At 74.3% G+C, this 56999-nt stretch carries 53 protein-coding genes, 1 tRNA gene and 1 riboswitch (1 of these 55 running past the window's edge); of the genes, 21 read left to right on the forward strand and 33 right to left on the reverse strand.

The annotated features are described in order from the left end of the window. From ACFPK1_RS00005 to ACFPK1_RS00065, 13 genes are all read right to left on the reverse strand, one after another. A partial coding sequence (locus ACFPK1_RS00005) for a WXG100 family type VII secretion target (RefSeq protein WP_378018847.1) occupies positions 1 to 674 on the reverse strand: 674 nt, incomplete at its 3' end. 121 nt (positions 675 to 795) lie between these two features. Beyond that, on the reverse strand, positions 796 to 1680 hold the full coding sequence (locus tag ACFPK1_RS00010; RefSeq protein ID WP_378018848.1) for a S49 family peptidase: 885 nt from the start codon (positions 1678 to 1680) through the stop codon (positions 796 to 798). A gap of 120 nt (positions 1681 to 1800) precedes the next feature. Continuing rightward, positions 1801 to 3003 carry a histidine kinase gene (locus tag ACFPK1_RS00015; RefSeq protein WP_378018849.1) on the reverse strand — a complete coding sequence of 401 codons (1203 nt, stop codon included), beginning with the start codon at positions 3001 to 3003 and terminating at the stop codon, positions 1801 to 1803. Between the two features lie 5 nt (positions 3004 to 3008). Further along, positions 3009 to 3869: an Fpg/Nei family DNA glycosylase gene (locus tag ACFPK1_RS00020; protein ID WP_378018850.1), complete on the reverse strand. Its 861-nt coding sequence runs from the start codon at positions 3867 to 3869 to the stop codon at positions 3009 to 3011. Then, complete coding sequence (locus ACFPK1_RS00025) at positions 3870 to 4325, reverse strand: hypothetical protein (protein ID WP_274284687.1); 456 nt, start codon at positions 4323 to 4325, stop codon at positions 3870 to 3872. It lies immediately after the preceding gene. A gap of 9 nt (positions 4326 to 4334) precedes the next feature. Further along, complete coding sequence (locus tag ACFPK1_RS00030) at positions 4335 to 5972, reverse strand: class I adenylate-forming enzyme family protein (RefSeq protein ID WP_378018851.1); 1638 nt, start codon at positions 5970 to 5972, stop codon at positions 4335 to 4337. A 32-nt stretch (positions 5973 to 6004) separates the two neighbouring features. Next, positions 6005 to 6844, reverse strand: coding sequence for an alpha/beta fold hydrolase (locus ACFPK1_RS00035; RefSeq protein WP_378018852.1), 840 nt, complete (start codon positions 6842 to 6844; stop codon positions 6005 to 6007). Further along, on the reverse strand, positions 6841 to 7239 hold the full coding sequence (locus tag ACFPK1_RS00040) for a helix-turn-helix domain-containing protein (RefSeq protein ID WP_378018853.1): 399 nt from the start codon (positions 7237 to 7239) through the stop codon (positions 6841 to 6843). The genes ACFPK1_RS00035 and ACFPK1_RS00040 overlap by 4 nt, the downstream gene beginning before the upstream one ends. A gap of 7 nt (positions 7240 to 7246) precedes the next feature. Then, positions 7247 to 7597 (reverse strand): hypothetical protein, encoded by a 351-nt coding sequence (locus ACFPK1_RS00045; RefSeq protein ID WP_378018854.1) that lies wholly within the window; start codon positions 7595 to 7597, stop codon positions 7247 to 7249. A gap of 110 nt (positions 7598 to 7707) precedes the next feature. Then, complete coding sequence (locus tag ACFPK1_RS00050; protein ID WP_378018855.1) at positions 7708 to 7896, reverse strand: hypothetical protein; 189 nt, start codon at positions 7894 to 7896, stop codon at positions 7708 to 7710. Between the two features lie 155 nt (positions 7897 to 8051). Further along, positions 8052 to 9806: a PHA/PHB synthase family protein gene (locus tag ACFPK1_RS00055; RefSeq protein ID WP_378018856.1), complete on the reverse strand. Its 1755-nt coding sequence runs from the start codon at positions 9804 to 9806 to the stop codon at positions 8052 to 8054. A 127-nt stretch (positions 9807 to 9933) separates the two neighbouring features. Then, positions 9934 to 10806, reverse strand: a complete 873-nt coding sequence (locus ACFPK1_RS00060) for a methyltransferase domain-containing protein (protein WP_378018857.1) — start codon at positions 10804 to 10806, stop codon at positions 9934 to 9936. A gap of 195 nt (positions 10807 to 11001) precedes the next feature. Further along, the gene (locus tag ACFPK1_RS00065; RefSeq protein ID WP_378018858.1) at positions 11002 to 11607 is read right to left on the reverse strand and encodes a hypothetical protein; all 606 of its coding nucleotides are present in this window, start codon (positions 11605 to 11607) and stop codon (positions 11002 to 11004) included. Between the two features lie 202 nt (positions 11608 to 11809). Here ACFPK1_RS00065 and ACFPK1_RS00070 point away from each other — a divergent pair, with 202 nt between their 5' ends. Next, positions 11810 to 13054, forward strand: a complete 1245-nt coding sequence (locus ACFPK1_RS00070; protein WP_378018859.1) for an alpha-hydroxy acid oxidase — start codon at positions 11810 to 11812, stop codon at positions 13052 to 13054. Between the two features lie 157 nt (positions 13055 to 13211). Here ACFPK1_RS00070 and ACFPK1_RS00075 read toward each other — a convergent pair whose 3' ends face one another. The 7 genes from ACFPK1_RS00075 to ACFPK1_RS00105 form a co-directional block, all read right to left on the reverse strand. After that, positions 13212 to 13691, reverse strand: coding sequence for a nitroreductase family deazaflavin-dependent oxidoreductase (locus ACFPK1_RS00075; RefSeq protein WP_378018860.1), 480 nt, complete (start codon positions 13689 to 13691; stop codon positions 13212 to 13214). A 29-nt stretch (positions 13692 to 13720) separates the two neighbouring features. Continuing rightward, on the reverse strand, positions 13721 to 14716 hold the full coding sequence (locus tag ACFPK1_RS00080; protein ID WP_378018861.1) for a hypothetical protein: 996 nt from the start codon (positions 14714 to 14716) through the stop codon (positions 13721 to 13723). Further along, positions 14713 to 15630 carry a hypothetical protein gene (locus ACFPK1_RS00085; protein ID WP_378018862.1) on the reverse strand — a complete coding sequence of 306 codons (918 nt, stop codon included), beginning with the start codon at positions 15628 to 15630 and terminating at the stop codon, positions 14713 to 14715. Before ACFPK1_RS00085 ends, ACFPK1_RS00080 begins: the two co-directional genes overlap by 4 nt. A 90-nt stretch (positions 15631 to 15720) precedes the next feature. After that, positions 15721 to 16755, reverse strand: a complete 1035-nt coding sequence (locus tag ACFPK1_RS00090; protein WP_378018863.1) for an aldo/keto reductase — start codon at positions 16753 to 16755, stop codon at positions 15721 to 15723. A 119-nt stretch (positions 16756 to 16874) separates the two neighbouring features. After that, positions 16875 to 18368, reverse strand: a complete 1494-nt coding sequence (locus ACFPK1_RS00095) for a GDSL-type esterase/lipase family protein (RefSeq protein WP_378018864.1) — start codon at positions 18366 to 18368, stop codon at positions 16875 to 16877. Between the two features lie 65 nt (positions 18369 to 18433). Further along, positions 18434 to 19795: a purine-cytosine permease family protein gene (locus ACFPK1_RS00100; protein WP_378018865.1), complete on the reverse strand. Its 1362-nt coding sequence runs from the start codon at positions 19793 to 19795 to the stop codon at positions 18434 to 18436. Continuing rightward, a riboswitch (TPP riboswitch) is annotated at positions 19786 to 19898 on the reverse strand. It overlaps the preceding gene by 10 nt. 118 nt (positions 19899 to 20016) lie before the next feature. Then, positions 20017 to 21297, reverse strand: coding sequence for a DUF1996 domain-containing protein (locus ACFPK1_RS00105; protein WP_378018866.1), 1281 nt, complete (start codon positions 21295 to 21297; stop codon positions 20017 to 20019). Between the two features lie 419 nt (positions 21298 to 21716). Here ACFPK1_RS00105 and ACFPK1_RS00110 point away from each other — a divergent pair, with 419 nt between their 5' ends. Beyond that, complete coding sequence (locus ACFPK1_RS00110; RefSeq protein WP_133826668.1) at positions 21717 to 22403, forward strand: response regulator transcription factor; 687 nt, start codon at positions 21717 to 21719, stop codon at positions 22401 to 22403. 31 nt (positions 22404 to 22434) lie between these two features. Here the strand turns inward: ACFPK1_RS00110 and ACFPK1_RS00115 are convergent, their stop codons facing one another. The 3 genes from ACFPK1_RS00115 to ACFPK1_RS00125 form a co-directional block, all read right to left on the reverse strand. Beyond that, the gene (locus ACFPK1_RS00115) at positions 22435 to 23964 is read right to left on the reverse strand and encodes a hypothetical protein (RefSeq protein WP_378018867.1); all 1530 of its coding nucleotides are present in this window, start codon (positions 23962 to 23964) and stop codon (positions 22435 to 22437) included. A gap of 123 nt (positions 23965 to 24087) precedes the next feature. Then, positions 24088 to 24864, reverse strand: coding sequence for a PIG-L family deacetylase (locus ACFPK1_RS00120; protein WP_378018868.1), 777 nt, complete (start codon positions 24862 to 24864; stop codon positions 24088 to 24090). A 24-nt stretch (positions 24865 to 24888) separates the two neighbouring features. Beyond that, a complete protein-coding gene (locus tag ACFPK1_RS00125; protein WP_378018869.1) occupies positions 24889 to 26493 on the reverse strand; it encodes a hypothetical protein in 1605 nt (534 codons plus the stop codon). A gap of 361 nt (positions 26494 to 26854) precedes the next feature. Here ACFPK1_RS00125 and ACFPK1_RS00130 point away from each other — a divergent pair, with 361 nt between their 5' ends. Both ACFPK1_RS00130 and ACFPK1_RS00135 read left to right on the forward strand, forming a co-directional pair. Further along, positions 26855 to 28012 carry a class I SAM-dependent methyltransferase gene (locus tag ACFPK1_RS00130; protein ID WP_378018870.1) on the forward strand — a complete coding sequence of 386 codons (1158 nt, stop codon included), beginning with the start codon at positions 26855 to 26857 and terminating at the stop codon, positions 28010 to 28012. A gap of 116 nt (positions 28013 to 28128) precedes the next feature. Then, positions 28129 to 28887 (forward strand): SDR family NAD(P)-dependent oxidoreductase, encoded by a 759-nt coding sequence (locus ACFPK1_RS00135; protein ID WP_378018871.1) that lies wholly within the window; start codon positions 28129 to 28131, stop codon positions 28885 to 28887. 3 nt (positions 28888 to 28890) lie between these two features. On the opposite strand, the gene ACFPK1_RS00140 is transcribed toward ACFPK1_RS00135, so the two are convergent. Then, positions 28891 to 30705, reverse strand: a complete 1815-nt coding sequence (locus tag ACFPK1_RS00140; RefSeq protein ID WP_378018872.1) for a TM0106 family RecB-like putative nuclease — start codon at positions 30703 to 30705, stop codon at positions 28891 to 28893. Positions 30706 to 30913: 208 nt separating this feature from the next. Here ACFPK1_RS00140 and ACFPK1_RS00145 point away from each other — a divergent pair, with 208 nt between their 5' ends. The 7 genes from ACFPK1_RS00145 (at position 30914) to ACFPK1_RS00175 (ending at position 37808) form a co-directional block, all read left to right on the forward strand. Next, positions 30914 to 31672, forward strand: a complete 759-nt coding sequence (locus tag ACFPK1_RS00145; RefSeq protein ID WP_378018873.1) for a DUF6474 family protein — start codon at positions 30914 to 30916, stop codon at positions 31670 to 31672. Between the two features lie 358 nt (positions 31673 to 32030). Beyond that, positions 32031 to 33020 (forward strand): IclR family transcriptional regulator, encoded by a 990-nt coding sequence (locus tag ACFPK1_RS00150; RefSeq protein WP_378018874.1) that lies wholly within the window; start codon positions 32031 to 32033, stop codon positions 33018 to 33020. After that, the gene (locus ACFPK1_RS00155; protein WP_378018875.1) at positions 33017 to 33703 is read left to right on the forward strand and encodes an ABC transporter permease; all 687 of its coding nucleotides are present in this window, start codon (positions 33017 to 33019) and stop codon (positions 33701 to 33703) included. Before ACFPK1_RS00150 ends, ACFPK1_RS00155 begins: the two co-directional genes overlap by 4 nt. A gap of 55 nt (positions 33704 to 33758) precedes the next feature. After that, positions 33759 to 34817 carry an ABC transporter ATP-binding protein gene (locus ACFPK1_RS00160; RefSeq protein ID WP_378019537.1) on the forward strand — a complete coding sequence of 353 codons (1059 nt, stop codon included), beginning with the start codon at positions 33759 to 33761 and terminating at the stop codon, positions 34815 to 34817. Further along, the gene (locus ACFPK1_RS00165; protein ID WP_378018876.1) at positions 34814 to 35632 is read left to right on the forward strand and encodes an ABC transporter permease; all 819 of its coding nucleotides are present in this window, start codon (positions 34814 to 34816) and stop codon (positions 35630 to 35632) included. Before ACFPK1_RS00160 ends, ACFPK1_RS00165 begins: the two co-directional genes overlap by 4 nt. 78 nt (positions 35633 to 35710) lie before the next feature. After that, the gene (locus ACFPK1_RS00170) at positions 35711 to 36733 is read left to right on the forward strand and encodes a glycine betaine ABC transporter substrate-binding protein (protein WP_378018877.1); all 1023 of its coding nucleotides are present in this window, start codon (positions 35711 to 35713) and stop codon (positions 36731 to 36733) included. Positions 36734 to 36854: 121 nt separating this feature from the next. Next, positions 36855 to 37808 carry a glycine betaine ABC transporter substrate-binding protein gene (locus ACFPK1_RS00175; protein ID WP_378018878.1) on the forward strand — a complete coding sequence of 318 codons (954 nt, stop codon included), beginning with the start codon at positions 36855 to 36857 and terminating at the stop codon, positions 37806 to 37808. Between the two features lies 1 nt (position 37809). Here the strand turns inward: ACFPK1_RS00175 and ACFPK1_RS00180 are convergent, their stop codons facing one another. Then, entirely contained in the window at positions 37810 to 38502 is a 693-nt protein-coding gene (locus ACFPK1_RS00180) for an NAD(P)H-binding protein (RefSeq protein WP_378018879.1), read from the reverse strand. Between the two features lie 166 nt (positions 38503 to 38668). On the opposite strand from ACFPK1_RS00180, the gene ACFPK1_RS00185 reads away from it, so the two are divergent. Continuing rightward, entirely contained in the window at positions 38669 to 39715 is a 1047-nt protein-coding gene (locus ACFPK1_RS00185) for an amidohydrolase family protein (RefSeq protein WP_378018880.1), read from the forward strand. After that, a complete protein-coding gene (locus ACFPK1_RS00190) occupies positions 39712 to 40452 on the forward strand; it encodes a metal-sulfur cluster assembly factor (RefSeq protein ID WP_378018881.1) in 741 nt (246 codons plus the stop codon). The genes ACFPK1_RS00185 and ACFPK1_RS00190 overlap by 4 nt, the downstream gene beginning before the upstream one ends. A 184-nt stretch (positions 40453 to 40636) precedes the next feature. Here ACFPK1_RS00190 and ACFPK1_RS00195 read toward each other — a convergent pair whose 3' ends face one another. The 4 genes from ACFPK1_RS00195 to ACFPK1_RS00210 all read right to left on the reverse strand — a co-directional run bounded on the left by ACFPK1_RS00195 (position 40637) and on the right by ACFPK1_RS00210 (position 44784). After that, positions 40637 to 41614 carry a hypothetical protein gene (locus ACFPK1_RS00195; RefSeq protein WP_378018882.1) on the reverse strand — a complete coding sequence of 326 codons (978 nt, stop codon included), beginning with the start codon at positions 41612 to 41614 and terminating at the stop codon, positions 40637 to 40639. A gap of 201 nt (positions 41615 to 41815) precedes the next feature. Further along, a complete protein-coding gene (locus ACFPK1_RS00200; protein WP_378018883.1) occupies positions 41816 to 42943 on the reverse strand; it encodes a 5-methyltetrahydropteroyltriglutamate--homocysteine S-methyltransferase in 1128 nt (375 codons plus the stop codon). A gap of 10 nt (positions 42944 to 42953) precedes the next feature. Further along, on the reverse strand, positions 42954 to 43778 hold the full coding sequence (locus ACFPK1_RS00205; protein WP_378018884.1) for an IclR family transcriptional regulator: 825 nt from the start codon (positions 43776 to 43778) through the stop codon (positions 42954 to 42956). A 25-nt stretch (positions 43779 to 43803) separates the two neighbouring features. After that, complete coding sequence (locus ACFPK1_RS00210) at positions 43804 to 44784, reverse strand: aldo/keto reductase (protein ID WP_378018885.1); 981 nt, start codon at positions 44782 to 44784, stop codon at positions 43804 to 43806. Positions 44785 to 44875: 91 nt separating this feature from the next. Between ACFPK1_RS00210 and ACFPK1_RS00215 the strand changes: the two genes are divergently transcribed. Then, positions 44876 to 47233 carry a glycoside hydrolase family 65 protein gene (locus ACFPK1_RS00215; protein WP_378018886.1) on the forward strand — a complete coding sequence of 786 codons (2358 nt, stop codon included), beginning with the start codon at positions 44876 to 44878 and terminating at the stop codon, positions 47231 to 47233. A 21-nt stretch (positions 47234 to 47254) separates the two neighbouring features. On the opposite strand, the gene ACFPK1_RS00220 is transcribed toward ACFPK1_RS00215, so the two are convergent. Further along, positions 47255 to 47662, reverse strand: a complete 408-nt coding sequence (locus tag ACFPK1_RS00220; protein ID WP_378018887.1) for a hypothetical protein — start codon at positions 47660 to 47662, stop codon at positions 47255 to 47257. Positions 47663 to 47804: 142 nt separating this feature from the next. Here ACFPK1_RS00220 and ACFPK1_RS00225 point away from each other — a divergent pair, with 142 nt between their 5' ends. Both ACFPK1_RS00225 and ACFPK1_RS00230 read left to right on the forward strand, forming a co-directional pair. Beyond that, positions 47805 to 48704 carry a helix-turn-helix domain-containing protein gene (locus tag ACFPK1_RS00225; RefSeq protein ID WP_378018888.1) on the forward strand — a complete coding sequence of 300 codons (900 nt, stop codon included), beginning with the start codon at positions 47805 to 47807 and terminating at the stop codon, positions 48702 to 48704. Positions 48705 to 48771: 67 nt separating this feature from the next. Further along, positions 48772 to 49119 (forward strand): DUF397 domain-containing protein, encoded by a 348-nt coding sequence (locus tag ACFPK1_RS00230; protein WP_378018889.1) that lies wholly within the window; start codon positions 48772 to 48774, stop codon positions 49117 to 49119. 10 nt (positions 49120 to 49129) lie between these two features. Here ACFPK1_RS00230 and ACFPK1_RS00235 read toward each other — a convergent pair whose 3' ends face one another. Beyond that, entirely contained in the window at positions 49130 to 50620 is a 1491-nt protein-coding gene (locus ACFPK1_RS00235) for a serine/threonine-protein kinase (protein WP_378018890.1), read from the reverse strand. 267 nt (positions 50621 to 50887) lie between these two features. Here ACFPK1_RS00235 and ACFPK1_RS00240 point away from each other — a divergent pair, with 267 nt between their 5' ends. Both ACFPK1_RS00240 and ACFPK1_RS00245 read left to right on the forward strand, forming a co-directional pair. Then, positions 50888 to 51361 (forward strand): antitoxin, encoded by a 474-nt coding sequence (locus ACFPK1_RS00240; RefSeq protein ID WP_378018891.1) that lies wholly within the window; start codon positions 50888 to 50890, stop codon positions 51359 to 51361. A 42-nt stretch (positions 51362 to 51403) separates the two neighbouring features. Further along, positions 51404 to 52216, forward strand: coding sequence for a thioesterase family protein (locus ACFPK1_RS00245; protein ID WP_378018892.1), 813 nt, complete (start codon positions 51404 to 51406; stop codon positions 52214 to 52216). Between the two features lie 3 nt (positions 52217 to 52219). On the opposite strand, the gene serS is transcribed toward ACFPK1_RS00245, so the two are convergent. Beyond that, a complete protein-coding gene (gene serS, locus ACFPK1_RS00250) occupies positions 52220 to 53518 on the reverse strand; it encodes a serine--tRNA ligase (protein WP_378018893.1) in 1299 nt (432 codons plus the stop codon). A 75-nt stretch (positions 53519 to 53593) separates the two neighbouring features. Then, positions 53594 to 53676: transfer RNA gene (locus tag ACFPK1_RS00255), tRNA-Leu, on the reverse strand. Positions 53677 to 53849: 173 nt separating this feature from the next. Here ACFPK1_RS00255 and ACFPK1_RS00260 point away from each other — a divergent pair. The 3 genes from ACFPK1_RS00260 to ACFPK1_RS00270 form a co-directional block, all read left to right on the forward strand. Further along, positions 53850 to 55145: a DUF3662 and FHA domain-containing protein gene (locus ACFPK1_RS00260; protein WP_378018894.1), complete on the forward strand. Its 1296-nt coding sequence runs from the start codon at positions 53850 to 53852 to the stop codon at positions 55143 to 55145. A gap of 19 nt (positions 55146 to 55164) precedes the next feature. Next, positions 55165 to 55647, forward strand: a complete 483-nt coding sequence (locus tag ACFPK1_RS00265) for an FHA domain-containing protein FhaB/FipA (protein WP_378018895.1) — start codon at positions 55165 to 55167, stop codon at positions 55645 to 55647. 76 nt (positions 55648 to 55723) lie between these two features. Continuing rightward, on the forward strand, positions 55724 to 56999 hold the 5' portion of the coding sequence (locus ACFPK1_RS00270; protein WP_378018896.1) for a PP2C family protein-serine/threonine phosphatase. It continues 95 nt past the right edge of the window; 1276 of the gene's 1371 nt are visible here — the first part of the coding sequence; its start codon is at positions 55724 to 55726; its stop codon lies beyond the right edge, outside the window.

Here is a 56999-nt window from a genome sequence, read left to right on the forward strand (position 1 = left end):
AGGACGCCGCCCCGGCCCGGGGGCGCGGCGTCGCCGGCCGAGGGCACCGCGCCGGGCCCGGCCAGGGCGCCCCGCGCCGTGCCGGCGACCTCGGGGGCCGCACCCACGGACGCCCGCCCGGCGAGCCCGTCGACGGCGGACGGGGCGCCGCGGGCGGCCAGCCCGGTCTGCTGGAGGTAGGCGCGGTAGGCGCCCTGCGCGGCGCGCTCCTCGGCCTGCGCGGCCTGGAAGGTCCCGAACCCGTCGGCCGGGCCGCCGGCGGCCAGCGCGCCCGCCAGGCCGGGCGACGCGGGCGAGCTGCCCAGCACGGGCAGGGCGGGCGCGCGCGGGGGCCCGACGAGCGTCTGGACGCGCGCGAGGGCGTCCCGGACCCCCTGGAGGCTGCCGGCCTGGCCCGTCACGGCGTCCCCGAGGCGGCTCATGCGCGCCACGAGCGTGCGCACGTGGGAGGCGGCGGCATCCGCGTCCCGGCCGCGCCAGGAGGCGCCCAGCTGGCCGTGGGCGCGCTCGAGGCGCTGCGCGGCGGCGCGGAGCTCCTCGCCCCGCGCGGCGTGGCGCAGGCGCGCCGAGTCGAGCGCGGCGGGGTCGGCGCCGTCGTGGATCCAGCGGTGGATGAGCTCGTGGCTCAGGACCGAGGTGTCACGTCCGCCCCACGGGACGCCGGGCAGCGGCACGGCCCACCACCTCCCGCTTCCCTCCTGCTCCCGGGCCGCTCCTCCGACCCGGTGCCCGACCCGCCGAGCCTAGGTCCGACCGGGCGAGTGTGGGGAGCGAATCGGGGCCCGTCAGAGCCCGTCAGAGCCCGAAGCGGGTCCACAGCGCGCGGTGCTCGATCCAGTCGAGGGCCGAGCCGACGGGGTCGGCCATCGCGGCCGGCGCCGTGAACGGGGCGGCCACGCCACCGAGACCGAGGCGCGCGAGCAGCGGGCGGCGCGGCTCGACCGTCACCGGCTCGGCGTCGGGGAAGCGCCGGCCGAGGACCTCGCGGGCGGTGCCGAGGTCGTCGATGAGCCCCCGCTCCTTGGCCTTGCGGCCCGTCCAGACCTCGCCCGTGAACAGGTCGTCGGACTCGGTCAGGGCGGCCCCGCGCCGCGCGCGCACCCACTCGATGAACATCTCGTGCAGCTCGCCCTGCATCCCGAGCAGCCACTCGACGTCCTCGGCCTTCTCGGGCTGGAACGGGTCGAGGCGCGCCTTGTTCTGCCCCGCGGTGTGCAGCCGCCGCTCGATGCCGTAGCGCTCGATCAGCCCGGTGAGCCCGAAACCGCCCGACACGACGCCGATCGAGCCGACGAGCGACGTCGGGTGCGCGTAGATCTCGTCGGCGGCGCAGGCCAGCCAGTAGCCGCCCGAGGCCGCGACGTCCTCGCAGAACGCCAGCACCGGGACCTCGTGCTCCTCGGCGAGACCGCGGATGCGGTCGGCGACCAGCGCGGACTGCGTCGGCGACCCACCCGGCGAGTTGATCACCAGGGCGACGGCCTCGACGCGGTCGGCGGTGAACGCGCGGCGCAGGGCGTCCTCGACCGCGGTGATGTTGATGACCGCCCGCGGCACCGGGCCGGACGTCGCCGCGATCACACCCTGCAGGCGGACCACGCTCACGGTGCGCTGCCCGGTCGCCGCCGCGAGGGGGCCGGGCAGGACGGAGGACAGGGCCGGACCGAAGCGCAGGTTCATGACCTCCACGCTAGCCGCGACCCGGGTGGTGCCGAGATCAACCGGGGATCGCTGGACGCGAACGCCCGGGGTCGCGGGCGTCGTGGGAGGCGACAGCCACACCCCACGCCACGGGCCGGGCTAGACGCGCACGCCCGCCCGGAACTTGGGGACACGCAGGATGATCTTCGTGCCGGCGCCACGCTCGGTCTCCACGACGAGGCCGTAGTCGGGGCCGAAGGCCGAGCGCATGCGGTCGTCGACATTGCCGAGCCCGACGTGCGCGCCCGAGAGGTGGGCGTCGCGGTTCTCCTCGGTGAGCGCCTTCGGGTCCATGCCCACGCCGTCGTCCTCGACGATGATCGTGCACTCGGCGCCCGAGTCCTCCGCCGTCAGCGACACGGTGCCGCCGCCCGGCTTGCCCGACAGCCCGTGGCGCACGGCGTTCTCCACGAGCGGCTGCAGTGCCAGGAACGGCAGCACCACCGAGAGCACCTCGGGCGCGACCTGCACCTTCACGTGCAGCCGGTTGCCGAAGCGGGCGTGCTCGAGGGCGAGGTAGCGGTCGATGTTCTTGAGCTCGTCGGCGAGCGTCGTGTACTCGCCGGCCTGCCGGAACGAGTAGCGCGTGAAGTCGGCGAACTCCATCAGCAGCTCGCGGGCCCGCTCCGGGTCGGTGCGAATGAACGAGGCGACGGTGTTGAGCGCGTTGTAGATGAAGTGCGGCGAGATCTGCGCGCGCAGCGCCCGGACCTCGGCGCGGTTGAGCCGGGCGCGGGACTCGTCGAGGTCGGCGAGCTCGAGCTGGCTGGAGACGTAGCGGGCGACCTCGGCGGACGCGCGCAGCAGCACCGGGCCCGGGGTGTCGGCGCTGACCGCGGCCAGCGTCCCCGCGACGTTGCCGTCGACCTCGAGCGGCACGACGACGATGCCGCGCACCGGGCAGTCCTGCGAGCCGCACTCGATGTCCTTGCGGCTGGCCACCTGCTGGCGCCCGGTGCGCATGACCTTCTCGGCGTACTGCCGCACGTCGAGGCTGTGGTGCTCGGCCTCGCCGTCCCAGGCCAGCGGGACGCAGTCCGACCCGGTCATCGACAGGGCCTCCGTGTCGAGCAGCGTGCGCAGGTAGGGCACCGCGAACTGCGCGGAGCCCTCCGAGAGCCCCTCGCGCAGCGCCGGGGCTGCCAGCGACACCGTGTGCAGCGTCGAGAACGTGGCGCGCTCGAGCGGGGAGGCGAACTGGTTGCGGCGCTTCACCCGCCGGTAGACCAGGACCGCGATCACCAGCGCGACGACCCCGCCGAGCGCGGCGAGGAAGCGCGGGTCGGTCAACCAGTCGGGCACGGGAGCTATTTGACCAGACGGGACAGGCGACGGTCCGCCAGCGCGCGGCCCTGTGTCTGGCAGGTGGGGCAGTACTGGAAGGACCGTTCGGCGTACGAGACCTCCCGGACGGTGTCGCCGCACACCGGGCAGGGCAGGCCGGTGCGGGCGTGCACCCGCATCCCGGAGCGCTTCTCGCCCTTGAGACGGGCGGCGTCCTGGCCCACCGCGCGCTCGACCGCCCCGGTGAGCACCCCGACCATCGCGGCGTGCAGCCGGTCGACCGCGTCGGTGTCGAGCTTGCCGGCCGCGGCGAACGGCGAGAGCTTCGCGACGTGCAGGATCTCGTCGGAGTAGGCGTTGCCGATGCCGGCGATGACCTGCTGGTCGGCGAGCAGGGTCTTCAGCCGCTCGGTGCGGCCCGCGAGGAGCTCGCCGAACTCCGCCCGCGAGATCGCCAGCGCGTCCGGCCCGAGCTTGGCGACGCCCGGGACCTGCCGGGGGTCGTCGACGAGGTACACCGCCAGGCGCTTCTGCGTGCCGGCCTCGGTGAGGTCGAACCCCGGACCGCCGACGGTCTCGAGGTGCACCCGGAGCTCCAGCGGCCCCTTGCCCGGCTTCGGCGGGGTGGCCGAGGCCTGGTCGTGCCAGCGCAGCCAGCCCGCCCGCGACAGGTGCACGACCAGGTGGAGCCCGTCCAGGTCGACGTCCAGGAACTTCCCGTGCCGCGACGCCCCGGTGACGAGCCGCCCGACGAGCGCGGACACCGGCGGGTCGAAGGTCTTGAGCACGGTCATGCTCGCGACGTCGAGGCGCGCGACGGGCCGGGCGAGCGCGTGCGTGCGCAGGTGCTCGGCGAGGGCCTCGACCTCGGGCAGCTCGGGCATCTAGCTCACCGGCTGCAGCGGACTGTCGGCGTAGGCGGGCGTCGCGCGGGTCTCGAGGCTGCGCACGGTCTGCATCATCTCCTCGCGCGCCGCCGCGGTGCCCCGCACCCAGCCCACCCAGCGCTCGGGCGCGGACCCGTCGGAGCCGCCCGGTGTCTCGGCGACCAGGGTGCGCGGGCGCCGCAGCACCCAGCGGCCCGGGAAGAAGCCGACGATGAGCAGCAGGATCAGCCAGACCCAGAGCGGGACGACCACGCCCTGGCTGCCCGTGGCCCACCAGGCCAGCAGCGCGACCCAGAGCAGGCCCATGATCGAGACGATGCCGATGGCCGCGAGCCGGCCACCCTGCATGTCGTGCTCGAAGTCCTCCCCCGTCGAGGGGTCGGTCCACTCGAGCTTCTGGCGCACCATCCACTGCCGTCCGTCGGCGGCGCGCACGATGCGGATCCGGGCCATGCGGACACTCTAGCCCTGCTCACGGCGCCAGACGGGTTCCCCGAGCGCGCCGCCCAGCCCGTCGCGGAGCTCGCGCTTGAGCACCTTGCCCGCCGCCGAGACCGGCAGCGTGTCGACGAGGTGCACCGCACGCAGCCGCTTGTACGGGGCCACCCGCTCGTCGAGGGCCGTCGCGAGCCGCGCCCCGAGCTCGGCGGAGGCCTCCTGGCCCGGTGCGGGGACGACGACGGCGACCGGCTCCTCGCCCACCGCGACGTCGGGGCGCCCGACGACGGCCGCCGCGGCGACCTCGGGGCGCGCGACCAGCAGCTCCTCGAGCTCGCGCGGGTACACGTTGTAGCCCTTGTAGAGCAGCATGTCCTTGGCCCGGTCGACGATCTCGAGCTGGCCGTCCTCGCCCAGCACCCCGATGTCGCCGGTGCGCAGCCAGCCGTCGACCAGCGTCTCGGCGGTCGCCTCCGGCCGGTCGAGGTACCCGGCCATCACCTGCGGGCCCCGCGCCCACACCTCGCCGGCCTCCCCCACCCCGGCGGGCTCGCCGGGGGTCGGGCCCACCACGATCTCGGTGTCGGGCACGGGGACGCCCACCGTGCCGATCCGCCGGTGCGCCGAGCGGGCGGTCGCGCCCATCGTCAGGCCCATGGTCGCCTCGGTCATCCCGTAGCCCTCGACGATGACGGCCTCGGGCATGCGCTCGGCGATGCGCTGCGCCAGCGCCACCGGCATCGGCGCCGCGCCCGAGGTCACCGTGCGCACCGAGGCGAGGTCGCGCCCGGCGGCCTCGGGGTGGGCCAGCAGGGCGTGGAACAGCGGCGGCGCGCCCGAGATCGTCGTGGCCCGGTGGGTCTCGACGTCGGCGAGCAGACGGGCCGGGTCGAAGCGCTCGTGGACGATGCTCGTCGCTCCCGACACCACCGCGACGCCGATCCCGCCGATGGTGCCCATCGCGTGGAACCACGGGGCGACGGCGATGCCGGTGCCCTCGCCGAGGCGGACCGGCCACTCCTCGGGCGGGCCGACCTGCTCGAGACCGACGTCGCCGGCCAGGCCGGGCGCCGGGCGCGACCCGCTGCCGTGGCAGGCGTACTGGAGCACGTTGGTGACGACGTTGGCGTGGGTGAGCACCACGCCCTTCGGGCTGCCGGTGGTGCCGCCGGTGTAGGCGAGGTGGGCGCGGGCGACGGCGGGGTCGACGTCGACCACCGGCGCCTCGTCCGCCTCCGCGCCGTCGGCGACCGTGACCCCGTTCGTCGCAATGAGCGGGACACCGGACCCCGTGTCCTGCAGACCGATCACGGCCACGGCCCGCGCGTCCGCGAGCTGCACCGCGACGCCCTCGGCGGGCAACTGCGGGCTGACCGGGGTGAACGTGGCCCCGGCCAGCAGGATCCCGTAGTAGGCGACGGGGTAGGACAGCACGTTGGGCAGGTGCACGCCGACGACGTCGCCCGGCACGACGCCGCGCGCGTGCAGGTGGTGGGCCAGCCCGCAGGCGGCGCGCCACATCCCGGTGAACGTCAGCGCGCGGCCGTGGTGGGAGAACGCGACGCGGTCGCCGTACCGGCGCGCGGCGCCGTCGAGCAGCGCCCCCACGGGCACCTCGGGGTAGGTGAGGCGTGCGGGGACCCAGGTCTGCCAGGCGGTCATGCCCGAACCCTAGGGGCTCTGTTGGCAGGTGTTCAATTGTCCAGGAAGTCCTCGAGCACCGGCCCCAGCTCGTGCGGGCGGGTCAGGATCCCGACGTGGCCGCCCTGGTGCAGGTGCACCGTGGCGCGCGGGATCAGCGTGCCCATGAGGTGGGCGTTGACCACCGGGATCACCGGGTCGCGCCGCCCCGCGAGCACCAGCGTCGGCGCGCCGATGAACGGCAGCACCGGCAGGCTGGTCCACGTCATCAGGGCCATCAGCTGGAACAGGTAGCCCCGGAACGCGACCGGGCGAGCGCGGCCGAACACCTCGTCGACCGCGGCCTGGTCCTCGCCCACGTAGATCTCCGCGCCGGCGTCGTGCCGGTAGCGCCGGTCGTTGTAGCGCCGCGGGGTGAGCATCTTCGCGAGCACGGTGAGCCGCGCCGGCACCATCATCGCGCCGGTCCCGGTGCTCACGAGCGCGAGGCGCCCCGTGCGGTCGGGGTGCTGCAGCGCGAACTGCTGGGCGATGCCGCCGCCCCAGGACAGGCCGAGCACGTCGGCGCGGGCGTAGCCGAGCGCGTCGAGCAGGCCGGAGAGCAGGCCCGCGAGCCCGGCCATGGGCAGCGGCACCCACGGCAGGGGCGAGCCGCCGATCCCGGGGACGTCGAAGCGCACGACGGGCCGGTCGACGTCGAGGGCCTCGACCAGGGGGTCGAGGAACTCGACGCTCGCGCCGATGCCGTTGACCAGCACCAGCGGCATCCGGCCGGGCGCACCCGGGCGGTGGGCGACGTGCAGGCGGTGTCCCGCGACGACGATGTCGCCGACCCACTCGGGGCGGGGTGCGGGATCGGGGTCGGGGTCGGGGTCCACGGGGAGCGCGCTCACGGCGTGCCTCCCGTGGCCGCGGTGTAGCTCCGGTACACGGAGATGAGGGCCTCCTTCTGCGCGTCGGAGAGCCGGGGGTCGGCGCGGATCGCCCGTTCGGTGGACGCCCCGCCCGACCCCGCGGCCTCCGCCGGGGTGCCCCCGGCGTGCTCGCGCACCAGGCCGGCCTGCAGCAGCAGGGACTCGGCCGAGATGTCGAGGGCCTCCGCGATCGCGTGGAGCACGCGGACCGACGGCTCGTGCAGCCCTCGTTCGATCTGGCTCAGGTACGGGTTGGAGATGTTGCTCAGGGCGGAGAGCTGCCGCAGCGAGAGGCGCGCGAGCTGGCGCTGGCTGCGGATGAACCCGCCCAGGGCGCGGCGGTGGTCCTCCCACGCCCCGGCCGGGCCGGCCACGACCGTGCTAGCGGGGCCGCGACGTCGCCGCGCGGACGGACGTCGGGAGCGCCGGCGCGACCGCGTCGAGCACCTGGTGGGCCACGTTGCGCTGCGCCTCGAGGATCTGGACGCCCGTGTCGTAGAACCGGTCGACGGCCTCGCCGGGCGTGCGCGGCAGGCCGGGCAGGCCCGGGAGCCCCGCGGACGGCGCGCTCCCGCTGACGGCGCCGGCACCCGGGACGTTCTGCAGCGCGGCGGTCCAGGACTCCGCCAGCGAGCCCGCGAACCGGAGCCCTGCCTCCTGGACCTGGGCGAACATGTCGACGGCCCGCTCACGGACCTGGTCGAGGTTCGGGTCGGCGGTGGGGGTGGCCATGCGTGGATCCTCCGCGTCGTCGGTGACAGCGCTCAGTTTACCAAGCATGCACCGTGCGGCGCGGTGCCCTGATGGCACCGGTCACACGCGGCCCGCGCGATCCACCGGTCTCAGGCCTGCGGCAGGCAGGCCACCAGCCGGTCGAGGCGCTCGGCGACGCGCGAGGCGCACGCCGCGCACGGGCAGCGCGCCTCGCGGCTGGCGAGGAGCAGGTCCAGGCGCAGGAACACCGGGTCGTACGCGGGACCGACGGCGTCGTCGACCTTGCGACGCAGGGCGACGGAGGCGTGGCGGTTCATCGGGCAACACCCTCGGGTGGTGAAGGCAGCGGTCGGTCGGTTGCGGGGGACGCGGTGCAGATGCGCTCCTCGCAACACGGTGGCGGAGCCCCGGAGGGCCCGTCAACCGTTCTTCGACCGATGACCCCGTCCCGTTACCCGGCGTGTGGTCCGGCTCAGGCCCTGCCGAGGACGTACGAGCCCGGCGCGTCCTCGAGCGGCGGGTAGGCGTCCGAGCCGGTGGGCGGCGGCTGCCGCATCCCGCCGGCCCGCTCGGCCATCCAGTCGCGCCACGGCTCCCACCAGGAGGCCTTCACCTCGCTCGCCCGCTGCAGCCAGGTGTCGGCGTCCGGTGCGGCATCGCCGCCGACGGTACCGAGCCAGTACTTCGCCTTCTGGCCGGGCGGGTTCACCACGCCGGCGATGTGGCCGCCGTTGGACAGCGTGAAGGTGACGTCGCCCCCGAGGAGCGAGGTCGACTGGAACGAGGTGCGCCACGGCGCGATGTGGTCGTTCACCGCGGCCACGATGAAGGTGTCGTTCGTGATCGACTTGAGCGACAGGTGCTCACCGAGCAGCTCGAGCTCACCGCGTGCCAGCTCGTTCTGCAGGTAGAAGTGGCGCAGGTAGAACGCGTGCATCTTGGCCGGCATGCGCGTCGAGTCGTTGTTCCAGGCCAGGATGTCGAACGCGGGCGGCGTCCGGCCCTCCAGCCAGTTCGGCCCGACGTAGTTGAAGATCAGGTCGTTGGCGCGCAGCAGGTCGAACGTGCCGGCCATCGACTCGGCGGGCAGGTAGCCGGTCTTCGCCATCTTGCGCTCGAGCCGCTCGACGATCTCGGGGTCGACGAAGCTCGCGACCGGGCCCGGGTCGGAGTAGTCCAGCAGGGTGTTCGTCAGGGTCAGCGAGTTGATCCGGTCGCCCTGGCCGCGGGCTTGGAGCGTCGCGGTGGCGATGGTGGCCATGAGCCCGCCGAGGCACAGGCCGACGAGGTTGACCTTCTCGGCGCCGGTGATGTCCTGGACGACGTCCAGCGCGGCCAGGTTGCCGAGCTCGAGATAGTCGTCGAGCCCGGTGTCGGCCATCGACTCGTCGGGATCGCGGTAGCTGATGACGAACACGGTGTGCCCGGCCTGGACCGCCCACTCCAGGAGGCTGCGCCCCGGGGCGAGATCCATGATGTAGTACTTGTTGATCCAGGGCGGGCTGACCAGGATCGGGATGTCGTGGACCTCGTCGGTCTGCGGGTCGAACTGGATGAGCTCCATGAGGCGGTTGCGGTAGACGACCTTGCCGGGCGTCGCCGCGAGCTCCTTGCCGACGCGCAGGCTCGTGCGGTCGACCTGCTGCGGGCGGCCCTGATTGGTCGCGAGGTCGTCGAGCATCTGCCGGAAGCCGGACACCACGCTCGCCCCGCCGGTCTCGAAGGCGCGCTTGAGCGCCGACGGGTTGCCGGGCAGCAGGTTGGTGGGCGAGAGCAGGCTGCCCAGGACGTCGGCCAGCAGCTCGGCCCGCTCGCGGGACGACTCGTCGAGGCCCGCGGCGTCGACGAGGTCGTGCAGCGTGGCCACCAGCGCGAGGTACTGCTGGCGCAGCCCCCAGTACGCCGGGTTCTCCTCCCACGTCGGGTCCTTGAACCGGCCGTCCTTCTCCACCGGCACCGGCCCGTCCGCCGACGAGCCGAACAGCCGCGCCACCGTCGCCGTCCCGATCCGGGCGGCCAGTGCCGCGTGCGACGCGACGACCCGCCCGACGTCCGCGGGGTGCGTCGCGAGGCCCTGGGCGACCTGCACGACCGTGCGCCCCCACAGGGCCGGGTCGACCTCGGCCAGCACGTCGGCCGGGACGATCGACTCCAGGGAGCGGGCCAGATCGACGCCCACGCCGTTCTGGCTCATCGGCGGCTGGGTGCGGTGCTGCTCCACGGTCATGTCGGCGACCTACCTCCACGTCGACTCCGGGCGTGCCGCGCCGACACGCCCCCGTGGCGAGTGTGCCCCGCTGGGACCTGGGTCACACGGTTACCGACGAGTCAGAGGCGGGCGTCTCAGCCCGGGGTCAGCCGGCGAGCGGACCCCGCTTGCGCGCGACGATGCCCTCGTAGAGCAGCGGGCTGCTGTCGGTGGCCAGCCGGTGCTGGAAGCGCTCGCGGCGCACGACCTCGAGGGCGCCCGACCGGATCGACTCGCCGATCATGCCCCCGAACCCGGAGGTGTCGGTGGCCTCGAGGAACGCGTCCTTGATCGTCAGGACGACCCAGCCGTCCTGGTCGACGTGGTCGTAGGCGGTGCGGAACGCGGCCGGCGGGATGTCGCCGAAGCCGAGCGCGGCGACCACGGTGAGCGCGTTGAGCCGGTGCCCGGCCAGCGCCTCCCGCTCCGCCGCGGGGAGCTTGGTGAGGTCGGCGACCCGGTAGTCGGCGTAGAGGCCGGGACGGTCGCGCAGGGCGGCGTCGCGGGCCTCGGTGAGGATGTCGACGCCCACCGCGTAGTCGACACCGACCGCGGCGAGCTCCTCGGCCATGATCCCGTTGCCGGCGCCGAGGTCGAGCACGCGCAGCGCGGAGGCCGCCTCGCCCGCCGCCGCCAGCGCCTCGCTCAGCAGCCCCACCATGAAGCGCGGCGAGTCGCAGCCGAGCACGTCGTAGAAGATCTTCTCGTAGAGCCCGGGGACCCCGAAGATGCGGTCGTAGTCGTGGAAGCGGTACTCGCGCCACGTGCCGTCGGGCTCGGCGACGACGCAGAACTCGTCGTCCTGGCTGAACTTGCTGCCCGGCTCGGGCAGGGCCAGGCGCAGGGACGCGCGGGCCGCCTCGAGGTCGGCGGGCCGGGACGGGGCCGCCGGTCCGCCCGCCGGCGACGGGGTCCGGTGGAGGACCTCGTGCGAGCGATCGGTGCCGTTGCTGGTGCCGTTGACGGTCGTGGGTGCCATCGACCTCTCCTCCCGGTGTCGCCCTCCGCGGGGGAGGCCGACGGAAGCTGGACGCGGGCAGCAGGAAGCGCCCGCGTGGAGCATCACGCCGGTCGATCGTCGTCAGCCCTCGGAGGAGGGGTCAAGGCAACGGCGCGTCAATAGAATCAACGTCACGCAACGGCGCGTGACCCGGGACACACCCGGCCCGGCCCGTCACCCCCAGCGGCCGCCGCCCTGGGGCCCGCGCGGGTCGTAGCGCGTCGTGCGCTGGTCCTGCTGGGGGTAGGGGTCCTCGTACGGGCGCTCGTAGGTGCCGTAGCGCTGGTCGTAGCGGCCGTCGTACTGGCGTCCGCCCCAGCCGCCCTGCGCCGCCGGCCGGACCGCCGTGCGCGAGACCCCCGAGAGCATCGAGATGATCGCGAGCCCGATCGCCGCGTAGAGCACGGCCGTGGCGATGTGGTCGACCACCCCGCCGGCGGCGAGGAAGACCTGCAGCACCAGGACGACGAGGACGAGCAGGACGATCGCCGAGAAGAACGTCGCCGGGCGGGGCGTCGTCAGCAGCAGCAGGTGCAGCAGCGCGGTGCCGGCGAGCGCGGCGATGACCGCGCAGACCGGGATGATCGTCAGCGCGTTGTCGACGAGGGCGCCGCTGCGCTGCGCGGTCTGGATCCCCAGGTCGAAGACGTTGGAGATGATCAGCACGCCGACGATGGCGATGCCCGCGGCGACCACGGCCGTCGCCACCCCGCCCGCCCAGAGTCGGCGGCCGAGGACCTCGACATCGCCGTCGTTCCACGAACGCTCCGGGTAGCTCACGACCTCGTCCTCTCCCCGATCGCCGGTGCCGGCGCTTCGGGACGGTTGTACCGCACCGGACCCCGCCGCGGGTGGAGCCTCCCCGCCACCATCGGAGTCCCTCTCACTCGACCCCGCTTCCCTTGACGTTGCGCGCCCGGCCCCGTTCGGTGAGCAACGGCCCCGGTGTCCCGGGCACGCCGTCACGAGGAGGAGCCGGGCGATGACGACCCCGCCGCAGCACCCGCCCACAGGCCGCACGGCGCGCCGGCTGCCGCGCCCGTCGGAGCTGCGCCCGCTGCTGCGGATGGCACGCCCCGACCCGGACCCGGTGCGCCGGCGGCTGGCGCGCGCCCACACCGTCGGCGACCTGCGGGAGATCGCCCGGCGCCGCACCCCGCGGGCGGTGTTCGACTACACCGACGGCGCCGCCGAGGCCGAGCTCTCGCTGCGGCGCGCCCGCGACGCGTTCGCCGCGCTGGAGTTCCGGCCCTCGGTGCTGCGCGACGTCTCGCACATCGACACCTCGACGACCATGCTCGGCGGGCCCTCGGCCTACCCGTTCGCGTTCGCGCCGACCGGGTTCACGCGGATGATGCACCACGAGGGCGAAGCGGCCGTGGCGCGCGTGGCCGGCCGGATCGGGGTGCCGCACACCCTCTCGACGATGGGCACCATCTCGCCCGCGGACCTCGCCGCGGCCGCCCCGGACACCCGGCGCTGGTTCCAGCTCTACCTCTGGCGCGACCGGGCCGCGAGCGAGGAGGTCGTGCGCCGGGCGCAGGAGGCCGGCAACGAGGCGATCATGCTGACCGTGGACACCCCGGTCGGCGGGGCCCGCCTGCGCGACGCCTACAACGGGCTGACCATCCCGCCGGCCCTGACCGCGCGGACCCTGGTCGACATGGCGCGCCACCCGCACTGGTGGCTGAACGTGCTCACCACCGACCCGCTGGAGTTCGCGGCCCTGACGTCGTGGGAGGGCACGGTCGCGGAGCTCATCAACACGATGTTCGACCCGGCGCTCAACCTCGACGACCTCGCGTGGCTCCGATCCACGTGGAACGGACAGCTCGTCGTCAAGGGCGTCCAGACGGCGCAGGACGCGCGGCGGGTGGTCGACGCCGGCGCCGACGCGGTGGTCGTCTCGAACCACGGCGGGCGCCAGCTCGACCGCGCGCCGGTGCCTCTGGAGACGCTGCCGTCGGTGGTCGCCGAGGTCGGCGGCGAGGCCGAGGTGCTGCTCGACACCGGGATCATGTCCGGCGCCGACATCGTCGCCGGCGTCGCGCTCGGCGCCTCGGGCTGCCTCGTCGGCCGCGCGTACCTCTACGCGCTCATGGCCGGGGGCGAGCGCGGCGTCGAGCACCTGACGACCATCCTCACCGCCGAGATCCGGCGGACGATGGCGCTGCTCGGGGTGTCGTCGGTCAAGGACCTGACCCCGGACCACGTGCGGCTGGGGTAGGGATCGGCCGGGGCCGAGCTGGGGCGTCGACGATTCGCCGCGAAGTCCGGCCGGACCACGACGGAGAACGAGCCACGCGCGACGCCGCCCACCGCGGCCTTCGACCCCGACGACCCGCCGCCCTTCTTGAGGATCGAGCACGTCAGGGCGGATGCCACTACTGCCGTCGCGTGAGCACCACGAACGGGATCGTGCGCCCGACCTCGTCGGCGCGGCGCTGGTAGCCGGCGTAGGGCGTGTAGGTCGCGATCGCCGCGGGCCACAGGCGCTCGCGCTCGGCGTCGTCCGCCACGCGCGCGTGCACGGGGCGCACCTCGTCACGCACCTGGACCGTGGTGTCCGGGTGCGCGCGCAGGTTGTGGAACCACGCCGGGTGGCGCGGGTGCCCGCCGTACGACGCGACGATCACGAGGTCGTCCGGGTCGTCGGGGTGGGTGAAGTACAGCAGCGGGGTGGTGCGCGGCGTCCCGCTGCGCGCACCGACGTGCTCGAGCAGCAGCATCGTCGGCAACCCCGGGGCGGTATGGCCGACCCGGCCGCCGGTGCGGCGATAGAGCGCGATGTGCGCCCTGGTCACCGCACCGACGACGGGGGCGAGACGGTCGAGGGCACTGCCGAACGCGCTGGTCGAGACCACGCGCGCACGGTAGTGCCGACCGCCGGCGGCTACAGCGTGAGCAGCCGGTCGAAGAACTCCCGGTAGCGCTGCACGGCGCGGCGCAGTTCCTCGGTGGAGGGGTCGCCGACCGCGTTCGGGTCCAGCTCGCTGCGCTGCTGGGTGAAGGTGCGCGCGAGCTCGTCGAGCACCTCGCCGACCAGGCCGTCGGCGCGGGCGACCGCGTCCCGGGGCTGGTCGACGAACATCATCCGGACGTCCTCCCACTGGGAGCGCCAGTGCTCGGCCCGCTGCGGATCGATGATCGTCGAGCCCTCGCCGGCGTACCGGTCGTCGCCCGAGGCGCCGCCGCCCGAGGCGCCGCCGGCCGAGGAGCCGCCGACCGGGGCGCCGTTGCCCTGCGCGCCCCACCGGTCGTCGTCACGGCCGGTCGGCTCGCCCGGGGCGCCGCGGGAGTGGTCGGGCGGGCCGGGGTACGCGCCGGGCTCGCCGCCGTACTCCGGACCGCCGGCACCGCCACCGGGGCCCGGGCCGAAGGACTGGTCGCCCGGGGCCTGACCGGGGTGCTGACCGGGCTGGCCGGGCTGCTGGCCGGGCTGGCCGAGCTGCTCGGCGTACCCGCCCGCGGCCTGCTGCTGCCCGTACTGACCGGCCTGCTGGCCGCCGTACGCGTCGCCGTGCTGGCCACCGACCTGACCGCCGACCTGACCGCCGTGCTGGTCGGGGTGGCCCGGCTGCTGGCCGGGCCCGCCGAGCTGCTCGGTGTACCCGCCGCCGGCCGCCTGCCCGTACTGACCGGCCTGCTGGCCGCCGTACGGATCGCCGACCTGGCCGCCGTACTGGTCGGGGTGACCCTGCTGCTGGCCGGGCCCGCCGAGCTGCTCGGCGTACCCGCCGCCGGCCGACCGCTGCCCGTACTGGCCGCCCTGGGCCTGGCCGGGTGCCCCGGCGTTCTGGAGGGGGTCCTCGTCGTAACCGCCCGGGCGCTCGTGACCACGCTGCTCGGCGGGGTGACCTGCGGGCTGGCCCTGCTCGGGATGGCTCATCGCCTGCGCTCCTGGTGTCCGTCGGGGCCGCCGGACGCGGGAGGCGCCGACGGTGGCCGGCCGGGGCCGGCGGGTCCGCCGGGGGGCGGACCCTGCGGGGGAACTCCCTGCGGCGCGCCCTGGGGAGCGCCCTGCTGCGGCGCGCCCTGGTGCGGCACGCCCTGCCGGGGTGCTCCCCGCGGCGGGGCACCCTGCGGGGGCGCGCCTCCGGGCGGGACGCCCTGACCGGGCGCGCCCTGCATCCGCTCCGTGCCGGCGTTCGGGTGGCCGAACCGGCCGTCGTCGCCACCCGCGATGCGCTCGGTGGCGCCGTCGGGGGCGCGCCCGTCACCGTGCCTGTCGCGCCGACCGTCCGCGCCGCCGTCGCCACGGCCGTCGCCCCCGTCGTCGAGCATGGCCTCGACGAGGGTGCGGAACGCGGTAAAGGCGCCGCGGAGGTCCTCGGTGGTCGCAGTGCCCTGCCGGTGGGCGGTCACCACGCGCTGCGCCTCGCGGTAGTCCTCGACGAGGTGCGGCTGGGCGACGGAGAGGTCGTCGGTCCGGCGCTCGCCACCCTCGACGGGGTAGCCACGCGCCCGCATGATCGTCACGAGCAGCGCGTCGGCGTGCTCGACCGCGCCCCCCGGGTCGTCGACGAACCCGCGCTGCACCTGCTGCCAGTCGGCGTGGAAGCGCTGGCGCTCGTCGGACTGCAGGGGCCGGAGCTGGTGCTGGTCGTGGCGCTCCTTGCGCTGCCGCAGCTCCTTCTCGGCCTCCTTGCGGTCGCCGGTCTCCTGAACGCGCCGCTCGTACTCCGGCCCGAACTCCTGCTCGAGCTGCTGCTGCCGGCGTCGTCTCGCCAGCACGAGGGCGGCGATGCCGGCGAGGACCAGCAGCACCACCACGACGATGATCACGACTGCGACGGTGCCCATCGCGGACCCCTTCCGGACCTGGGACTTCTGTGATCGGTGTTGTCCGAGGGATGCCCGATGTCGCGGGGCGCCCCGGGCGCTTCGAGGGAATTAATTTCCTGCGGCGGCGCGCTCCCCCGGCGGCCGACGACGGAGCGAGACGTCGCCGATGGCGGGTGGCTCGTAGGACACGTCGCCGGGGTTCGCGTCCACCCCCGGCGGGACGATCTCGTCGATGCGGTCGAGGACCTCGTCGTCGAGGGTGACCTCGGCCCCCGCGAGCACGTCCTCGAGCTGCTCCATCGTGCGCGGCCCGATGATCGCCGAGGTGACGGCCGGGTGGGACACGGCGAACGCCATCGCCATGTGCACCATCGACAGGTTCGCCTTCTCGGCGAGCGGGATCAGCTCCTCGACGGCGTCGAGCTTGCGCTCGTCGGTGAAGCGGCCGGGCGTGCGCTGCGCCCGCTGCGTCCCGGCCTCCTGTCCCTTGCGGATCCTGCCGGTGAGCATCCCCATGGCCAGCGGGCTCCAGACCAGCGTGCCCATGCCGTAGCGGCGGCAGACCGGCAGCACCTCGCGCTCGATGCCGCGGTTGAGGATGGAGTACGGCGGCTGCTCGGTGCGGAAGCGCTGCAGGCCGCGGCGCTCGGCGACCCACTGGGCCTCGACGATCTCGGACGCCGGGAAGGTCGACGACCCGATGGCGCGGACCTTGCCGCTGCGCACGAGGTCGGTGAGCGCGGAGAGCGTCTCCTCGACGTCGGTCTCGGGGTCAGGACGGTGGATCTGGTAGAGGTCGAGGTGGTCGGTCTGCAGGCGGCGCAGCGAGTTCTCGACCTCGGCGACCAGCCAGCGACGGGAGTTCCCGCGGTGGTTCGGGTCGTCGCCCATCGGCGCGTGCGCCTTGGTGGCGAGGACGACGTCGTCGCGGCGGCCCTTCAGGGCCTTGCCGACGATCTCCTCGGACTCGCCCTGCGCGTAGACGTCGGCGGTGTCCACGAAGTTGATGCCGGCGTCGAGCGCCCGGTGGATGATCCGGATCGAGTCGTCGTGGTCGGTGTTGCCCCAGGCGCCGAACATCATGGCGCCGAGGCAGTACGGGCTGACCTTGATGCCGGTCCGCCCCAGCGTCCGCATCTTCACGAGCGGGGTGCTCCTTCGCGCCGGTGTCGGGGCCTGCCGGATAACCACCGCGGGCCCGGTCGAAGCACTCCGGCGCACGGTTACGCCGAGCGGACGCGCCCGTTGGAGCGAACGAATCTTCAGCCGGGTGGCGGCGCCGCGATCGGCGGCATCCCGATCCGGTCGACGACGGGGATCGCGAGGCGCAGCTCGCCGATCCCGGTCGGGTGGAACGGGTACGGGTCGTCGAGCGCCTGGAGGTCCGGGCCCAGCCCGTCGGGCGACGGCTCGCACAGCGGCGTCAGCGGTGGCGTGACGACGTCGAAGCCGTAGCGCGCCGCCCCGGCGGTGAGCACCCCGTTGAGCGCGGCGTTCCGGTCGGCGAGCAGCTGGATCTCCGCGGGGGTCAGGCCGGGGTACTGCACCGGGCCCCGCGCGGTGGCGCACCGCGCGTCCGGGCGCAGCACGTCGTAGCTGGTCATGACGACGACGCGCGGCCTCGACGGCAGGGTCGCGAGGTCGGCGAGCAGGTCGGCGTAGTCGCGGTCGAAGGCCGCGAGCCGGTAGCCGAACTCGCCGGCGGTGAAGTTGTCCGCGCAGTCGGCGACCGCGTAGCAGTAGCCGATGAGGTCGGTCCAGTTCAGGTCGTTGGGGCCCACGGCGACGACGACGAACGCCGGGTCCTCGACCTGCTTGAGCCGCCCGATCTGCGGCGGCACCGCGACCCCGCCCGTCTGCTGGGGCGCGCGCAGGCCCGCGGTGATGCGGGCGCCCGAGCAGGCCAGGTTGAGCACGTCGTCGCCGATCGCCGCGCCGACCTGGCGGGCCAGCGAGTCGGTGCTGCGGGCGCAGGCGACGTCCTCGGGCGACGCGTCGGGCGCCGGGGTCCCGCCGAGCCGGGCGACCCGCGAGTCCCCGATCACGACACCTCGCACCCCGGACACCGCCGGGCCCACCGGCGAGGGGGTCACGTGGTGGGCGCCGGTGAGGTCGGTGAGCGACCGCGCGCTGCGGAGGTCCTGCGCGCCGGCCACCGCGAGGACACCGCACACGCCCCAGACGACGAGGGACACGGCGAGCGCCGTGAGCGTCGAGCGCGTCAGCGTCCGGGAGAGCCTGCGGGCGATCACCGCGGGGCGGGCGCCCGCACCGGAGCGGCGCGCGGTGGAGCGCAGGGTGGCGAGGACCCGCAGCGAGCCGACGAGCCCGCACACCCCGAGCACCACCGCCACGAGGATCAGCGTCGCCGTGCCGAACCAGCGCTCGAACCCCGTCACGATCGCCGCGAGCGCCTCGGTGGGGCTGTCGCCGTCGGCCAGCGACTCGAGCGCGGAACCGGCGGTCTCGTTGCGCGCGACCGGGCCGATCGAGAGCTGGGGACGGATCGGGCCGTAGATGGTCACGTCGGGGACGTCGAGGCTCGTGTTGCCGATCTGGACGATCCGCGGCGGCCCGGACACCGTCGAGGTCGGCGGCTGGACACCGACGCTGATCTGCTGCCCGAACGCCTCGACGTCCTGGTCGGGGGTGAGCACCAGCGCGGCCCAGACCCCGGCCACGACGCACGTGACGACCAGCAGCAACGTCACCGGTGAGCGCAGCTCGCGCCCGACCCCACGGAGGCGGCGGCCCACGGTCCTCCTCGCTGGACTCCCCGAACCTGTCGGCTCCCAGCCCTACCCCACGGACCCCGCCGGCGTCACCCGGTCGTGGCCGACGTCGTGCGGCGACGCTCGAGCCGCGCGAGGAGCGCGGCGACCGCGGCGGCCACCACGAACGACAGCAGCGACGCCGAGAGCCACGACGGCGGCGTGAACCCGATCGCGTCGCGCAGCGCGCTCCACGCGTCCGACCAGCCGGGCGCCCCACCGGGGTTGACCAGCTGGTACACGGCGAGACCGATCACCCAGGCCACGACCATGAGCGGGCGGGACGGCGCCCAGCGGGAGAGGTCCGGCGTGCGCCCCCGGCGGACCAGCGCGTCGCCCACGCCCACGCCGAGCAGCGGCACGAACACCGACCCGATCACGGCGAGGAAGACCGCGTAGTCGTCGATCGTGACGCCGAGCGCGAGCACGGTGATCAGCGCGCCGATCGCCAGGCAGAGCACCCGCCGGTCGGCCCGCGGCGCGAGGTTCTGCACCGAGACGGCGGTGGAGTAGACGTTGGCGAACGACTGGTCGGTCTCGCGGGCGGTGAGCACCAGCAGCGCGACCAGCCCGAACGGCGCGGCGAGCATCGGGGCGAACACCGCGTCCCCGTCGCCCGCGACCAGCGCGAGGGCGGCGAGCCCGACGACGAAGCAGACGATCTGGGTGAGGCCGTAGCCGACGGTGGCCGCGGTGAAGGCGGTCGAGACGCGCCGCGAGTGGCGCGAGAAGTCCGAGGCGACCGGGATCCAGGACACGGCGACGGCGATCGCCGCGTCGGTCCCGGCCCAGAAGCCCGCCCAGGACCCGCCGCCGGCGCCCAGGTCCAGCTCGGGCCGCGTGAAGAGCCACCAGGCGAGGTAGGCGACGGAGATCGCGACGAGGATCGTGACGACCCGGCGCAGCAGCCGCAGCATGCCCAGCGGGCGCAGGGTGAGCAGGGTGGTGACGACGCCCGCCCCGAGCACCCACACCCACGTCGGGCCGCCCAGCGCGAGCGTGCCGGCCTGGGCGATGACGACGAGCTCGAAAGTGCCCCAGCCGATGAGCTGGACGACGTTGAGCGCCGACGGGATCCACGACAGGACCCCGCCGAACAGGCCGCGGAGCAGCACCATCGCGGGCGCGCCGGTCGCCGCCCCGGGCATGGCCGACAGGCCGACCATGGCGCTGCCGATCAGGGTGCCGACGACGGTCGCGACGACGGCGGCGGTGACCGTCAGCGGCGGGGCGCCGGCGGGCGCGAGGACCGCGAGGACGCCGGCGAAGCCCAGCAGGCTCACGCCGAGGTTGGCCCAGAACGCGCCCTGGTCGAGGAAACCGAGGGTCTTCGGCACCGGGCCGTCGAGGGTGGGGGCGACCTCGGGGGTCGACTCCGGGGTGGACTCCGAGGTGGACGCAGACGTACTCACAGCAGCCTCCCTGCGCCGGCATGATCCGGATCAGGTTCCGACGGTCGGGACCGCTGCAGGTCCCCTCTCAGCCCGGTGGCTCCGGACTCCCGTGAGCGCCGGTCGGCGCCCGCCGACGACCGTACGCGACCCACACGCGACCCACACGCGACGAGGGGCCGCCCGCCGTGATCGCCTGGATCACGGGGACGGCCCCTCGGGGTCGTGCGCCGGTCTGTTCGCTACTGGGTGCAGCGCTCGTTGTTGTTGATGCAGTCGGCGCCCTGCTGGGCCCGCGCCACGGACGAGAAGTGCATGAAGTCCGAGTGGTCGGTGATCGGAGCGTGCTGGTTGTCCGGGAACGTGTCGATCGCGAAGGCCCGGCCCGCCGGCTGGTCGTACGTCAGCGTGATCCGCAGCGCCGGGAGCGTCGTCTCGCCGTCATCGCACCGCCCGTTCTCGTCCGGGAACGTGATGTGCGAGCGCAGGTCCTCCGAGCTGAGGTTCTCGCCGTCCCAGCAGTTCGGGTAGTCGAGGATGCGCATCAGGTTCGAGCCGGACGGGCAGATCGGGTACTTGTCGGTGACCCGGTCGGTGAAGCCCGAGCAGGTGTACTTCGCGTTCGCGTTCTTGCCGTCCTGGGCGGCCGCCTTGGCGTTGCCCATGATGACCTCGAGGTGCTGCGGCAGCGCCTCGACGTCCTGGCCACCCGTGCCGTGGAAGGTCAGGTCGGCGGACTGCGGCGTGAGGATGCGCCCGACGTTGCCGTCCTTGCCGCCGCCGTCGTCGTTGGCGTCGTCGTCGGTGCCGTTGAGGTCGCGGAGCACCGGCCAGAAGAAGGTCGACCGGTCGCCGTTGGTGCAGGACGTCCCGCCGGCCTCGAGCGACGCCTCGTCCGAGTTCTCGTCGGTGGTGGTGTTGCCCACGTAGTCGTGCGTGTGCTGAGCACCGTTCGGGTTGCCCGGCGCCGCCATGAAGTTGCTCGAGTTGCGGTGGTCGCTCGTACCGCAGTTGACCGTGTACGAGCCACCGCTGAAGACGCCGCCCTGGCCGCGGTTGCCGCCGTTGGCGTCGACGTCGGTGATGTCGACGTACTGCTCCGGACCGGCCGGGGCGATCTGGTCGCGCTTCAGCGGGTCCTCGGCCTCGGCGGCCTCGACCTCGGGCGCCTCGTTGTCGGCGTCGATCTCGCCGACGTCCTCCTGCATGGTGTTGCGGCGCTGCTGGTCGCCGTTCTCGTCCTGGCCCTGGTCGCCCTGGTCGTCGCCCCGGGCCTCGGTGTTCTCGCCGCCGTCGCCCTGGTCGTCGCCGTCCTCGGCGCCCTCGTCGTTCGAGCCGTCCTCGCCGGACCCGTCGGAGCCCTCCTCGCCGGAGGAGCCCGACTCGTCGTCCGAGCTGCTGGTGAGCGAGCTGAGGATGCCGCCGTCACCGTCGCTCGAGTCGGAGTCCGCGAAGGCGGAGCCGGCGACCGTGACCACGCCGCCGGTGACGAGCAGCGCCGCGACGATCGCGAGCAGCCGCATGGGGAGTGTTGTGCGATGTCGTCCGCGTCGGGGCACGGGATCCTCCTGACGGTGCTCGCGACGCCGGGACGGGGGAGCTCGTCCGGGGAGTCGACGCCGAGGGCACGGGTGACCTACGTGGGGTTGTCGGCGGAGCACGGACGGCGGCAACGAGGGGGAGCGTCGCCGCCCGGGCTCCGACGGGAGGTCACGGTAGGGACACGGCCGTCCGGCGACCGCTTATCTGAGAGATCTCAGGTTCGGGCACCGCTCGCAGGACCGCTCAGCACGACGACCGGCATGCTCATGCGGCCGAACGGATGAGTACGTGCTCCGCTCGCCCCGTCCCGCTCTCAGGTCGGCGCGTCGGACGAGCATCACGTCTCCACTCGCCGCTCGTCGATTGAACTCGGACGCGCCGGGGTCCAAGCTGGTCCGCGATGAGACCTGATCGTTATGCGGGCGCGGAGCGGGGCCGCGTGCTGTGCGTGGCCCCTTCTCATCGCACAACGAGCGTCCTGGTCGGGACGTTGCGGTCGCACGGCTTCGAACCCCAGCTGCTGCGCGAGAGCTGGAGCGTCGGGGCGACCGCCCGGGCCAGCGGCGCGCGCGCCGTCGTGCTCGACGTCGAGATGCCGGGGCTGCGGCCCGTCGAGGTGCTCGCGGACCTGCACCGCGACAGCCCCCGCACCCCGATCATCGCGCTGACCAGCCCCGAGGCGCGCGACCGCACCGTGTCGACCCTGCGCGCGACGCAGGACGACTACCTGGTCACGCCCTTCCCCATGGAGGAGCTGCTCGCGCGCCTGCGGCTGCGTCTCGGCGACGACCGCCCCACCGCGCAGCTGTTCCTGCGCCGCGGCGAGGTGGCCGTCGACACGGCCCTCGAGCAGGTGTTCGTCGAGAACAAGCCGGTGAGCCTGTCGCGCACCGAGTACGCAGTGGTCGACGCGCTCATCCGTCACCCGCGCGGGCAGGCGATGTCCCAGGAGCAGCTCGTCACCCGCGTCTGGGGCGGCCCGCCGACCTCGAACATCGTCGAGGTCTACATCGGCTACCTGCGCCGCAAGCTCGGCGCGGAGCGCATCCGCACCGTCCGCGGCCGCGGCTACATCCTCGAGGGCTGAGTCCCTCTCAGCGCCCCTCTCGGCGCTCCGTTCAGCGCTCCAGGACGAGGTGCCCGGCGCCGCGGCCGATGACGTAGGTCCGCCAGCCGGGACCGGGGCCGGTCTCGTAGGTCAGCACGCGGTCGGGTGCCTCGACCGGCCGGCGCTCGGCGTGGAGGAAGTTGACGCGCAGCAGCAGCCCCTCGAGCGGGCCCGCGGACGCGAGGCGCGAGTCGACGATGGACATCAGGCGCGCCCTGTCGCTGAACTGGTCGACGATGTCGCAGCGGCACGCGAAGGCGATGGTGCCGATCTCGCCGGGCGCGAGGATGCTCTGGTCGGCCGGCACGGCCGCGCCGAGCCCGGTGCCCGCGTTGATGTAGTCGGCGGCGCTGGCCCAGTTCCCGAACACCGCCGGGTGCGGCCACGGGATCCCGAGGCCGGTCTGGTGCCCGATGCTCACGCCGGCCACGAGCGCCAGCCCGGTGACGACCGCGGTGGTGCGCTGCAGGCTCAGGTCGGCGGCGCCGAGCGCGGCGGCCAGCGTCAGCAGCGCCAACGACGGGCAGTAGTACCAGATGTAGGACGAGACGCCCATCGCCGCGTAGGCCGCGTAGTGCAGCGCGCCCGCCAGGCCGGCCGCGACGACCACGCGGTCGAGCAGCCGCCCCCGGCCCCGGATCCACCGCGCGGCCGAGACGGCGACCGACACCAGGCCCACCCCGACGACCACGCCCACGACGAGCATCGCGATCGGCCAGCGTTCCGCCATGAACAGCGGCCCGTTGCCGAAGACCTCGCCGCCGGGGAAGGCGCCGCTGGTCTTGATGATGAGGCTGTCCGGCACGAAGCTGCCGAGCACGAACCACGACCACACGTGCCACGGCAGCGTCACCAGCGCGCCGACACCGACGGCGACCAGCGCGCCACGGACCGCGCGCGGGGCGGCGGCGAGGAACAGCACGGCGACGAGGACGACGGCGGGCAGCACGAGGTCGGGCCGCGTGAGCACCCCGAGCCCCATGACGATCCCCGTCGCCATCGGCCGACGGGCGGCGGCGTAGCGCGCGACGGCGACGAGCAGGGCCGCCACCAGGAACGACTCCATGCCGACCACCGCGGCGAAGATCGGCGAGGTGACGATCAGGCCCACGGTGAGGAACGCGACCACCGGGCGGCGCAGGCCGAGCTGCCCGGCCAGGCCCGCCGCCCACACCGCCATCGCCCCGGTGGTGAGGACGAGGACGAGGCCGGCCGAGACCGCCGGGCGCCCGGTGACGACGATGCCGGCGGCGAGCAGCCACACGTTGAGCGGCGACGTGGCCGAGTTGGCGTCGCGGAACGGCGTGAGGCCCCAGTGCCCGAGCTCGGCGACGTTCCGGGCGTAGTCGAGGGTGATGTAGGAGTCGTCGGGCATCCCGCGGTACGCGACCAGGAACAGCAGCCCGCCCATCAGCGCGCCGACCGCGGCGATCAGCAGCGTCTGCGGGGACGGGCGGCGCAGCGTCCGGTGCGGCGGGGTGTCGTCGACGATCGGGACGTCGTGGTCCGAGCGGGTCGCCGGGTCGAGGCCGGTGGCCACCTCAGGTCGTCCCCGGCTCGACGACGATCTCGTTCGGCATCCGCCGGCTCCGCTCCGGTAGGTCGGGTGTCGGCACCCATATCACCACGTCGAGCGAGTGGCGCCCGTAGCCGGGGCAGGCCGCTACGCCGGGAAGAGGGTGTCCTCGCGGTCCGCGGGATCGCCGCCGACCCGGATGAACCACTCGGTGCCGAAGGCCATGGCGAACCGGTCGTCGGGCAGGGCGAGGAAGAAGGAGTCCTCGGGGATCTGGCTGCGGTGCACCCGCATCGCCGCCCGCTTGGCCTTCAGCCACGGCGTCACGTCGACGCGGGTGGTCAGCTCGGACTCGGGCGAGCCGAAGCCCTCGGGGTCGAGGTCGGGCATCTCCTCGCCGGCCTCGCGGGCCATCTCGGCCATGCGGCGGAAGTCGTCGCGGTTGCTGGTGGCCTCGTAGACCCGGGGCGTGCCGGCCAGCTCGCCGGCGCGCCGCCCCACCCGGTGGACCTGGATGTGGTCGGGGTGGCCGTACCCGCCGATGCGGTCGTAGCAGGTGAGGACCTCGGCGTCCTCCTCCCGCAGGATCGCGGCGAGGCGCTCGGCGGCCTCCTCGACGTCGGCCGACCAGAACGACCCGGGCGCGCCGTTGGTCTCGCTGTCGACCATCCCGGAGTCGACGTAGCCGAGGAACTCCACCCGTGACGCACCGAGCACCTCGGCGGACTCGTGGGTCTCCTTGACGCGGCGCTCGGCCAGCGTCTCGCCGTCGTCGAGCACGCCCGGCACGATCTCGCCGTGCTCGCCGCGGGTCGCGACGACGAGCACCACCCGGTGCCCGGCCTCGGCCGCGGCGCGCATGACCCCGCCGCAGCTGATGCACTCGTCGTCGGGGTGCGCGTGGAAGCTGACCATGGTCGCCACGACGCGGAGCCTAGTGAGCGCGTCCTACGCCAGCGCGATCGACGCCACCAGCACGATCGCGACGAGCAGGAGCAGCGCCACCGTCCCGAGGATCACGCCCGCCCGCGGGCCCGGTCCGCGGGCGAACAGCTCGCGGCCCTGCAGGCCCTCCGACCGCGCGGCCGCGCTCGCCCACGGCGGGGCCGTGTCCTCCGGTCGCGCGACGCCGCCGCCGGCCGACCGCGCCGGCACCGCGCCGGGCACGAACTGCGTGCGCTCCGGCGGCGGGGGCGGGCCGGGGCGCGCGGGACCGCTCGGCCAGGACCCGGTGCCGCGCGGGGGCGGCGGGGACGGCGGGGGCTGCTGCGGTTCGGGACGCCGGCGCACCACTTGTGTCGCCTCCGGCTCCTCCCGCGCCACGACCTGCGTGCGGTCGGCGGCCGGGCCCGGGGCGTCGCGCACCACCTGCGTCGTGTCCGGGGACGCCGCGGCGTCGGCGTCCTGCGCCGACCACCGGAACGGCGGCGGGAACGGGTCCGACGGCAGGGGCCGCTCGTCGGTGCGGGCGTCGTCCTCCTCGTCCGCGGGCGGCGGGGGTGGGCGCAGGGACGGTGCCGCCGGGCGCGTCTCCGGCAGCGGCGGCGCCTCGGCGGCCGTCGTGGGCACGGGGATGCCGCGGGGGCGGCCGTCGGCGGGCTCGTCGGGCTCGTCGGGCTCGTCCGGCTCGTCCGGGGCCTCCGGGTCCTCCGGGTCCTCCGGGTCCGCCGGCTCGGCGGATGCGGCCGTCTCCGCCGGCGCGGCTGCCTCAGCGGGTGCGGCCGTCTCCGTGGGCGCGGCTGCCTTCGCGGGTGCCCCCGCCGGCCCGGCGGCGCCGTTGCCCGCGGACTTGATGCGCGCCGGTCGCTCGGGCAGCGGCGTCCACTGCGTGTCCCCGTCGGGACGGTCCTCCTCGATCCCGGCGGCCGGCTCGGCGGGGGCGGTGGAGGCGGGTTCCCGGGTCTCCCCCGCGGCAGGCGCGAGGGCACTCTCCACCGACCCGGCGGTCGGGATGGTGGCCCGGGGTGCGTCGCGGCCGGGGGTCTCGCTCGGGGCGACCGCCTGCTCGGCCGGGGGCGTCGGCGGAGGTGCGGGCGTCGCCGGGGGCTCGGCCGGGGGTTCGGGCGCGGGCGCGACGGGGCGCGACGGCGGCGCCGCGCCACCGGTGGTGACCGGGCCCGTGGGTCGCCGCGACGGGGGTGGTGGACGCCGGTCGGTCGGGGGCGGGCCGCCGCGGGGAGGCGTCGCCGGGCGGTCGGCCGGACGGGGTGGCGTGGGTGGTGTCGGGGCAGGTGGGTTCTGGGCGGGTGGGGTCGGGGCGGGCGGCGGGCCCGGAGGTGTCGACGCCGGGCGCCCGTTCGCGCGCCCGCCGTCGGCCGGCCCGGAGACGCCCGGGCGACCCGTGCGGTAGCCGCCGTCGAGCCCCTCGTCGAGACCCAGCTCGTGGTCGGCGGCGTCGAGCTCGCTGTCGTCGAGGTCGTCCTGGACGGCCGGCGGCGGCTCCGGGAGGCGCGAGGCGAGGAGCTCGTCGCGGCGCCGCCGGTAGGACTCGGCGTCGACCCGGCCGGTGGCCAGGTCCTCGTCGAGCCGACGCAGCTGCTCCGGGACGCCCATCGCACCTTCCTCCGCAGCCTGCCGATGCGGCAGGACCACCGTCCGACCTGCGCAGGTTTCGCACGGTAACGCACGACAGCGGTCCGTGAGTGATCGTCGGTCCGGCGACGGTCGGGGTGATCTCGGCGAAAAGGAGCGAACACCCCGCGCCCCGATCACGAAGGTGGCGGCGAATGCGACGCACGAGGGCGTCGCGGACGCAGCACAGCGGTCGAAACCCCCGGCCGCGGACGAGAGGACGTCAACCGTGTCTCCGACCTCGCGCACCACCACCTCCACCACCGGAGGCGGACGCGTCCTCCCGCGTCCCGCGGAAGGCGTGTGGCCGGGCCTGCAGGATCCGGGCGAGAACCGGCTGCGCATGACGGTGGCACGCGGCCTGGTGCGCTCGGCGGTCAAGCGCCTCCCGATGCACCTGGTGTGGCCGGACGGATCGGTCGAGGGCGACACGAACGGTCCCGGCCTGCGCCTGATCCGCCCGGAGGCCTTCTTCACGCGCCTCGGCCGCCAGGGACTCATCGGGTTCGGCGAGGGCTGGATGGTCGGCGACTGGGACTCCGACGACCTCGTCGGCGTCCTGCGCGTGATGGTCGACCACATCGAGGAGCTCGTCCCCCGCCCGCTGCGCAACCTGCGCCGTCTCTACGACCGAGGCCAGCCGCGCGAGGAGGTCGCCGCGGACGCGGAGGTCTCGCAGGAGAACGTGCACCGGCACTACGACCTGTCGAACGACCTGTTCGCGCTCTTCCTCGACGAGTCGATGATGTACTCCGCCGCCTGGTTCGACCCGCAGCGCCCGGAGGAGCCGCTGGTCGACGCCCAGCACCGCAAGATCGACGGCATCCTCGACCTCGCCGGGGTGCGCGCGGGCCAGCACGTGCTCGAGATCGGCACCGGGTGGGGCGAGGCGGCGATCCGGGCCGCCCGGCGCGGCGCGCGGGTCACCACGCTGACGCTGTCGGTGGAGCAGGCCGAGCTCGCGCGCGCCCGTGCCGAGCGCGCCGGGGTCTCCGACCGCATCACCATCGACGTCCGCGACTACCGCGAGGCCGCCGGCTCGTACGACGCCGTGATCAGCATCGAGATGATCGAGGCGGTCGGCGAGCGCTTCTGGCCGGAGTACTTCCGCACCGTCGACCGGCTGCTCGTGCCCGGCGGGCGCTTCGGCCTGCAGTCGATCACGATGCCGCACCACCGGCTCGAGGCGACGAAGTCGTCGTACACCTGGATCCACAAGTACGTCTTCCCCGGCGGGCTCATCCCGAGCCTCGAGGCCGTCGACGAGACCCTCGCCCGGCACACCACGATGCAGGTCGTCGAGCGCCGCTCCATCGGGCTCGACTACGCCGAGACGCTGCGCCGGTGGCGCGCCACGTTCCTGGCCCGCGAGGAGGAGGTCCGCGCGCTCGGTTTCGACGAGACCTTCGTGCGCATGTGGGACTTCTACCTGGCCTACTCCGAGGCCGGGTTCGCGTCGCACTACCTCGACGACTACCAGCTCGGGATCGCGCGCCGCTGATCGCGACGTGGTGGCGTTCACGAACAGTCAAGGCTGACCGGCAACGGGTGTCGGGGATAGCCTCCGCGCGGGTACACCCCGGTCCTCACCGTCCCGCGAAGGAGCGCCGCACAGAGATGGACACCAACGACGTCGCCGCGATCGTCACCGGCGGGGCCTCGGGCCTCGGCGGGGCCACCGTCCGCCGGCTCGCGAAGCAGGGGGCGCGTGTCGTCGCGATCGACCTGCCGAAGGCCGTCGACGGCGCGGAGGCGCTGGACAACGTCGAGTACGTGGGCGCCGACGTCACCGACGGCGACCAGGTGGCCGCGGCGGTCGAGGCGGCCACGGCCACCGGCCTGCCGCTGCGCGTGGTCGTCAACTGCGCGGGCATCGGCACCGCCGGTCGCGTGCTGTCGAAGAAGGGCCCGCACGACCTGGCGGTGTTCAACCAGGTCATCGGCGTCAACCTCATCGGCACCTTCAACGTCATGCGTCTCGCGTCCGAGGCCATCGCGCAGACCGAGCCGCTGACCGACGGCGCCCGCGGCGTCGTGGTCAACACGGCCTCGGTCGCCGCGTTCGAGGGGCAGATCGGGCAGGTCGCCTACGCCGCCTCCAAGGGCGGCGTCGTCGGCATGACCGTGCCGGCGGCCCGTGACCTCGCCCAGTACGGCATCCGCGTCATGACGATCGCGCCCGGCATCATCGACACCCCGATGCTCGCCGGCGTCGAGGAGTCGTTCCGCGAGCAGCTCGCCGCGGGCATCCCCTTCCCGCAGCGGCTGGGCCGCCCCGACGAGTACGCCCAGCTGGTCGCGCAGGTCATCGAGCACGACTACCTCAACGGCGAGGTCATCCGCTTCGACGGCGGCCTGCGCATGCAGCCGCGGTGACCGTCAGGCCGTGAGGTCCTCGAGGTGGGGCACCTCGAGGACCCGCTCCGAGGTCAGCCACGTGCGCAGCGTCCACGTGGCCCGCACGTCGTCCGCGTTGTAGACGAGCAGCCGCTCGCGCTGCGCCGGGTCGGGCTCGCCGCCGTCGAGCCCGACCGCGTCGCGGTACCAGCGCATGGAGTTCTCGCCGCCGGCCTCCGGGTCGTGCCAGGCGAACCCCGCCGAGGGCGCGACCCGCTTGAGGCCCTTGCCGTGCGGGCAGAGGAACGACTCGCTGACCACGGGGAAGAGGTCGATCCACGCCTCGGAGGCGATGAACTCCTCGACCTCCTGCGCCGGCGGCACCCCCGGCATGCCGGCGAACCGCTCGACCGACCCGCGCAGCCAGCGGTTCTCCGCCTGCTCGTTGTAGCAGTACGCCCGCATCACCAGGCCCCGCTCGGCGCAGCGCGCCCGCACGTCGCGCAACCAGGTCCAGAACTCGCCGAAGGAGCGCCCCTCGTCGCGGGTGGGCAGCGGATCCCACGTGACGAAGGCGCGGTAGCCGGGCTCGAGCCCGATGTCGGCGCCGGAGAGCAGCGCGCCCCACAGGTAGGCGCCGTCCTCGCCGAGGCTCTCCATGTCGACGTCCACCTCGACGTCGCCGCGCGCGACGGTGGGCCGCACGACCCGGCGCACGAGCGGGACGTCGCGGCTCCACGCGCGCGCCAGCGCGACGGCCTCGACGAGGTCGGGCACCTCGCCGGCCTCGGGCACCTCGGGCACCTCGGGGTCGGGCGGCGGGCCGGGCAGCCCCGCGGCCGGGTCGAGCGCCGCGAGCTCGCGCACCGTCGTGACGCCGCGGCCGCGCAGCCGCAGCGCGGCGTCGCCCCGCACGACCAGGCTGACGTCGTCGACCGCGCGCAGCGCCGCCTCGCACGTCGGCCACCAGGGGCAGCGCCGGCACTCGGTGATGCGCGAGGGCTCGGCGAGCGCGGGGGCCCGCGTGCGGGCCGCCTCGGCGACGGCCAGCCGGTCGGCGTGGCGCCGGTCGTAGGTCTCGAGCGTGCTGCGCCCGCCGGTGCCGGACGAGGACGCGGCGAGGTCGACCCACACCACGACGTCGGCGTCGAGCCCGACGACGCCGCCCCACACCGGCGCCCCGGGCGACTCGGGCGGCGCGAGCCCGGCGGCGCGCAGCATGCGGTGCAGGTGGGCCAGGCGCAGCACGTCGCGGGTCACCGTGCGCACCCGCCGCGCGTCGTCAGGCGCGGCCGCGTCGGGGTGTGGGCGCCCGAGCGGGGAGGTGAGCGCGCCCTCCCCGGGGTCGGTGATGCGGTGGCGCACGACGATCAGCGGCCACCAGCCGGACGCGGGGTCGCCGGGCACCGCCCGCACGAGGGCCTCCGCGTTGCCGCGCCGGCCCTCGGCGGCGGGGAGCTCGACGCCCCCGACGACGTCGGGCAGCGCCTCGACGTCCGCGAGGACCTCGCGGGCGGCCGTGGCGCGCTCGCGGGCGGTGGGCGCCGTGGGCACCGCCGCCCACCGGGGACCGAGGAGCTCGGCCCAGCGTGCGGCGAGCGCCGCGCGGTGGCTCGCCGCGTCCGCCTTGCGCATCGCCACGCCCGGGTCGGCGTCGTCGCCGGGGGGCGGGCCGCCCGGCCCGAGGTCCTCCGCCGGCACGTGCTCGAGGTGGACCCGGCGGCGGCAGCGTGTCGTGGCCGCGGCGTCGAGCAGGACCGGCCGCGGCGCCCCCGGGACCACGCCCGCGGGCGGCGCGGCGGGCGGCACGGCGGGCGCGCAGCCGTCGCCCGCCCCGTGCGCGGTGGTCGTGCTCATGGTCCGAGCCTCCCACGTGACCCCGACAGCCCTGGTCGACGCCGTCCGGCGGGCGCGGGTGTGGGAGGTGGGCGACCCGGGCACTCGGGCCGCGACGACCCGGGTGATCGGCCGCGTCGGGGCCGCCGGGGCCCGGCCCGCGGCCACTAGGGTGCGGGCGATCCGCCCGGACGCACCACAGGCCACGGGCACGAGGACTGGAGGGTCCATGGGACTGCTGCGGCGCCGCGGGCGGCCCGCGACGGAGGCGGACGCCATGCAGGTGGGCGACGACGTCTACGTCGTGAGCAAGAGGGCCGCGGACCTCGCGGTCTCGGCACAGAAGGAGCGGCGCAAGGCGTCGCTGGCCGAGCGGCGGCTCGCGGAGACCCAGGAGGCGACCCTCCTCGGCGACAAGAAGACCCTCAAGGCCGCGAAGAAGCGCTGGCAGTCCGAGGACGCGGCCGAGGACGACGACCCGACCGGCACCGTCTCCGACCCGGTGACCGGCGCGAAGATCAAGCGCTACATCGGGATCGCCCGCATCGTCGTGCCGGTGGTCGCCCCGATCGTGTACCAGGCGGTCGGCGCCGCCCGGGACCGCTGGGACGCCCACCGCGCCCGCCAGCTCGGCGTCGCCCCCGACGAGCTCGTCGACTTCAGCGGCCGCGGCGCCTCCCTCTACGCGCGCGTGCACCACATCGCGCTGTCCGCGCAGGACCTGCGCACCCGCCACGGCCGCGGCGACGACGCCCGCGCCGCCGAGGTCCGCTCGTTCGTCGAGGACGCCGAGCAGCGCCTCAGCGACCTGGAGTCCGCCGTGCGCGCCGCCGAGCAGATGCCCGCGAGCAGGCGCCGCAGCGCGCACGTCGCGGTGGCCGGCGAGCTCGAGCGCATCGAGGACCGCCTGCTCGCCCTGTGGGGCGTCGGTGGGAGCAACCCCCGGGCCGCGGTGACCGGCCCCCGCGACGGGGCCTCCTCGGGCTGACGCCCCGCGCCCTACCCCGAACGGGCGACGGTCGGGGCGCCTGAGCACATCACGATCGCGAAACATCACCGTCGTCACTGCTGGTGAGACGACCGGGTCGTCCGCACCCGGATGAGGGTGCCCCCGGGCACGGAGCTGCCCGGATCCGATTCGCGGTCGGCCCCCGATCGGCTGTCCGTCACCGAACGCGTCCACCCCGCGCGGGGAAACATCCCTCGAATGTCGGACCTACGGGGTGACAACCTGCACGCTCCCCGCCTACTGTCCCCGCAGTCGTTGTCGCTGAGACAACGCCCGTTGCCGCAGACGCCCCGCTTCGAGGGGCACGGGACGGGGTCTTCGGGAAGGGGGGCGAGCCGTGAGCCCTCGCGCGCGCACCGGGGCTCCGGACACGCCGGCACCCCGGTCACCCGGCTCGCCCGCCACCGCGCTCGGCGCGAAGGACGGCGCCCCCACCGCACCCGCCCCGCGCGGGCGACGCCCGCGCGACGAGGCCGGCGGCCCGGTCAACCGGGCGCTCGACGTCCTCGACCTCCTGGGCACCCCGGGCGGGCCCTCCTCCCTCGGCGTCGTCGAGATCGCCCGGCAGCTCGGACGGGACAAGTCGCAGGTCTCGCGCCTGCTCAAGCTCCTGGCCGACGCCGGCTACGTCGACCGCGAGCCCGGCTCGCTGCGCTACCGGATCGGCACCCGGCTGTTCGCGATCGGCGCCACGGCGGTCGACCGCCGGCTGCGCGACGAGGCCGACACCGCGGTCGCGCGCGAGGCCGCCCTGCTCGGTGAGCGCGTCGACGTCGGCATCCGCAGCGGCGGCAGCGTCATGACCATCGCCTCCGCCGCCCCGGACAGCGAGCTGCGCGCGGCGGGGTGGGTGGGACGCACGGGGCCGTTGTCGTGTACTGCCACCGGGCGTGCACTCCTGTTCGACCTCGACACGGCCGCCATCGCCCGGGTGATCGTGCCCGAGGGCCTCGGCCCGGCCGGTCCGGCGGCGCCGCGGTCCCTCGACGAGCTCGTCTCCCGGGTCGCCGACGAGCGCCGGCGCGGCTGGGCGCTCGCCCGCCACGAGACCGATCGCGGCCTGCTCTCCCTCGGCGCCCCCGTGCGCGACAGCAGCGGCGCCGTGGTCGCCGCCCTCGGCGTGAGCGGCCCCGAGTCGCGCGTCGATCCCGTCCTGGACGAGGTCCGCGCCGCGGTGCTGCGGGCGGCCTACGACCTGTCCCGGTCCCTGGGGGCGGGGGCGGTGAGCTCGGCAGGGCGCGCCACCGCCCGCGCCGGACCGTCCGGCCCCACGAACGACGTGTCCCCCCTGTCCACCCCCCCTGCTCCCGAGAGAGGAGCGTCGTGAACTTCCTGGACTATCTCGCCAGCAACTCGCAGCAGATCATCTTCCTGACCCAGGCCCACTTCCTGGTGGTGCTCATCGCCGTCGGCCTGGGCTCCCTGATCAGCGTCGTGCTGGGGCTGGCGGTCTCCACCGGTGAGCCCGACCCGCGCCGGTTCTCGCTCGACTGGTTCGCGACGGGCGTCCGCGAGGGCAGCCTGGTCTTCACCGCCGCCCTGCTCACCGTGCCCTCGCTGGCGCTGTTCGCGCTCTTCCTGCCCATCACCGGGCTGGGGGTCACCACCGCGATCATCGTGCTGACGATCTACACCCTCTACACGGTGCTGCGGAACACGGTCGCCGGCCTCACCACGGTCGACCGGGCGGTGCTGGAGTCCGCCAAGGGACTCGGCTACGGCCGGCTGCGCCGGCTGCTCACCATCCAGCTGCCGCTGGCCTGGCCGGTCATCCTCAACGGCATCCGCGTCACCACGCTGATCTCGATCTCGATCGCCGTGGTCGGTGCCGTCGTCCAGGGACCCGGCCTCGGGATCCTGCTGCTCAACGGGATCTCCCGCATCGGCGCGGCGAACTCCTTCTACCAGGTCCTCGCGGGCACGCTGCTGTGCCTCGTCGTCGCCGCCGTGTTCGAGCTCTTCTTCGCCATCGTCCAGCGCCTGACCATCCCCAGGGGGATCCGTGTCTGACACCGCAGACCAGACCACGTCCGTCCCGGACTCCGGCACCGGACAGACCGACACGATCGTCCTCGAGGGCGTCGAGAAGATCTACCCGGGCGGCACCAGCCCGGCCGTGAGCCAGCTCGACATGAAGATCCCCCAGGGCGAGATCGTCATGCTCATCGGTCCCTCGGGCTGCGGCAAGACGACGACGCTCAAGATGATCAACCGGCTCATCGAGCCGACCGCGGGACGCATCCTGCTCAACGGCAAGGACGTCACCCACGTCAACGGCGACCTCCTGCGCCGGGAGATCGGCTACGTCATCCAGCAGGGCGGGCTCTTCCCGCACTTCTCGATCGCCGACAACATCGGCGTCGTCCCGAAGATGCTCGGCTGGGACAAGCAGCGGATCAGGGAGCGCGCCGACGAGCTGCTCCACCTGGTCGGCCTCGAGCCCTCGCAGTTCCGCGACCGCTACCCGCGCCAGCTCTCCGGCGGGCAGCAGCAGCGCGTCGGCGTCGCCCGGGCGCTGGCCGCGGACCCGCCCGTCATGCTCATGGACGAGCCGTTCGGCGCCATCGACCCGATCACGCGCGACCGCCTCCAGGACGAGTTCCTGGAGATCCAGCGCACCGTCGGCAAGACGATCGCGTTCGTCACCCACGACCTCCAGGAGGCCGTGAAGCTCGGCGACAAGATCGCCGTGTTCGCGACCGGCAAGCTCGAGCAGTACGCCGACCCGGAGACCGTCCTCACCCGCCCCGCCAACGACTTCGTGTCCGACTTCGTCGGCGGCGGCGCGGCGGTCCGGCGGCTGTCGCTGCTCGAGCTCTCCCGCCTGGAGCTGCACCCGATCGAGACCGACGAGAAGGCGGTCGGCAACAGCAACGGCACCCCGGTGGCCGAGATCGACGGCTCCGGCAAGCCGGTGTCGTGGCGGCACCTGCCCGGCGCCGACGCCTCGGGCGTCGCGCTGGTGACGGTGCCGATCTCCGGCACGGTCTACGACGCGGTGGACGTCATGCTCGACGGCTCGGCCTCGCTGGTCGCGGTCGTCGACGACGAGGGCCGCGCGCAGGGCGTCCTGCACTGGAACGACCTCGTCAGCGGGCTGCGCACCCGGGAGCGTGACGCATGAGCACGGCCACCCCGGAGACGGTCAACACCCAGGCCGAGGAGTCCGTCGAGGAGTACGAGGGCAAGCAGGAGGGCGGTCGGCTCGCCCGGCTCTGGCAGCAGCACTACGACCTGGTCATCCTGCCGGCGATCATCGTCCTGCTGCTGCTCCTGCTCTTCGTCTACATCCAGACGCGCGACCTCGACACCATCGAGGAGCGCGTGCTGGCCGCCGACAACGTGGCGGGGCTGCTCCGGCAGCACCTCTGGCTCGCGTTCCTGTCGACGGTCCTCGTGCTGATCATCGCGGTGCCGCTCGGCATCCTGCTCAGTCGGCGGGGCGCGCGGAAGGCGCAGGGCCCCGTCCTCGCCGTCGGTGGGTTCGCGCAGGCCCTGCCGCCGTTCGGCGTGCTGCTGCTCATGGCGTTCTGGCTGGACTTCGGCGTCACCACCGCCGTCATCGGCCTGACGCTCGCCGCCCTGCTGCCCGTGCTCCGCAACACGGTCATCGGTCTGCAGCAGGTCGACCAGTCGCTCATCGAGGCGGCTCGCGGCATGGGCATGTCGTCCCGGCAGACGCTGTTCCGCGTCGAGATCCCGCTCGCGGTGCCGGTCATCGTCGCCGGTCTGCGCGTGGCGCTCGTGCTCAACGTCGGCACCGCCACCCTCGCCAGCTACATCGGCGCGGGTGGCCTGGGCGAGCTCGTCCAGCAGGCCCTGCGGCTCAACCGCATCAACGTCCTGCTGGTCGCCGGCGGCGTCATCGCCGCGGTCGCCCTGCTCATCGACTGGCTCGCCGGCGTCGTCGAACGCGTCGTCGTGTCCCGGTCCGGCTGAGGCCGGTCCTCGAGATTTCTCTCGGCCGTCCGCCCCGCCCGCGAGGCCCGGCCAACCCCGGAGGATAAGGAGAACACTGTGCGGTGGACATTCCGCGGTGACCGAACCGGTCGCCGTTCCGGATGGCGGGCGGGCGCGGTCACGCTCGCCGCGACGGCCCTCCTGGCCGCAGGCTGCGGTGGCCTGTCGGGCAGCGGCCAGCCCGCGGCCCAGGGCGGCAGCCTGGCGGCCAGCGGCATCAACCTCGCCGGCCAGACCTACACGATCGGCGGCAAGGAGTTCGACGAGCAGCTGGTCCTGTGCAAGATGACCATCGCCGCCCTCCAGTCGGTGGGCGCGACGGCCAACGACCGCTGCAACATCACCGGTACCGCGTCGACCCGCGCCGCCCTCGTCGGCGGGCAGATCGACATGTACTGGGAGTACACCGGTACCGGCTGGATCACCCACCTCAAGAACGCCTCGCCGATCCCGGGCTCCGAGCAGCAGTACATCGCGACCCGTGACGCGGACCTGGCGCAGAACAACATCGTCTGGCTGCCGCCGTCGCCGTTCAACAACACCTACGGCCTCGCGGTGACCCGTCCGTTCGCCGACCAGAACAACCTGCGGACGCTGACGGACTGGGGCAACTTCACCAACAGCGGGAACCCGGCCGCCACGCTCTGCGTCGAGGCCGAGTTCGCCGGTCGTGACGACGGCCTGGCCGGGCTGTACCGGACCTACGGGGTCACCAACCCGCCGGCCGGTCCGCCCGGGCTGAACACGCTGGACACGGGCGCCATCTACCAGGCCACGGCCAACGGCAACCCGTGCAACTTCGGCGAGGTCTTCACCACCGACGGCCGCATCCCCGGCCTGAACCTGGTGACGCTGCAGGACGACAAGAACTACTTCCCGCAGTACAACGCGTCGCCGACCTTCCGCAAGGAGGTCTTCGACCGGAACCCGAGCGTCCAGCGGGTCTTCGACGCGATCACCCCGCGTCTGACCAACGAGGTCATGCTCGACCTCAACGGGCAGGTCTCCTCGCAGGGGCAGGACCCCCAGCAGGTGGCCACCCGCTGGCTGCAGCAGCAGGGCTTCATCGGCGGGCAGTGAGCCCGGTGATGCCGTTCCCGACGGTGTGACGACGGCGGCGGCCGGTCGCGGGTCCTCGGACCCCGGCCGGCCGTCGTCGTCGGATCGGTCCACGCCCGTTCCGAGACGAAGGCGCCCGCCCGTGCCCCGACCCCCGGTCCTGATCGCCCTGCTCGTCGTGGTCGCCGCCCTGCTCGCCGGGTGCTCGGACGACCGCAGGCTGACCCCGCCGGGCAGCTTCGCCCAGGAGGTCGACCTCACGGGACAGACGCTGACCGTCGGCGGCAAGGAGTTCGCGGAGCAGATCGTGCTCTGCAAGATGACGATCGCCCTGCTGCAGTCGAGCGGGGCCACGGTCGTCGACCGCTGTGACACGAAGGGCTCGGCCAACGTCCGCGCCGCCCTGACCAGCGGCCAGATCGACATGTACTGGGAGTACACCGGCACCGCCTGGCGCCTGTACCTGTCCCAGGAGTCGACGATCGCCGACCCGATCGCGCTCTACGACGCGGTGCGCGTCGCCGACGCCGGCAACCAGGTCACCTGGCTCGACCTCACGCCGTTCAACAACACCTACGCGATCGGGGTGCGCACCGACATCGCGCAGCGGCTGCGCGTCCGGACCCTCTCGGACTTCGCCGCCCTCGTCCGGTCCGGGTCGCCGGCGGGGACGCTGTGCGTCGACCAGGAGTTCACCGGGCGCGAGGACGGCCTGCAGGGCCTGCTCGCGACCTACGACATCCCCCTCGGCGACCAGGCGCTCGACACCCGGGAGATCGACCAGATCTACGACGCGGTCGCCGCGGCGAACCCGTGCACGTTCGGCGAGGTGTTCGCGACCGACGGCCGGCTCAACCCGCTGCGGCTCTCGACGCTCGTCGACGACCGCGGCTACTTCCTGCCCTACAACGCGGCCCTGACGGTCCGCAGCGACGTGATGGCGCGCGCCCCCCGACTCGCCCTGCTGGGCCGGATGCTCGCGCCCACCCTCACTGAACCGGTGATGCGCCAGCTCAACGAGCGCGTCTCGGCCGGCGGACGCAGCCCCGACGAGGTCGCGCGGTCGTTCCTGCGCGAGCAGGGGCTGATCGGGTAGGTCAGCGGGGGGCGTTCGCGCCGCTCAGCGCGGCGACGGCCTGCGCGGGCGGCACCGTGCCGCCGACGAGGTCGAGCACCGCGCCCGCCGTCCGGGGGGCGTCGAGCAGCGCCAGGAGCACCGCGGCGACGTCGTCGCGGGTGACCTCGCCGTAGCCCACGGGGGGCTGACCGCCGACGGGTCCGAGGCGCACGAGCCCGGTGCCCGGGTCGTCGGTGAGGCGCCCGGGGCGCAGGATCGTGAGGTCGAGGTCGGACCGCGCCCGCAGCGCGTCCTCGGCGGCCTTCTTCGCGCGCAGGTAGTGGGCCCACACGGAGTCGTCGTCCTCGGGCGCCGGCGGGCTGTCGATGTTCATCGCCGACACCAGCAGGTAGCGCCGGACCCCGGCGGCCGCGGCGGCGTCGGCGAGGAGCAGTGCGGCGTCGCGGTCGACGGTGTCCTTGCGCTCGACGGTGCTGCCCGGCCCGGCGCCCGCGGCGAACACGACGGCGTCGGCGCCGGTCAGGTGCGTGGCGAGCTCACCGGAAGCGATGTCCTCGAGGTCGGCGACCACCGGTTCGGCGCCCGCGTCGCGCACGTCGTCGGCCTGGTCCGGGTCGCGGATGAGGGCGACGGTGGCGTCGCCCCGGGCGGCGGCCTGCCGCTCGAGGCGCAGCGCGATCTTGCCGTGGCCGCCCGCGATGACGATGCGCATGCTGACGACCGTACGCGCGGCCTTCGAGCCATGTCCGTTTAGTCCGTTTCGGCGGCCGGTGGAATCCGTGGGGTTGCCCACCACCGAACGATCACGTGTGATGTGGGCCGCGTGGCCACCACCACACCCACCACCACGGCCGCGCAGGCTCGGGAGGCCGAACCTCGTGTACGAGAAGAACGGTGAGAAGTACTTCGTCGTCGATTCCCACATGCACTACTGGGACGCGTCGCCCGAGAACTGGGTGCAGGGCGCGGAGCAGTACGCCAAGGGCTGGATCGAGTGCTTCCACGCCTACCAGTCGCTCGGCCCCGCCGAGACCCACCAGCCGCTCGAGGAGTTCCAGAAGGTCTCCGAGGAGCAGCTGATGCGCGAGGTCTTCGACGAGGGCCACGTCGACGTCGCCATCTTCCAGTCGACCTACCTGCGCGAGTGGTACAAGGACGGCTTCAACACCAGCGAGCGCAACGGCGAGCTGGCGACGAAGCACCCGGACAAGTTCCGCGTGAACACCCGCTTCGACCCGCGTGACGGCGACGCCGGCATGCGCGAGTTCGAGGCCAACGTCGAGCGCTACCAGCCGCTCGGTGCGAAGCTCTACACCGCGGAGTGGAACGGCGACTCGCGCGGCTTCAAGCTCTCGGACCCCGAGTGCTACCGCTTCCTCGAGCGCGCCCAGGAGCTGGGCATCCGCAACATCCACGTCCACAAGGGCCCGACGATCTGGCCGCTGGACAAGGACGCCTTCGACGTCTCGGACGTCGACCACGCGGCCACGGACTTCCAGGGGCTCAACTTCATCGTCGAGCACGTGGGCCTGCCGCGCATCGAGGACTTCTGCTTCATGGCGACGCAGGAGCCCAACGTCTACGCCGGCCTCTCGGTCGTGCTCGGCGGCCTCATGCACGCCCGCCCGCGCTTCTTCGCGAAGGTCATGGGCGAGCTGCTGTTCTGGGTCGGCGAGGACAAGATGACCTTCGGCTCGGACTACAACATCTGGGAACCCAAGTGGCAGGTCGAGGGCCTCGTCGACTGGGACTACCCGGACAGCGCCGAGTACGAGGACTACCCGCGCCTCGGCACCGACGGCAAGAAGAAGATCCTCGGCCTGAACGCCGCCAAGCTCTACGACATCCCGGTGCCCGCGGAGCTGCAGCTCGGCGCGGGCGAGGGCGCCCAGCTCGTCGACGAGCGCGAGGTGGCCCAGGCATGACGGTGCTCTCCGACTCCCGCATCGCCGGATCCAACGAGGCCGAGGCGTCGGCCGCGACGGGCCCGGCGGCGCGGGTGTGGGAGGCGCTGCGGACCGTCCGCGACCCGGAGCTCGACGCCGACGTCGTCTCGCTCGACTTCGTCGGGTCGTGCTCCGTGTCGGACGGGGTCGCGCACGTGTCGCTGCGCCTGCCCACCTACTTCTGCGCCCCGAACTTCGCGTTCCTCATGGTCGCCGACGCCCACGACGCGGTGTCGGCGGTGCCCGGCGTCGCCCGGGCCGACGTGACGCTCGCCGACCACTTCGCCTCCGACGCCATCAACGCCGGCGTCGCCGCGCGGGCGGGCTTCGTGGGCTCGATGGCCGGCACCGAGGTCGGCGAGGCCGTCTCGGAGCTCGACGACCTGCGGCGCACGTTCACCGAGCGCGCGCTCATGGCCGGCACGGACCTCGTCGTCCGCCCGCTCGTGCGCGCGGGGGCGACGCCGGAGCAGGTGGCGGCGATGACCCTCGCCGACGCCCCGGAGTCCGACGACCTCCGGCGCCTGCGGGCCCGGCGCCGCGAGCTCGGCATCCCGGCGGACGACGGCGACCCGCTCGTCGTCGACCCCTCCGGCGCCACGGTCGGCGTCGACGCCCTCCCGCTGCACCTGCGCAAGGCGCGCTCGTACCAGGTCGGCGTCGACGCGAACACGAGCATCTGCCGGGGCCAACTCGCGGCCCGCTACGGCGTCTGAGGCTGGCGCTCGCGTCCGCGTCAGATTCGGAGCGAACGCGCTGTTCGCTGCTTCTATGCGCACGAACTCCGCGTTCGCTCCGTATCTGCGCGCGTGGGCGAGGTCCTTGGTTGCAGCGAACGCGCTGTTCGCTGCTTCTACGCGTGCGAAGTCCCCGCTCGCTCGACGGGTGACGGCGGCTCGTTCAGGTCGACTGCGGTGTGCCGGAGGCGGCGACGACCAACAGATCGGGGCACGGTCGTGAGGCCGCGAGTCGATAGGAGCCCCACAGCTCCTCGATGACGGCGGCCCGGTCGGAGCGCAGACGGCTCGGCCGGGTGTGGGCGACGACGAGGCCGTACGCCTGCATCCGCGCCCGGCGGCGGAGGGTCTTGTCCCAGTCGGGCAGCAGGAAGTGGTGGCGACGCGAGTCGATCTCCCACGCCAGTCCGACGTCCGGGAAGTAGGCGTCCGGCTCGGCGATGTAGGTCCCCGTCACCGGGTCGTAGAGGCGCGGGTTCCACAGCACCGGCGGCAGTTCGCTGTCCGCATGGACCGCGAGAGCCCACGCCTCCGCGACGGAGTGCACCCCGACCCCCAGCTCCTCGCGCAGCACGCGACGGGGCAGCGCCGTGCCCCGTTGCGAACCCGCGGCGAGCTCGGCGGTCAGGCGAGCCACGGTCGTCCGCCCCTTCTGGACGACCTCGGTGAGCACGCCCCGCACCACGTCGAGCTGATCCTCCCGGCGCACGGTGTCGATCACGGCGCGATCCAGCGGGGCGAGATCGAGGCCGTCCACGGTCATGGCGCGCGGCAGTCGCTCGGTGCGCTCGATCTCCACGAACGCCGACGAGGTGCGTTGTCGCTGCTCGTCGACCAGCACCAGGATGCGCCCGTCGGGCGACGGGTCGGTGAGGCCGTGACGGCGCAACGCCTCGCCCCCGCTGATCACCGACGACGGGCCGGCGTACAGCAGCGCGGCGGCCGCTCGCTGGTCGGCGGTCGGCTCGTCCCGGCCCTCCTTCACGACGCCACGCAGCACTCGGCGCACATGTCCTGCCTGGACCCGCCGACTGATCGTGGACGACGACAGGCCCAGTGCCGTCAGATCGGCGACCGCCGCGACGCCGAAGAGCCCGACGGACGCGATCGCGACGGGGTCGACTCGGGAACGGCGGGGCATGCCGCGAGCGTCCCCCCGCCGCTCGCGGCGACGGTAGCGACGACCCCGGAGCCTGTGGACGCAGAGAGACGATGGGGACGGCGTCCGGACCAACGTCGCGGCACACCAGGTCCGGTCGCGAACGGGGACTTCGCGCGCATAGAAGCAGCGAACAGCGCGTTCGCTGCAAACAACCCCGGGCGGCGGGCGGCGGGGGCGGGGTCAGCCCCAGACGTCCTGGGCCACGGAGACGACGAGGTCGAGCTTCGCGCGCTGCTGGTCGGCGGTGAGGTCGTTGCCCTCGACCGTCGAGGAGAAGCCGCACTGCGGCGAGAGGCAGAGCTGCTCGAGCGGCACGTACTTCGTGGCCTCCTCGATGCGGCGCTTGAGCGTGTCCGGGTCCTCGAGCTCGCCGGTCTTGGTGGTCACGAGGCCCAGGACGACCTGCTGGTCGCCGCGGGGGACGAAGCGCAGCGGCGAGAAGTCGCCCGAGCGCGCGTCGTCGTACTCGCAGAAGAAGCCGTCGATCTCCAGGCCGCCGAACACGGTCTCGGCGACGTAGTCGTAGCCGCCCTCGGCCGCCCAGGACGAGCGGTAGTTGCCGCGGCACATGTGGGTGGTGACGCGCAGGTCGTCGGGGCGGTCTCGCAGCACCTCGTTGATCGTGGCCACGTAGCGCTCGTGCATGTGGTCGGCGTCCTCGCCGCGGGCGGCCATGGACTCGCGCTGCGCCGGGTCGTTGAGGTACGCGAGCGAGGTGTCGTCGAGCTGCAGGTAGCGCACGCCGGTCTCGTAGAGCCGCGAGACCTCCTGGCGGTAGGCGGCCGCGAGGTCGGCCCAGAACTCGTCGGGCTCGGAGTACGGCGAGCCCTCGTGCACCGGCGCCCCGCCGAGGCGGTAGTGCAGCATCGACGGCGACGGGATCGTCAGCTTCGGCACCGCCGACGACGTGAACGACGCCAGCGTCGTGAACGCGTCACCGAAGATCGTCTTCGAGAGCCCGATCCGCTGGTCGATCACCAGCGACATCGCGGCGAAGGTCAGGTCGCCCGACGAGTTGCGGAACGCGACCTCGACCGACGAGTCCTTCGACGAGGTGACGCCGTCGAGCTGGTAGAGGAAGTCCATGTGCCACGACGTGCGGCGGAACTCGCCGTCGGTGGCCGCCTGCAGGCCGACGCCCTCCTGCAGGGCGACCGCGTCGCGGATCGCCTCGTCCTCCGCGGCGCGCAGCGCGTCGGCGTCGATGCGCCCGGCGGCGTGGTCGTCGCGGGCCTGCTTCAGGGCGGGCGGGCGCAGGAGGCTCCCGACGTGGTCGGCGCGGAACGGGGCGCTGGTCCGGGCACTCATGCGCGGCAGGTTATCCGCGGCGCACGGCCCCCGGCCCGCCGTCGTCCCATCCAGTGGAAACAGGATCCTGCAGCGCCACGGACAGGCGGCGCGCGCCCTCGCGGACCGCGCGCTCGAGGCGGTCGCGCCGGTCGGCGATGCTGCCGGGGCCGCCGGCGGGGACCACGGGGACGGCCACCGCCACGGCACCCACGAGCGTCGGCCCGCAGGACGACGGCACCCGTACCGGGGCGGCCATGCAGGCCAGGCGCTCGCGGAACTCGCCGCGGTCGACGGCGAGGTCGCGCCGGCGCACCGCGTCCAGCTCGCGCTCGAGCTCGCCCGGGTCGGTCATCGTGCGGTAGGCGTGCGCCGGCAGGCCGTCGCGCTCGAGGATCGCGCGCCGCGCGGGCGCCCCGGCCTCGGCCAGCCAGAGCTTGCCGACCGCGGTGGCGTGCAGGGCGCCGCGCCACGCCGAGATCACGGGCACGGGGTGGTCGGCGCAGTCGTCGTGCCCCACGACCACCACGTCGTCGTCGCGGAACGCCGCGTAGAGCGCGCCCGCGCCGGCGGTGCCGTGCACCTCGCCGAGGATCCCGCCCAGCCCGCGCGGCACGGGCAGCTGGGCGACGAGGCGGTCGTGCAACGCGGGCAGCTTGGGACCGAGCCCGAAGCCGCGCGGCGCCTCCAGGCGCACGAGGTAGCCGTCGGACACCAGGCTGTCGAGCAGGTGGTAGGTCGTCGAGAGGTTGTACTCGAGCCGCCGGGCGACGGCCTTCGCGCTGATCCCGTCGCCGGCCGCGGCGACGACCTCGAGCACCTGCAGGGCGCGGTGCACCGAGGAGAGCGCGCTCACACCTCCTACGAAACCCGAGCGGCGCTCACCCCGCCAGTCGGGTGTCCTCCGAGGCCTCGGTGAGCGCGGCGACCTCGTCGGCGGCCAGCTCGAGCTCGGCCATGGGCAGGATCGTCGCCAGCTGCTCGACGGTGCGCGCAGAGGCGATCGGTGCGGTGACGGTCGGCTGCGCGGCGAGCCACGCGAGCGCGACCGCGGCCATCGGCACGCCGTGCGCGTCCGCGACCCGCTCGAGGACGCCGAGCACCCGCGTCCCCCGCTCGTCGAGGTAGGCGACGGCGCCGCCGGCACGCGCCGCGGCCATCGTGCCGCTGGTGTCCGGGGCCGGGTCGCCCGGGCGGTACTTGCCGGTGAGGAAGCCCTTGGCCAGCGCGAAGTAGGGCATCACGCCGAGGTCGGCGTCGGCGGCCACGTCGGCCAGCTCGTCCTCGTAGACCGCGCGCTCGACGAGGTTGTAGTGCGGCTGCAGCGCGACGGGGCGCACGAGGCCGTGGCGCTCGGCCACCGTGAGCACCGAGGTCAGCCGCTCGGCGGAGTAGTTCGACAGCCCGACCTGGCGCACCTTGCCGGCGCGCACGAGCTCGTCGAACGCGCCGAGCGCGTCCTCGATCGGGGTGTCGGGGTCGTCGCGGTGGGCGTAGTAGAGGTCGATGTGGTCGGTGCGCAGGCGGCGCAGCGAGTCGTCGCACGCGGCGCGGACGTTCGCCGGCGACAGCCCCGGCCGCTCCGGCCACGACCCGACCTTGGTGGCGACGACCATGCGGTCGCGCGCCCCGCGGGCGGCCATCCACTCGCCGAGGACGCGCTCGGAGTCGCCGCCGCTGTTGCCCTCGACCCGCCAGGTGTACGAGTCGGCGCTGTCGACGAAGTTCCCGCCCGCGTCGGCGTACGCGTCGAGCACCGCGGCCGAGGCGGCGGCGTCGGCGGTCCACCCGAACACGTTGCCGCCCAGGCAGAGCGGGTGGACGTCGAGATCCGAACCGGGGATGCGGACGCGGGCGGCCATGACTCCACCGTAGGCCCGGCCCGCCCGGGGTCCTCGCTACGCTCCGCCCGACCCGCCATCCCGGTGGCCGCGTCGTGGACGAGGAGACCCCGTGATCAGCAACCCGTTCCGCGTCGACCCGTGGACGGTGCACGAGCCGCACGTCGACCTCGACGCGCTGCCGCAGACCGAGTCGCTGTTCGCGCTGGCCAACGGCCACGTCGGCATGCGCGGCAACCTCGACGAGGGGGAGCCGCACGCGATGCCGGGCACCTACCTCAACTCGTTCTACGAGTCGCGGCCGCTGCCGCACGCCGAGGGCGGGTTCGGCTATCCCGACGAGGGCCAGACCCTGGTCAACGTCCCGAACGGCAAGCTCATCCGGGTGCTCGTCGACGACGAGCCGCTCGACGTGCGCTACGGCCAGGTGCTCGCCCACCACCGCACGCTCGACATGCGCGCCGGCACGCTGACCCGCCACGTCGACTGGGTCTCGCCCAACGGTCAGCGGGTGACCGTGACCTCCGAGCGCCTCGTCTCCTTCTCCCAGCGCTCGGTCGCGGCGATCTCCTACGAGGTGGCCGTGCCCGAGGACGCGGGCTCGGAGGCCCTGCTCGTCATCCAGTCGGAGCTCTTCGCCAACGAGCAGATGCCCGTCATCGAGGGCGACCCGCGCGTGGCGGCGGCCCTGCAGAACGTGCTGGTGCCCGAGCACCACTCCTACTCGTCCCACGGCGCGCGCATGACCCACCAGACGCGGCGCTCCGAGCTGCGCGTCGGCGCGGCCATGGAGCACCAGGTCTTCGGGCCCGACGACGCGCAGGTGACGAGCTCGTGCTCGAACAACGTCGGGCGCACCACGGTGATCACCCGGCTCAAGCCGGGCCAGACGCTGCGCGTCGTCAAGTACATGGCCTACGGCTGGTCGAGCCAGCGCTCCCAGCCGGCCATCGTCGACCAGGTCGAGGCCGCCCTCGACGCGTCGGTGTACACCGGCTGGGACGGCCTGCTCGCCGCGCAGCGCGAGTACCTGGACGCGTTCTGGGCGAAGGCCGACCTCGAGATCGACGGCGACCCGCGCCTGCAGCAGGCCCTGCGGTTCTGCCTGTTCCAGGTGCTGCAGGCCGGGGCACGCGCCGAGCAGCGCGCGATCGGCGCCAAGGGCCTCACCGGGCAGGGCTACGACGGCCACAGCTTCTGGGACGGCGAGACGTTCGTGCTGCCGGTGTTCATGTACACCCAGCCGCGCGCGGCCGCCGACGCCCTGCGCTGGCGGCACAGCACCCTCGACATCGCCACCGCGCACGCCGCCCACCTCGGTCTCGAGGGCGCCGCGTTCGCCTGGCGCACGATCAACGGCGAGGAGTGCTCGGGCTACTGGCCCGCGGGCACCGCGGCGTTCCACGTCAACGCCGACATCGCCGACGCCGTGATGCGCTACGTCGCGGCCACCGACGACAAGGCGTTCGAGCGCGAGATCGGCGTCGACCTGCTGGTGGCGACCGCGCGGCTGTGGCGCTCGCTGGGCCACCACGACAGCGACAGCGCCTTCCGCATCGACGGCGTCACCGGCCCCGACGAGTACTCCGCGGTGGCCGACAACAACGTCTACACCAACCTCATGGCGCAGAAGAACCTGCGCGGCGCCGCCGACGCCGCGGTGCGCTGGCCCCGCGAGGCCGAGCGTCTGCACGTCTCGCCCGAGGAGATCGCGAGCTGGCGCTCGGCCGCGAGCTCGATGGTGCTCCCGTTCGACGAGGCGCTCGGCGTGCACCAGCAGAGCGAGGGCTTCACCCGGCACGCGGTGTGGGACTTCGAGCACACGCCCGAGGAGAACTACCCGCTGCTGCTGAACTACCCCTACTTCGACCTCTACCGCAAGCAGGTCGTCAAGCAGCCCGACCTCGTGCTCGCGATGGTGCAGTGCCCGGACGCGTTCACGCAGGAGCAGAAGTACGACAACTTCGTCTACTACGAGCGCGTGACCGTCCGGGACTCCTCGCTCTCCCCCGGCACGCTCGCGGTGATGGCTGCCGAGACCGGGCACCTCGACCTGGCCTACGACTACCTGTGCGAGTCGGCGCAGATGGACCTCGCCGACCTCGAGCACAACGTCCGCGACGGCGTGCACCTCGCCGCCATGGGCAGCGCGTGGACCTCGATCGTCATGGGCCTCGGCGGGATGCGCACCCACGACGGGCGGCTGACCTTCGCGCCGCGCCTGCCCGAGGCGCTGTCCGGGCTGCGCTTCCGCATCCAGTGGCGGGGCCGCTCGCTGCACGTGGCCATCGAGAGCTCCGAGACCACCTACACCCTCGAGAGCGGCGACGACCTCGAGATCGGCCACCACGGCGAGGACGTCAAGCTGACGCACGGCGAGCCGGCGACACGGGACGTGCCGCCCGCCCCGCCCGTCGGGGACGTCGAGCAGCCACCCGGGCGGGCGCCGCTCTTCCGCCGTCACGCCTAGTGTCGCGCCCCGGGGGGCGACCTATCTGCTCAGGCGGCGCACCGGGACGATCCGGTGGCGCCGGCGCGCGGGACAGACCCCGAGCGCGCGCCAGGGCACCGGGGGCGTGGGCGCCTGGTAGCGCGTGTGGGCCGCGTGCCAGAGCCCGTCGGCGCCCCGGTCCCAGCGCGTCACCCCGGGGACCTGGCCGAGCACGGTCACCGTCACGAGGTCGGGCGGCTCGGGGTCGACCGACACGTCGTAGCCCTCGCCGCCGACCGGGAGCCCGCAGCGGCAGTGCGTCAGCGTCGCGCGGTGGCCCGTGGCGGTGGTGGTCGTCGTCCCGCCGACCGGCTCGGCGGGGAGGATCCAGGTGGCCTCGCCGGGTGTGGCGGGGACCGTCGGTGCGCCGGTGGGCGGGGCGAGGGGGTCGACGGTGGGATCGGACACCAGAGCCTCCACGTCACGCACCGGCGGCGGTTACATGTAGCTGGAAGAGTAGTTCACCGGTTCGTGTCGTGACAGGTGGCTACCCTTCCGACGACCGGGGCCGACCGGCGGCGCCGCGGGGGGCCGAGGAGGTACGCGGGGCGTGGATCGCACCGCCACGACGGGGGAGACGGGACGCGGGGGCACCGGGCCGGACCGGTCCGACCCCAGCGCGCTGCGCTGGCTCATCGGGCACGAGCTGCGGTCGGCACGCGAGGGCGCGGGTCACACCCAGACCGCCGCCGCCCGCGTGCTCGGCTGCACGCACGCGAAGATCAATTACCTGGAGCAGGGGAAGAACCAGCAACGGCCCGACGAGGTCGCCCGGCTGCTGCGCTCCTACGGCGCCGACACCACCGACGTCGAACGGCTCGCCTCGCTCGCCTCCGCCGCCGACCGCGGCACCTGGTGGGCGCCGTTCGCCGACGTGGTCCCGGACTGGCTGCGCACGTTCGTCGGCCTCGAGGGCCTCGCGACCGCGGCGTTCGCCTACGAGCCGCTCCTGCTGCACGGGCTCCTGCAGACGCGCGCCTACGCCACGGCGCTGCTCGCCGACGCGCTGCGCGTGCCCGTCGTCGACGTCGACCGCGTCGTGGCGCTGCGCCTCGCGCGCCAGCAGCGTCTGCACGACCCCGCGCGCCCGCTGCACTACGAGGCGGTCATCGAGGAGACGATCCTCGACCGCCTCGTCGGCGGCCCCGCGGTGATGGCCGAGCAGCTCGACCACCTCCTCACACTCTCGGAGCAGGACAACGTCAGCATCCGGGTGATGCCGCTGGCCGTGGCCGTGCACGACGGGCTCGACGGGGAGTTCACGCTGCTCGATTTCGACGCAGCGCGATCGATCGGTTACGTGGAGTTCCAGGACGGGGCCGTCTACGTCCAGGATCCCGACCGGATTGGCGGATACCGCACGGCCGCTGCCAGACTCCGCACCGCAGCGCTGCCACCGGCCGCCTCGCTCGAGGTGATCCGCGACCGGCGCGCGGCACTCCGCCCCTGAGGCCCACCGAGCTCCCCCGGCCCGGTGCCGCGGCCCGTCGCTCCCCACGGTGCAAGGAGACGAACCCATGATCGAGCACGGATGGCGGACCTCCAGCTTCAGCTCCAACGGCGCGAGCTGTGTCGAGGTCCTCGAGGCCGACGGCGCGACCTACCTGCGCGACACCAAGGAGCACGGCGAGGGCGCGGTCCTGCACCTCGACCGGCCGGCGTGGACGGCGTTCCTCGACGAGGTCGCCCGCGACGCCCCGTCCGCCAACGGCGCCGTCGACGTCACGACGCACGACGACGGTGCCGACGGCGACCGGATCGTGCGCGAGCACTCCTCGGGCGCGGTGCTGCGCTTCCGCGACGACGAGTGGGTGGCGTTCCGGCGCGGCGTCCTCGCGGGCGAGTTCGGCGCGCTCGGCGACTGACCCCGCCGGATCATTCCGGCGTCAGCGGGTCCCCGTCCTCGCCGCCGCCGGCCGTACCACCGCCGCCGCCACCGTTGCCGCCGCTCCCGGTGCCGCCGCCGCCGGCGGCGCCGCCGCCCCCTGCGCCGCCACCGCCGCCCCCGCCGCCGGTGTCGGGCGCGACGGTCGTGGTCGTCACGCGGGTGGTGGGGACGACCGGCGGCGGGGCCACGGTCGTCGTGGTCGGCGCCTCGGTGGTCGTGCGCCGCGAGCGGGTGGTCGTCTCCTGCTCGGTGGTCGTCGTGGTGCTCGACGAGAGGACGGGCGGGGCGGGCGGCAGCGCGGGCGGCGCCGCCTCCTCGTTGTCGGAGAGCAGGAAGTAGCCGCCGACACCGCCGGCGAGCAGCAGCGCCAGCAGCGCGACGATCGCCGCGCGCCGGCCGCGCTTCGGCGGGGCCTGTCCACCCGCCGTGCGCGGGTCGTCGGGGCCGACGAGTGCGGTCGGGTCGGCGCCGTAGGCGGCCGCGCCGTAGGCGGCCGGGGCGTAGCCGCCCGGGGGCGTCCCCATCGCGCGGGTCGGCCCGCTGGTCGTGGCGCCGCCCATCGGGGCGTACACGGTGGCGCCGGTGCCCGGACCCATGGCCGTGGTGCGCATGGCGCCGCTGCCGGTGACCGGCGCCGGGGCCAGCACGGTCTGGGCGTCCATGCCGGCCTCGCGGGCCATCATGCGCAGCTCGCCGACCACCTGCTCGGTGGTGGGGCGCTCCATCGGCTCGTCGAGCGTCATCGCCGCGAGCAGGTTGCCCAGCGGCGCCGGCAGGTCCGGCGGGATCTCGGGGGCGCGGTGGAGGCGCGCGACGGCGGCCTCGAGGGCGTTGCCCGGGTACTCGCGGCGGGCGGTGATGCACTCCAGCAGCACCAGGCCCAGCGCGTAGACGTCCGAGGCCGGACCGACCTGCTGGCCGCGCACCTGCTCCGGCGACAGGTAGGACGCCGTGCCGATGACCATGCCGGTCGCGGTGATGTTCGTGGCGTCCGCGAGCACCGCGATGCCGAAGTCCGACAGGTGCGGGCGCCCGTCGGTGTCGAGCAGCACGTTGCCGGGCTTGATGTCGCGGTGCACGACGCCGTGGCGGTGCACGTAGGTCAGCGCGTCGCCCAGCGCCGAGCCGAGGGCGACGACGTCGCCGAGCGCGAGCGGACCGCTGCGGATGCGGTCGGCGAGGGACTCGCCCTCGATGAGCTGCATCACGAAGTAGGCGCGGTCGCGCTCCTGGCCGACGTCGTAGATCGTCACCAGGCCGGGGTGGTTCATCCCCGCGAGCGTCTGGACCTCGCGCTGGCGCCGGGACTCGTCGGCCTCGCCGACACCGGCCGGGAAGAGCTTGACGGCGACGTCGCGGCCGAGGAGCTCGTCGCGCGCCCGGAACACCTCCGCGGCGCCGCCGCGTCCGATGAGGTCGCCGAGGGTGTACCGCCCGCCACCCACGGTGGGCGGCGGGCCCGCCTCCGTCGAACTCACGCCCGCGCGCCTCCTCGTTCCGGTGCTCCGGCGGGTGCCGGCTCCTGCTCGCCCGTCCCTCGTCCGAGCCGCCCCGCGGTCCCCGGGGCGCGTGCCCATCGTGCCTGGCCCGCTCGGCGCGTCCGACGGCCACCCTGCCGCACCCGCCTCCCCGGGCGATACCACCGGTGCGCCGGGCCCGCCCGCGCGAGGGTGTGGGGCGGGCCGTGGCGCGGGTACGGTTCCGTCCCGGAACCCCCGGTCACCCCTGGTATCCACGGAGGACCCATGAGCCGCGACGACTACGTGCAGCAGGGCAAGCAGTTCGCCAACGACCTGCGCGACACCGCCAGCAAGAAGGTCGCCGACAACGAGCAGAGCATCCTCGGGGCCATCGGCAAGGCCGCGCGCTGGGTCGACCAGAAGACCGGCGGCAAGTACTCCGAGCAGATCGGCAAGGCCGAGGCGAAGGCCGGCGAGGGCGTCGGCTGGGCGGCCAAGCAGGGCACCGGCGAGCCGCAGGCGCCCGGCGCCGCGGCGGGCGACGGCACCCCGGGCACCGGTCCCACGGGCACGCCGACCGCGCCCGGCGCCGCGGCCACCGAGCCGCCCACCGGCCCCGTCGGCCCACCCGCCGGCAGCCCGTCGGCAGGCACGCCCTCGGCCAGCACCCCGCCCTCGGAGGCACCCACCGACCCGGGCCGCCCGACCCACCCGCCGCGCGACGACTCGGCCGACTGGCCGCGCCCGCCGCAGTCGTGACCCGGGGCCCAGCAGACAGCTCGGCCGACCGTCCGGGGCACCGTGGCTGATTTCGACAAGGCCACCGGGCCGGAGCCGACCGACGAGCCGGGCCGGTTCACCATCGTCCTCGACGACCAGTGGACGATCGGCCCCAAGCTGCACGGCGGCTACCTGCTCGCCGTGCTGGCCCGCGCCGCCCGCGAGACCGTCGCCGCACAGCGACCCGACCACACGTGCCCGCAGGCGGTCACCGGCACCTACCTGCAGGCCCCCGAGCCGGGGCCGGCGTCGCTCGAGGTCACCGTCCTGCGTCTCGGGCGCGGTGCCTCGCAGCTGCGCGTGCGCCTCGACCAGGGCGGACCGGCCGTCGAGGCGGCCTTCGTCCTCGGCCCGCCCGCCGAGCCCACGCCGCACGACGTCGAGCCCGCGCCGCCGGAGCTCACGCCCCGCGACGCGTGCCCCCGCAGCCCCTCGGGCTCCGACGACGACGGCCGCGGCTCCCTGCCGATCATGGACGTGGTCGACACCCGCCTCGACCCGAGCACCGCGGGCTTCCTGCGCGGGCGGCCGTCGGGCGAGGGCCGCCTCGCGGGCTGGGCCTCGCTCGCCTCCGGGGAGGCCTGGACGCCCGAGGGCCTGCTGGTGGCGCTCGACGTCCTGCCGCCGGCGACGTTCGACATGGGCCTGTCGGGCTGGTCGCCGACGATGTCACTGTCGGCGCACGTGGTCGCCGCGCCCGCGCCCGGCCCGCTGCGGGTCGTGCAGTGGGTCGAGCGCGCGGGCCTCGACCGCATGCACGAGACCTGCCGCGTCTGGGACGACGCGGGCCGCCTGGTGGGGCACGCCCACCAGCTCGCCGCGATCAGGCGCTGACCGTCACTCCGGCGTGCCGTCGGCCCGCAGGCGCCGGAACCCGGTGAACGGGACCAGCGCCGCGGGGATCGTGACGGAGCCGTCCTCCTCCTGGCACTGCTCGAGGATCGCGGCCATGGTGCGCCCGATCGGCAGGCCCGACCCGTTGAGCGTCGCCACCTGCCCGCGCGTGCCGTGGGCGTCCTTGCTGCGGATGCCCGAGCGGCGCGCCTGGAACGTGCCGCAGTCCGAGCACGAGGAGATCTCGCGGTAGGTGCCCTGGCTGGGGAACCAGACCTCGATGTCGTAGGTCAGCGTGCTGTTGAAGCCCATGTCGCCCGCCGCCAGGCGGATGACGCGGTGGGCCAGGCCGAGCTCCTGCAGGCACGCCTCGGCGTGGGTGAGCATCAGCTCGAGCTCGGAGCGCGACTCCTCCGCGGCGCAGACCCGCACCAGCTCGACCTTCGAGAACTGGTGCAGCCGGATGAGGCCCCGGGTGTCGCGGCCGTAGGAGCCCGCCTCGGACCGGAAGCACGGCGTCCACGACGTGTAGGCCCGCGGCAGCGTCTCGGTCTCGAGGATCTCGTCGGCGTGCATCGCGGTGAGCGGCACCTCGGCGGTGGGGATGAGGTAGAGGTCCCGGTCGCCGGTGCCGGTCCGGAAGAGGTCCTCCTCGAACTTCGGCAGCTGCCCCGTGCCGATCATCGTCGGCGCGGTGACCAGGTAGGGCGGCGAGAACTCGGTGTAGCCGTGCCGGCCGGTGTGCAGCGCGAGGAAGAACGAGGCGATGGCCCGCTCGAGCGCCGCCCCCGGACCGCGGGCGAGCGAGAACCGGGCGCCGGAGAGCTTCGCGGCGCGGCCGAAGTCGAGGATTCCCATCGCCTCGCCGATCTCGACGTGGTCGCGCGGGGTGAAGCCGGGGTCCGGGGGCTCGCCGCTGCGGCGGACCTCGACCGCGTCGTCCTCGGAGAAGCCGTCGGGGGCGTCGTCGGAGGGCAGGTTGGGGATCGTCAGCAGCAGGTCGCGCAGCGCGGCCTCGGCGGCGTCGACCTCCTCCTCGGCCTCGCGGATGCGCTCCTTGAGCTCGCGGGCCCGCTCCTTGAGCGCGTCGACCTCCGCGGACGGGGAGCCGGCCCTCGCGGCCCTCCCCACCTCGCCGGCGGCCCGCTTGGACTCCGCGCGCAGCTCGTCCACCGCACCGATCGCCGCCGACCGCCGCGACGCCATCGCCTCCAGCCCGGCGAGGTCGAGCGAGTAGCCACGTCGGGCGAGGCGGCGCACCGCCTCGTCGCCGAGCTCGAGCAGGAGGCGTGCGTCGTGCATCGTGCCGGTCCTCTCCCGGGGGTGGATATGACGAAGGCCCCGGCCGTGGGTCACGACCGGGGCCCTGCGTTCGGGTGGGCGAGGGGGGAGTTGAACCCCCACATCCTTCCGGATACACGGACCTGAACCGTGCGCGTCTGCCATTCCGCCACTCGCCCGGAGTGATCTGCCGGAAACGCTAGCACGCACGGATCCGGCCGCTCGGAAGGAGGTCGGCGCCCCGCTCGCGGCGACCGATACCATCGAATCCGCCCGCCCGGTGTGGCGACATGCCGGACGGGGCAGCAGGTGTCGGGACGACGGCGCGAGCGTCGGACGAGGAGGGATCGCGGTGGGGCGCGCACAGCGCTTCGAGCGCAAGCTCGAGGGTCTGGTGGGTGACGCCTTCGCACGCGTGTTCGGTGGCAAGGTCGTCCCGCAGGAGATAGCACAGGGCCTTCGCCGTGAGGCGGAGGACGGCGTGCGAGAGTTGGCAGGTGGACGCCGCCTGGCGCCCAATCAGTACACGGTGGTGCTCAGTCCCGCGGACCACGAACGCTTGGCCGGCGACGAGGAGACCATCACCCACTCGCTCATCGAGGTCGTCGAGGAGCACCTCACGGAGGGCGGGTGGGAGACTTACGGTGAGGTCGTAGTCTCTCTGGAGCGTTCCGACGCGCTGCACACGGGACAGTTCCGCACCAGGTCGTCCGTTGACCCCGACGCGTCGCGGCGACGGGCCGCGAGCCCCCGATCCGCAGGAGAACAGCCCATGAGTCAGGCACCCGGCCGCTACCCGGACGACCAGCAGGGTCGCGACGGCAACTACGGCCAGCAGGACCCCTACGGCCAGCAGGGCGGCTACCCGCAGCAGCAGGGCGGCTACCCGCAGCAGGGGTACGGCCAGCCCGGCTACGACCAGTACGGCCAGCCGCAGCAGGGCTACCCGCAGCAGGGCGGCTACCCGCAGCAGGGCGGCTACGACCCGTACGGCCAGCAGGGCGGTTACCCGCAGCAGGGGTACGACCAGTACGGCCAGCCCCAGCAGGGCTACGGCCAGCAGCAGGGCTACCCGCAGCAGGGCTACGACCAGTACGGGCAGCCCCAGGGCTACGGCCAGCAGCAGGGCTACGACCCCTACGGCCAGCAGGGCTACCAGCAGCAGGGCTACGGCCAGCCCGGCTACGACCAGTACGGGCAGCCGCAGCAGGGCTACGGCCAGCAGCAGGGCTACGACCCCTACGGGCAGCAGGGCGGCTACGGCGGCCAGTACGGCCAGGGCGGGTACGACCCCTACGGCCAGCAGGGCGGCTACGACCAGTACGGCCAGCAGGGCTACGGCGGCGTCCAGACCCGCCAGATGACCGCGTCGCTGACGCTGGACGACGGCTCGAACCGCTCGTACCAGCTCGTCAACGGCTCGAACGTCATCGGCCGCGGCCAGGACGCGCAGTTCCGCCTGGCGGACACCGGCGTCTCGCGTCGTCACCTCGAGATCAACTGGGACGGCCAGCAGGCCACCCTGTCCGACCTCGGGTCGACCAACGGCACCACGGTGAACGGCACGCCGGTCCAGACCTGGCAGCTCGCCGACGGCGACACGATCCGGGTCGGGCACAGCGCGCTGCTCTTCCGCGCGCAGGGCTGAGGCCCGAAGGCCCGACGGCGTGCCCGAACTCGTCCTCCAGATCACGAGGGCCGGATTCCTGGCCCTGCTGTGGCTGTTCGTCCTCGCCGCGTTGCGGGTCGTCCGCAGCGACCTCTACGCGGCCTCGGGTCTGCGGGCCGCGGCGCCCGGCGGCCGACGTCCCTCCACCCGCGGGGGTACGTCCAAGCCGGCCCGCGGCGGCGGACGCTCGGGGCCCCGTGCCCTGATCGTCACCGCCGGCGCCCTCGCGGGCACCCGCATCGCCCTGGACGGTCGTCCGATCATGCTCGGGCGGGCGGACGACTCGACGCTGGTGCTCGACGACGACTACGCGTCGACACGCCACGCCCGGATCTCCCAGTCGGGTGACGACTGGTACGTCGAGGACCTCGGGTCGACCAACGGCACGTACCTCGACCGCAACAAGGTCTCCGGACCCACCCGTGTCCCGGTGGGCACACCGATCAGGATCGGCAAGACGGTCATCGAGCTCCGCTCATGACCAGCTCGCCGACCGGCCGGCCCGCCATCCGGACCCGGGTGACGACGCCCCGTCCCCTCCCGTGCAGGATCGACCCGTGACCCTGGTGCTGCGCTACTCCGCTCGCAGTGACCGGGGCCTGGTGCGGCAGAACAACCAGGACTCGGTCTACGCGGGCCCGCGCCTGCTCGCCCTCGCCGACGGCATGGGCGGACACGCGGCCGGCGAGGTGGCCTCGAAGCTCGTCATCGCCGCCCTCGTGCCGCTGGACGACGACGAGCCGGGCGACGACCTCCTGGGCGAGCTCGCCGAGGCCACCGCCCAGGGCAACGACGCGATCACCGAGCTGGTCGCCGAGGAGCCCGACCTCGACGGCATGGGCACCACGCTCACCGCGGTGCTCTTCGCCGGCAGCCGGCTGGGCATGGTGCACGTCGGCGACTCGCGGGCCTACCTGTTCCGCGACGGCGTGCTCACCCAGATCACCCGCGACGACACCTTCGTGCAGTCGCTCATCGACGAGGGCCGGATCACCGAGGACGAGGCGGCGAGCCACCCCCAGCGCTCGCTGCTCCTGCGGGCGCTCACCGGCCACGACGTCGAGCCCGCGCTCACCGTGCGCGAGGCCCGCTCCGGCGACCGCTACCTGCTCTGCTCCGACGGGCTCTCCGGGGTCGTCAGCGCCGAGACCCTCGCCGAGGCGCTCACGATCGCCGACCCGCAGGACTGCTCGGACCGGCTCATCGAGCTGGCGCTCAAGGGCGGCGGGCCCGACAACGTCACGTGCATCGTCGCCGACGTCGTCGACGTCGACTTCGGCGAGCACGACCCGATCTACGGCGGCGCCGCCGGCGACGGCCGCGCCGACCCCCCGCCCGGCGACTCCGCGGCCGCGCGCGCGTCGGCCGCGACGCTGACCCGCAGCGAGCCCGAGCCACGCCCGGCCCCGGTCTCCTCCGACTCCTCCCGCCGGCGCCCCGGCCGCGCCCGCCTGCGCCTCGCGCTCGCCGCGCTGGCCGTGGTCGCGCTGGCCGGCATCGCGGTGCTCGCCGCCACCGTGTACGTCTCGAGCCAGTACTACGTGGCCGCCGACGACGACACCGTCGTGATCTATCAGGGCGTGCCCGGGACGTTCCTCGGCGTCTCGCTCCAGAGCGTCGCGCAGGACTCCGGGGTGCGGGTCGCCGACCTCACCCCCGTGGCCCGCCAGCAGCTGGCCGGCGACGGCATCCGCGTCGAGGACCTCCCGCGCGCCGAGGCCACCGTCGACCGCCTGCGCACCGAGCAGATGCTCCCGCCGTGCGAGCCGGCCGCCCCGGCCGCCGCCCCGGGCACCGTGCCGCCCGCCGGTGCCCCCACCCCCGCGCCCGGCA

The sequence above is a fragment of the Actinomycetospora rhizophila genome (assembly GCF_042657905.1).
In the GTDB taxonomy this organism is placed as follows: Bacteria; Actinomycetota; Actinomycetes; order Mycobacteriales; family Pseudonocardiaceae; genus Actinomycetospora; species Actinomycetospora rhizophila.

Coding starts and splice junctions, on each gene's coding strand:
- ACFPK1_RS00085 (WP_378018862.1), bottom strand. CDS start 15,630: ATGGGCACCGTCGCAGTCGTGATCATCGTCGTGGTGGTGCTGCTGGTC.
- ACFPK1_RS00130 (WP_378018870.1), top strand. CDS start 26,855: ATGACGGTGGCACGCGGCCTGGTGCGCTCGGCGGTCAAGCGCCTCCCG.
- ACFPK1_RS00165 (WP_378018876.1), top strand. CDS start 34,814: ATGAGCACGGCCACCCCGGAGACGGTCAACACCCAGGCCGAGGAGTCC.
- ACFPK1_RS00195 (WP_378018882.1), bottom strand. CDS start 41,614: ATGCCCCGCCGTTCCCGAGTCGACCCCGTCGCGATCGCGTCCGTCGGG.
- ACFPK1_RS00110 (WP_133826668.1), top strand. CDS start 21,717: ATGAGACCTGATCGTTATGCGGGCGCGGAGCGGGGCCGCGTGCTGTGC.
- ACFPK1_RS00020 (WP_378018850.1), bottom strand. CDS start 3,869: ATGCCCGAGCTGCCCGAGGTCGAGGCCCTCGCCGAGCACCTGCGCACG.
- ACFPK1_RS00010 (WP_378018848.1), bottom strand. CDS start 1,680: ATGAACCTGCGCTTCGGTCCGGCCCTGTCCTCCGTCCTGCCCGGCCCC.
- ACFPK1_RS00200 (WP_378018883.1), bottom strand. CDS start 42,943: ATGAGTGCCCGGACCAGCGCCCCGTTCCGCGCCGACCACGTCGGGAGC.
- ACFPK1_RS00060 (WP_378018857.1), bottom strand. CDS start 10,806: ATGGCACCCACGACCGTCAACGGCACCAGCAACGGCACCGATCGCTCG.
- ACFPK1_RS00030 (WP_378018851.1), bottom strand. CDS start 5,972: ATGACCGCCTGGCAGACCTGGGTCCCCGCACGCCTCACCTACCCCGAG.
- ACFPK1_RS00105 (WP_378018866.1), bottom strand. CDS start 21,297: ATGCGGCTGCTCGCGATCGTCGCGGCGCTGCTCGTCACCGGCGGCGTG.
- ACFPK1_RS00230 (WP_378018889.1), top strand. CDS start 48,772: ATGATCGAGCACGGATGGCGGACCTCCAGCTTCAGCTCCAACGGCGCG.
- ACFPK1_RS00140 (WP_378018872.1), bottom strand. CDS start 30,705: ATGAGCACGACCACCGCGCACGGGGCGGGCGACGGCTGCGCGCCCGCC.
- ACFPK1_RS00190 (WP_378018881.1), top strand. CDS start 39,712: ATGACGGTGCTCTCCGACTCCCGCATCGCCGGATCCAACGAGGCCGAG.
- ACFPK1_RS00180 (WP_378018879.1), bottom strand. CDS start 38,502: ATGCGCATCGTCATCGCGGGCGGCCACGGCAAGATCGCGCTGCGCCTC.
- ACFPK1_RS00045 (WP_378018854.1), bottom strand. CDS start 7,597: ATGGCCACCCCCACCGCCGACCCGAACCTCGACCAGGTCCGTGAGCGG.
- ACFPK1_RS00050 (WP_378018855.1), bottom strand. CDS start 7,896: ATGAACCGCCACGCCTCCGTCGCCCTGCGTCGCAAGGTCGACGACGCC.
- ACFPK1_RS00055 (WP_378018856.1), bottom strand. CDS start 9,806: ATGACCGTGGAGCAGCACCGCACCCAGCCGCCGATGAGCCAGAACGGC.
- ACFPK1_RS00210 (WP_378018885.1), bottom strand. CDS start 44,784: ATGGCCGCCCGCGTCCGCATCCCCGGTTCGGATCTCGACGTCCACCCG.
- ACFPK1_RS00025 (WP_274284687.1), bottom strand. CDS start 4,325: ATGGCCCGGATCCGCATCGTGCGCGCCGCCGACGGACGGCAGTGGATG.
- ACFPK1_RS00070 (WP_378018859.1), top strand. CDS start 11,810: ATGACGACCCCGCCGCAGCACCCGCCCACAGGCCGCACGGCGCGCCGG.
- serS (WP_378018893.1), bottom strand. CDS start 53,518: ATGCACGACGCACGCCTCCTGCTCGAGCTCGGCGACGAGGCGGTGCGC.
- ACFPK1_RS00240 (WP_378018891.1), top strand. CDS start 50,888: ATGAGCCGCGACGACTACGTGCAGCAGGGCAAGCAGTTCGCCAACGAC.
- ACFPK1_RS00145 (WP_378018873.1), top strand. CDS start 30,914: ATGGGACTGCTGCGGCGCCGCGGGCGGCCCGCGACGGAGGCGGACGCC.
- ACFPK1_RS00125 (WP_378018869.1), bottom strand. CDS start 26,493: ATGGGCGTCCCGGAGCAGCTGCGTCGGCTCGACGAGGACCTGGCCACC.
- ACFPK1_RS00135 (WP_378018871.1), top strand. CDS start 28,129: ATGGACACCAACGACGTCGCCGCGATCGTCACCGGCGGGGCCTCGGGC.
- ACFPK1_RS00080 (WP_378018861.1), bottom strand. CDS start 14,716: ATGAGCCATCCCGAGCAGGGCCAGCCCGCAGGTCACCCCGCCGAGCAG.